This is a genomic window from Mesobacillus foraminis (assembly GCF_004340465.1).
GTDB classification, from domain to species: domain Bacteria; phylum Bacillota; class Bacilli; order Bacillales; family Cytobacillaceae; genus Mesobacillus_B; species Mesobacillus_B foraminis.
The window spans coordinates 84,770-142,440 of sequence record NZ_SLVV01000008.1 but is presented as its reverse complement, the minus strand read 5'-3'; the positions used below and the strand labels follow the sequence as shown (position 1 = coordinate 142,440).

53 protein-coding genes (2 of these 53 running past the window's edge) are annotated in these 57,671 nt (G+C 47.1%); 15 read left to right on the top strand and 38 right to left on the bottom strand.

The window, feature by feature from the left end:
• The 4 genes from EV146_RS15750 to EV146_RS15735 form a co-directional block, all read right to left on the bottom strand.
• A protein-coding gene (locus tag EV146_RS15750; RefSeq protein WP_132008007.1) for an acyl-CoA dehydrogenase crosses the window boundary here: on the bottom strand, positions 1-738 show its 5' portion. The gene continues 393 nt to the left of window position 1, outside the view; only the first 738 of its 1,131 coding nucleotides appear in the window; the start codon lies at positions 736-738; the stop codon falls past the left edge of the window.
• A 21-nt stretch (positions 739-759) separates the two neighbouring features.
• Complete coding sequence (locus tag EV146_RS15745) at positions 760-1,614, bottom strand: 3-hydroxybutyryl-CoA dehydrogenase (RefSeq protein ID WP_121610522.1); 855 nt, start codon at positions 1,612-1,614, stop codon at positions 760-762.
• 67 nt (positions 1,615-1,681) lie between these two features.
• Positions 1,682-2,869 (bottom strand): acetyl-CoA C-acetyltransferase, encoded by a 1,188-nt coding sequence (locus EV146_RS15740; RefSeq protein ID WP_132008004.1) that lies wholly within the window; start codon positions 2,867-2,869, stop codon positions 1,682-1,684.
• 243 nt (positions 2,870-3,112) lie between these two features.
• The gene (locus tag EV146_RS15735; RefSeq protein ID WP_132008001.1) at positions 3,113-5,224 is read right to left on the bottom strand and encodes a (Fe-S)-binding protein; all 2,112 of its coding nucleotides are present in this window, start codon (positions 5,222-5,224) and stop codon (positions 3,113-3,115) included.
• A 290-nt stretch (positions 5,225-5,514) separates the two neighbouring features.
• On the opposite strand from EV146_RS15735, the gene cls reads away from it, so the two are divergent.
• Entirely contained in the window at positions 5,515-6,714 is a 1,200-nt protein-coding gene (gene cls / locus EV146_RS15730) for a cardiolipin synthase (protein ID WP_309136114.1), read from the top strand.
• A 20-nt stretch (positions 6,715-6,734) separates the two neighbouring features.
• Positions 6,735-7,691, top strand: coding sequence for a UV DNA damage repair endonuclease UvsE (gene uvsE, locus EV146_RS15725; RefSeq protein ID WP_132007998.1), 957 nt, complete (start codon positions 6,735-6,737; stop codon positions 7,689-7,691).
• A gap of 284 nt (positions 7,692-7,975) precedes the next feature.
• Here uvsE and argS read toward each other — a convergent pair whose 3' ends face one another.
• The 4 genes from argS to speE form a co-directional block, all read right to left on the bottom strand.
• Positions 7,976-9,646, bottom strand: coding sequence for an arginine--tRNA ligase (argS, locus tag EV146_RS15720; protein WP_132007995.1), 1,671 nt, complete (start codon positions 9,644-9,646; stop codon positions 7,976-7,978).
• The gene (locus tag EV146_RS15715) at positions 9,643-10,083 is read right to left on the bottom strand and encodes a YwiB family protein (RefSeq protein ID WP_132007992.1); all 441 of its coding nucleotides are present in this window, start codon (positions 10,081-10,083) and stop codon (positions 9,643-9,645) included. Before EV146_RS15715 ends, argS begins: the two co-directional genes overlap by 4 nt.
• A 290-nt stretch (positions 10,084-10,373) precedes the next feature.
• Positions 10,374-11,246: an agmatinase gene (gene speB / locus EV146_RS15710; protein WP_121610516.1), complete on the bottom strand. Its 873-nt coding sequence runs from the start codon at positions 11,244-11,246 to the stop codon at positions 10,374-10,376.
• A gap of 112 nt (positions 11,247-11,358) precedes the next feature.
• Positions 11,359-12,186 carry a spermidine synthase gene (gene speE / locus EV146_RS15705; protein WP_121613835.1) on the bottom strand — a complete coding sequence of 276 codons (828 nt, stop codon included), beginning with the start codon at positions 12,184-12,186 and terminating at the stop codon, positions 11,359-11,361.
• A gap of 288 nt (positions 12,187-12,474) precedes the next feature.
• Here speE and EV146_RS15700 point away from each other — a divergent pair, with 288 nt between their 5' ends.
• Positions 12,475-14,544 carry a transglycosylase domain-containing protein gene (locus tag EV146_RS15700; RefSeq protein ID WP_132007989.1) on the top strand — a complete coding sequence of 690 codons (2,070 nt, stop codon included), beginning with the start codon at positions 12,475-12,477 and terminating at the stop codon, positions 14,542-14,544.
• A 165-nt stretch (positions 14,545-14,709) separates the two neighbouring features.
• Here the strand turns inward: EV146_RS15700 and EV146_RS15695 are convergent, their stop codons facing one another.
• Both EV146_RS15695 and EV146_RS15690 read right to left on the bottom strand, forming a co-directional pair.
• A complete protein-coding gene (locus tag EV146_RS15695) occupies positions 14,710-15,222 on the bottom strand; it encodes a YwhD family protein (protein WP_132007985.1) in 513 nt (170 codons plus the stop codon).
• Between the two features lie 12 nt (positions 15,223-15,234).
• A complete protein-coding gene (locus EV146_RS15690) occupies positions 15,235-15,888 on the bottom strand; it encodes a site-2 protease family protein (protein WP_132007982.1) in 654 nt (217 codons plus the stop codon).
• Between the two features lie 149 nt (positions 15,889-16,037).
• Here EV146_RS15690 and EV146_RS15685 point away from each other — a divergent pair, with 149 nt between their 5' ends.
• On the top strand, positions 16,038-16,223 hold the full coding sequence (locus EV146_RS15685; RefSeq protein WP_121610512.1) for a 2-hydroxymuconate tautomerase: 186 nt from the start codon (positions 16,038-16,040) through the stop codon (positions 16,221-16,223).
• A gap of 195 nt (positions 16,224-16,418) precedes the next feature.
• Here the strand turns inward: EV146_RS15685 and EV146_RS15680 are convergent, their stop codons facing one another.
• The 3 genes from EV146_RS15680 to EV146_RS15670 all read right to left on the bottom strand — a co-directional run bounded on the left by EV146_RS15680 (position 16,419) and on the right by EV146_RS15670 (position 18,710).
• On the bottom strand, positions 16,419-16,925 hold the full coding sequence (locus EV146_RS15680) for a YwgA family protein (RefSeq protein WP_132007979.1): 507 nt from the start codon (positions 16,923-16,925) through the stop codon (positions 16,419-16,421).
• Between the two features lie 72 nt (positions 16,926-16,997).
• Complete coding sequence (locus EV146_RS15675) at positions 16,998-18,287, bottom strand: HD domain-containing protein (RefSeq protein WP_132007976.1); 1,290 nt, start codon at positions 18,285-18,287, stop codon at positions 16,998-17,000.
• A gap of 201 nt (positions 18,288-18,488) precedes the next feature.
• Positions 18,489-18,710: a YuzB family protein gene (locus EV146_RS15670; RefSeq protein WP_121610509.1), complete on the bottom strand. Its 222-nt coding sequence runs from the start codon at positions 18,708-18,710 to the stop codon at positions 18,489-18,491.
• Positions 18,711-18,924: 214 nt separating this feature from the next.
• On the opposite strand from EV146_RS15670, the gene EV146_RS28175 reads away from it, so the two are divergent.
• A complete protein-coding gene (locus EV146_RS28175) occupies positions 18,925-19,893 on the top strand; it encodes an RsfA family transcriptional regulator (protein WP_132007973.1) in 969 nt (322 codons plus the stop codon).
• 112 nt (positions 19,894-20,005) lie between these two features.
• Here the strand turns inward: EV146_RS28175 and lipL are convergent, their stop codons facing one another.
• Both lipL and pta read right to left on the bottom strand, forming a co-directional pair.
• Positions 20,006-20,845 (bottom strand): octanoyl-[GcvH]:protein N-octanoyltransferase, encoded by an 840-nt coding sequence (gene lipL, locus EV146_RS15660; protein WP_121610507.1) that lies wholly within the window; start codon positions 20,843-20,845, stop codon positions 20,006-20,008.
• A 1,200-nt stretch (positions 20,846-22,045) separates the two neighbouring features.
• Positions 22,046-23,023 (bottom strand): phosphate acetyltransferase, encoded by a 978-nt coding sequence (gene pta, locus EV146_RS15655; RefSeq protein WP_121610506.1) that lies wholly within the window; start codon positions 23,021-23,023, stop codon positions 22,046-22,048.
• A 271-nt stretch (positions 23,024-23,294) separates the two neighbouring features.
• Between pta and hemQ the strand changes: the two genes are divergently transcribed.
• Together hemQ and gerQ are read left to right on the top strand one after the other, a co-directional pair.
• A complete protein-coding gene (gene hemQ / locus EV146_RS15650; RefSeq protein ID WP_132007970.1) occupies positions 23,295-24,041 on the top strand; it encodes a hydrogen peroxide-dependent heme synthase in 747 nt (248 codons plus the stop codon).
• 195 nt (positions 24,042-24,236) lie between these two features.
• The gene (gerQ, locus tag EV146_RS15645; protein ID WP_132007967.1) at positions 24,237-24,806 is read left to right on the top strand and encodes a spore coat protein GerQ; all 570 of its coding nucleotides are present in this window, start codon (positions 24,237-24,239) and stop codon (positions 24,804-24,806) included.
• 155 nt (positions 24,807-24,961) lie between these two features.
• Here gerQ and EV146_RS15640 read toward each other — a convergent pair whose 3' ends face one another.
• The 3 genes from EV146_RS15640 to EV146_RS15630 form a co-directional block, all read right to left on the bottom strand.
• Entirely contained in the window at positions 24,962-25,333 is a 372-nt protein-coding gene (locus tag EV146_RS15640; RefSeq protein ID WP_121610503.1) for a DUF423 domain-containing protein, read from the bottom strand.
• 41 nt (positions 25,334-25,374) lie between these two features.
• Positions 25,375-25,698: a YwdI family protein gene (locus EV146_RS15635; RefSeq protein WP_132007964.1), complete on the bottom strand. Its 324-nt coding sequence runs from the start codon at positions 25,696-25,698 to the stop codon at positions 25,375-25,377.
• 175 nt (positions 25,699-25,873) lie between these two features.
• The gene (locus EV146_RS15630; RefSeq protein ID WP_132007961.1) at positions 25,874-26,563 is read right to left on the bottom strand and encodes a uracil-DNA glycosylase; all 690 of its coding nucleotides are present in this window, start codon (positions 26,561-26,563) and stop codon (positions 25,874-25,876) included.
• A 189-nt stretch (positions 26,564-26,752) separates the two neighbouring features.
• Between EV146_RS15630 and EV146_RS15625 the strand changes: the two genes are divergently transcribed.
• Positions 26,753-27,082, top strand: coding sequence for a YflT domain-containing protein (locus EV146_RS15625; protein ID WP_121610501.1), 330 nt, complete (start codon positions 26,753-26,755; stop codon positions 27,080-27,082).
• A gap of 49 nt (positions 27,083-27,131) precedes the next feature.
• On the opposite strand, the gene EV146_RS15620 is transcribed toward EV146_RS15625, so the two are convergent.
• The 6 genes from EV146_RS15620 to mobA are packed head-to-tail and all read right to left on the bottom strand — an operon-like array spanning position 27,132 to position 32,738.
• The gene (locus tag EV146_RS15620; RefSeq protein WP_132007958.1) at positions 27,132-28,151 is read right to left on the bottom strand and encodes a thiazole biosynthesis adenylyltransferase ThiF; all 1,020 of its coding nucleotides are present in this window, start codon (positions 28,149-28,151) and stop codon (positions 27,132-27,134) included.
• A gap of 55 nt (positions 28,152-28,206) precedes the next feature.
• The gene (gene moaD, locus EV146_RS15615) at positions 28,207-28,440 is read right to left on the bottom strand and encodes a molybdopterin converting factor subunit 1 (RefSeq protein ID WP_121610499.1); all 234 of its coding nucleotides are present in this window, start codon (positions 28,438-28,440) and stop codon (positions 28,207-28,209) included.
• Positions 28,433-28,897: a molybdenum cofactor biosynthesis protein MoaE gene (locus EV146_RS15610; RefSeq protein WP_132007955.1), complete on the bottom strand. Its 465-nt coding sequence runs from the start codon at positions 28,895-28,897 to the stop codon at positions 28,433-28,435. The genes moaD and EV146_RS15610 overlap by 8 nt, the downstream gene beginning before the upstream one ends.
• 4 nt (positions 28,898-28,901) lie before the next feature.
• On the bottom strand, positions 28,902-30,839 hold the full coding sequence (locus EV146_RS15605) for a molybdopterin biosynthesis protein (RefSeq protein ID WP_132007952.1): 1,938 nt from the start codon (positions 30,837-30,839) through the stop codon (positions 28,902-28,904).
• Between the two features lie 12 nt (positions 30,840-30,851).
• Positions 30,852-32,084: a molybdopterin molybdotransferase MoeA gene (locus EV146_RS15600; protein WP_132007949.1), complete on the bottom strand. Its 1,233-nt coding sequence runs from the start codon at positions 32,082-32,084 to the stop codon at positions 30,852-30,854.
• 54 nt (positions 32,085-32,138) lie between these two features.
• Entirely contained in the window at positions 32,139-32,738 is a 600-nt protein-coding gene (mobA, locus tag EV146_RS15595) for a molybdenum cofactor guanylyltransferase (protein WP_132007946.1), read from the bottom strand.
• A gap of 470 nt (positions 32,739-33,208) precedes the next feature.
• Here mobA and pdxK point away from each other — a divergent pair, with 470 nt between their 5' ends.
• The 3 genes from pdxK to bshB2 all read left to right on the top strand — a co-directional run bounded on the left by pdxK (position 33,209) and on the right by bshB2 (position 35,266).
• Positions 33,209-34,027, top strand: a complete 819-nt coding sequence (gene pdxK / locus EV146_RS15590) for a pyridoxine/pyridoxal/pyridoxamine kinase (RefSeq protein ID WP_121610494.1) — start codon at positions 33,209-33,211, stop codon at positions 34,025-34,027.
• 102 nt (positions 34,028-34,129) lie between these two features.
• On the top strand, positions 34,130-34,477 hold the full coding sequence (locus tag EV146_RS15585) for a YojF family protein (RefSeq protein WP_132008493.1): 348 nt from the start codon (positions 34,130-34,132) through the stop codon (positions 34,475-34,477).
• Positions 34,478-34,600: 123 nt separating this feature from the next.
• Complete coding sequence (gene bshB2 / locus EV146_RS15580; RefSeq protein ID WP_121610492.1) at positions 34,601-35,266, top strand: bacillithiol biosynthesis deacetylase BshB2; 666 nt, start codon at positions 34,601-34,603, stop codon at positions 35,264-35,266.
• A gap of 57 nt (positions 35,267-35,323) precedes the next feature.
• On the opposite strand, the gene EV146_RS15575 is transcribed toward bshB2, so the two are convergent.
• From EV146_RS15575 to EV146_RS15565, 3 genes are all read right to left on the bottom strand, one after another.
• On the bottom strand, positions 35,324-36,418 hold the full coding sequence (locus tag EV146_RS15575) for a PQQ-dependent sugar dehydrogenase (protein ID WP_132007943.1): 1,095 nt from the start codon (positions 36,416-36,418) through the stop codon (positions 35,324-35,326).
• 73 nt (positions 36,419-36,491) lie between these two features.
• Positions 36,492-37,346: a Cof-type HAD-IIB family hydrolase gene (locus EV146_RS15570; RefSeq protein WP_132008490.1), complete on the bottom strand. Its 855-nt coding sequence runs from the start codon at positions 37,344-37,346 to the stop codon at positions 36,492-36,494.
• An 83-nt stretch (positions 37,347-37,429) separates the two neighbouring features.
• The gene (locus tag EV146_RS15565) at positions 37,430-38,098 is read right to left on the bottom strand and encodes a DNA alkylation repair protein (RefSeq protein ID WP_132007940.1); all 669 of its coding nucleotides are present in this window, start codon (positions 38,096-38,098) and stop codon (positions 37,430-37,432) included.
• 285 nt (positions 38,099-38,383) lie between these two features.
• Here EV146_RS15565 and EV146_RS15560 point away from each other — a divergent pair, with 285 nt between their 5' ends.
• Positions 38,384-39,745 (top strand): YjiH family protein, encoded by a 1,362-nt coding sequence (locus EV146_RS15560; RefSeq protein ID WP_132007937.1) that lies wholly within the window; start codon positions 38,384-38,386, stop codon positions 39,743-39,745.
• Positions 39,746-39,785: 40 nt separating this feature from the next.
• Here EV146_RS15560 and EV146_RS15555 read toward each other — a convergent pair whose 3' ends face one another.
• On the bottom strand, positions 39,786-40,877 hold the full coding sequence (locus EV146_RS15555) for a PRK06851 family protein (protein WP_132007934.1): 1,092 nt from the start codon (positions 40,875-40,877) through the stop codon (positions 39,786-39,788).
• Between the two features lie 144 nt (positions 40,878-41,021).
• Positions 41,022-41,498 (bottom strand): Cys-tRNA(Pro) deacylase, encoded by a 477-nt coding sequence (gene ybaK / locus EV146_RS15550; protein WP_132007931.1) that lies wholly within the window; start codon positions 41,496-41,498, stop codon positions 41,022-41,024.
• A gap of 172 nt (positions 41,499-41,670) precedes the next feature.
• Between ybaK and EV146_RS15545 the strand changes: the two genes are divergently transcribed.
• Complete coding sequence (locus EV146_RS15545) at positions 41,671-43,215, top strand: FAD-dependent oxidoreductase (RefSeq protein WP_241993927.1); 1,545 nt, start codon at positions 41,671-41,673, stop codon at positions 43,213-43,215.
• 246 nt (positions 43,216-43,461) lie between these two features.
• Here EV146_RS15545 and EV146_RS15540 read toward each other — a convergent pair whose 3' ends face one another.
• On the bottom strand, positions 43,462-44,355 hold the full coding sequence (locus EV146_RS15540; protein WP_132007928.1) for an NAD(P)/FAD-dependent oxidoreductase: 894 nt from the start codon (positions 44,353-44,355) through the stop codon (positions 43,462-43,464).
• A gap of 257 nt (positions 44,356-44,612) precedes the next feature.
• Between EV146_RS15540 and EV146_RS15535 the strand changes: the two genes are divergently transcribed.
• A complete protein-coding gene (locus EV146_RS15535) occupies positions 44,613-44,984 on the top strand; it encodes a cytochrome-c oxidase (protein ID WP_132007925.1) in 372 nt (123 codons plus the stop codon).
• 52 nt (positions 44,985-45,036) lie between these two features.
• On the opposite strand, the gene EV146_RS15530 is transcribed toward EV146_RS15535, so the two are convergent.
• The 4 genes from EV146_RS15530 to purU form a co-directional block, all read right to left on the bottom strand.
• On the bottom strand, positions 45,037-47,175 hold the full coding sequence (locus tag EV146_RS15530; protein WP_132007922.1) for a choice-of-anchor J domain-containing protein: 2,139 nt from the start codon (positions 47,173-47,175) through the stop codon (positions 45,037-45,039).
• Positions 47,176-47,457: 282 nt separating this feature from the next.
• A protein-coding gene (locus EV146_RS15525) for an IS3 family transposase (RefSeq protein WP_132007919.1) occupies positions 47,458-48,791 on the bottom strand; the annotation gives its coding sequence in 2 pieces (ribosomal slippage) (positions 47,458-48,378 and positions 48,381-48,791; 1,332 coding nt in all).
• 114 nt (positions 48,792-48,905) lie between these two features.
• On the bottom strand, positions 48,906-50,111 hold the full coding sequence (locus EV146_RS15520; protein WP_132007916.1) for an MFS transporter: 1,206 nt from the start codon (positions 50,109-50,111) through the stop codon (positions 48,906-48,908).
• A 214-nt stretch (positions 50,112-50,325) separates the two neighbouring features.
• Complete coding sequence (purU, locus tag EV146_RS15515) at positions 50,326-51,225, bottom strand: formyltetrahydrofolate deformylase (RefSeq protein ID WP_132007913.1); 900 nt, start codon at positions 51,223-51,225, stop codon at positions 50,326-50,328.
• Between the two features lie 156 nt (positions 51,226-51,381).
• Between purU and pepT the strand changes: the two genes are divergently transcribed.
• The gene (gene pepT / locus EV146_RS15510) at positions 51,382-52,620 is read left to right on the top strand and encodes a peptidase T (protein ID WP_132007910.1); all 1,239 of its coding nucleotides are present in this window, start codon (positions 51,382-51,384) and stop codon (positions 52,618-52,620) included.
• Between the two features lie 238 nt (positions 52,621-52,858).
• On the opposite strand, the gene EV146_RS15505 is transcribed toward pepT, so the two are convergent.
• From EV146_RS15505 to codB, 4 genes are all read right to left on the bottom strand, one after another.
• Positions 52,859-55,066, bottom strand: coding sequence for a sensor histidine kinase (locus EV146_RS15505; protein WP_132007907.1), 2,208 nt, complete (start codon positions 55,064-55,066; stop codon positions 52,859-52,861).
• Complete coding sequence (locus EV146_RS15500; protein ID WP_132007904.1) at positions 55,044-55,736, bottom strand: response regulator transcription factor; 693 nt, start codon at positions 55,734-55,736, stop codon at positions 55,044-55,046. The genes EV146_RS15505 and EV146_RS15500 overlap by 23 nt, the downstream gene beginning before the upstream one ends.
• A gap of 199 nt (positions 55,737-55,935) precedes the next feature.
• Positions 55,936-57,204: a cytosine deaminase gene (locus EV146_RS15495; RefSeq protein ID WP_132007902.1), complete on the bottom strand. Its 1,269-nt coding sequence runs from the start codon at positions 57,202-57,204 to the stop codon at positions 55,936-55,938.
• Positions 57,201-57,671: the 3' end of a cytosine permease gene (gene codB / locus EV146_RS15490; RefSeq protein ID WP_132007899.1), read on the bottom strand. Its footprint extends 804 nt past the window's final position; the window shows 471 of its 1,275 coding nt (coding positions 805-1,275); its start codon lies off the right edge, out of view; it ends in the stop codon at positions 57,201-57,203. Before codB ends, EV146_RS15495 begins: the two co-directional genes overlap by 4 nt.

Here is a 57,671-nt window from a genome sequence, read left to right as displayed (position 1 = left end):
AGCAATGCCGATTCGCCCAGCCTCCAGATTGGCCATGGCCACTGTAAAGCCCTTTCCTTCTTCCCCCAAGAGATTTTCTTCGGGAACCTTCATGTCTTCAAAAGTAAGCTGCACGGTTCTTGAACCATGAAGGCCCATTTTATGCTCATCCTTCCCGATGATGAGTCCCGGTGTATTCTTTTCAACAATAAAAGCGGAAATCCCTCTCGCCCCCGCCCCCGGATTGGTTGAAGCAAAAACGATATAGATATCTGCTTCTCCGCCATTCGTGATGAAAGCCTTGGTGCCATTCAGCAGATAATGTCCGCCTTGCTTGACACCTTTCGTTTTCAGGCTGGCTGCGTCCGACCCGGAACTTGGCTCGGTCAGGCAAAAGGCCCCAAGGCATTCACCGGAAGCCAGCCTGGGAATGTATTTTTGCTTCTGCTGCTCAGTACCGAAATAAAGGATGGGGTTCGTTCCCACCGAGGTATGGACGGAGAGAATCACGCCGACCGCTGCACTCACTTTTGAAAGCTCATGTATGGCCATTATATAGGAGGTAAAATCCATCCCGGCTCCGCCGTATTTTTCCGGAATCGGAATGCCCATCAGGCCCAGCTCGCCCATCTTACTGACGATTTCTCTGGGAAACTCGCCAGCCTCCATCCTTTCTATAAAGGGAGCGACTTCCTTTTCCGCAAAGCTCCGGACCATTTTCGCCATCATCTTCTGTTCTTCTGTAAACTCCAGATTCACGTGCTTCGCCTCCCTGCACCATCATGATTCGTAGCTGTAAAAGCCGCGGCCGGACTTCCGGCCAAGCCACCCTGCCTTCACATACTTCCGCAGAAGCGGGCATGGACGGTATTTGTCATCTCCAAATCCTTCATGAAGCGTCTCCATAATATAAAGACAGGTATCCAGCCCAATGAAATCAGCCAGGGTTAAAGGACCCATCGGGTGATTCATGCCAAGTTTCATCACTTCATCGATTGCCTCTTTGGAAGCTACCCCTTCATATAAGGTGAAAATCGCCTCATTGATCATGGGCATAAGAATCCGGTTGGACACAAAGCCAGGAAAATCTTCGACCTCCACCGGAACCTTGCCGATCCTTTCCGTTATGCTTTCAATTGTCTGATAGACTTCGTCCGCAGTGGCAAGCCCGCGAATAATTTCCACAAGCTTCATGACCGGCACGGGGTTCATAAAATGCATCCCGATGACCTTCTCCGGCCGCCTCGTGGCTGCGGCGATCTCTGTTATTGGCAAGGAGGAGGTGTTGGTCGCCAAAATCGCATGATCTGGCGCCAGCTCATCAAGCTGCGCAAACAGCTTGGTTTTAACTTCCATGTTTTCAATGGCTGCCTCGATCACCAGGTCGGCTCCTCTAGAATCCTGGATGTCTGAAGAGGCTGCAATTCGGCCGAGGATCTCTTCCTTCTGCGTGGTTGTCAGTCGCCCCTTCTCCACCTGGCGGGCCAGATTTTTGCCGATGACACCCAATCCCCGCTCAACGAACTCGGCCTTCAGGTCATTCAGGAGGACCGAATATCCTGCTTCGGCGCAAACCTGTGCAATCCCTGATCCCATCTGCCCAGCCCCGATCACCATAATCTTTTCAACCTTCATCCCTCTGCCTCCTCATTTTGTTCAAAGACTTGTGCATGTGCCCATTCTACTTATCTATGAACCTGCATCAGCTTCCCGGCACCTCAATCATGATGGCATCTCCCTGCCCTCCTCCAGAACAGATGGCTGCGATTCCGATTCCGCCGCCGCGGCGCTTCAGCTCGTGCATAAGGGTTAAAATAATTCTTGTTCCGCTGGCTCCGATCGGATGGCCAAGAGCAACCGCCCCGCCATTCACATTAATCTTCTCGTGGTCAAGGCCTGCAATTTGCCCGCTGGCAAGGGCGACAGCCGCAAACGCCTCATTGATTTCAAAAAGATCAATCTCTTCAACGGACTTCCCTGTTTTCTTCAGCAGTTCGTTAATCACAAGGCCTGGCGTTTTCGGAAAATCCTTGGCCTCCAGCGCAACGGCTGCATGAGCAAGGATCACTCCCTGCGGCTTATGGCCCTCACGCTCGGCTCTTTCCTCACTCATCAGAACAAGGGCAGCGGCCCCGTCATTCACACCTGGCGCATTTCCGGCCGTAATCGTTCCATCATGGTCAAATACCGGCTTCAGCTTGCTGAGACTTTCGATACTTGTATCCTTTCTGGGCGCTTCATCATGCTCAACCAAAACAGGCTCGCCCCTCCTCTGGGGAACTTCGACCGGCACGATTTCCTCCGCCAAAATCCCTGAGTCAACCGCTTGAATCACCCTTTGGTGGCTTCGAAGCGCCCATTGGTCCTGTTCTTCCCTGCTGATTTCCAGTTCCTTTGCCGTACCATTTCCATAGGTCCCCATGTGGACTCCAGTAAACGAACAAGTTAGCCCGTCATGAATCATTAAATCCTTCACGGCGGAATCTCCCATTCTTAATCCCCAGCGTGCTTTAGGCAGCGCATAAGGGGCGTTGCTCATCGACTCCATCCCCCCTGCAACAATCAGCTCTTCCTCGCCAGTCCTGATCAGCAAGTCCGCAAGCGTCACACTTCGCATGCCGGACGCACAGACCTTGTTCACAAGCTCCGTTTTCACTTCCCATGGAAGTCCTGCATGCCTGGCCGCCTGCCGGGATGGAAGCTGCCCCTGGCCTCCCTGAAGGACGTTCCCCAGAATAACTTCACCTACCACTGCCGGATTCACTCCCGCTCGCCTCAAGGCTTCCTTGATGGCGATGCCCCCAAGTTCGGAAGCCGTAAAGCTGCTCAAGCTTCCTCCCATTTTCCCGATTGGTGTTCTTGCCCCTGCCAAAATGACGGTTTTCCCCATTCTTCTTCTCCCCTTTTCGTAAAGTGAATAATAATTTAGTTCAGTTCCACCAATGCAAGCCTGTTTGACCGAACGCTCGCTCAGCCTGTACCCGGCGTTTTTCTGTTCTGTTACATCCTATGAAAGCGTTTAAATTAAATTATTGCACAGGTGATTTTTACCGGGAAAATTCAGCGGCGAGATTCCCGCCGCTGAACCGATGGATGGCACTTGAAGTTCCCGGATCCTGTCTTAACGCTAGATTTATGAAACTACAGGCTGTTTTTCCCCAAACACTGATTTCTCAAGAAGCTCGGCGACATCGTAGGTGCTCACACTTTCCTCCACTTCTTTCGCTTTTGTTCCATCTGTCAGCATCGTCAGGCAGTATGGACAGCCGGAGCTGATAACCGACGGATTGACAGCCAGGGCCTGTTCAGTACGGGCAACATTGATCCGGTGCCCCGTTTCCTCCTCCATCCACATCAGCCCGCCGCCGGCACCGCAGCACATGGCATTTTCACGGCTGCGCTCGATTTCCTTCAGCGTGACTCCCGGAATGGCCTTGATGATCTCACGAGGTGCATCATATACCTCGTTGTATCTTCCCAGATAACAGGAATCGTGGAACGCAATCGTTTCATCAAGGGAGTGCTTCGGCACAAGCCTTCCTTCCTTCACCAGCTGCGAAAGCAATTCCGTATGGTGGTAGACCTCGGCCTCGAGGCCGAAATCGGGGTACTCATTTTTAAAAATATTGTAGGCATGAGGATCAATCGTAACGATTTTCTTAACATCGTTCTTTTCGAACTCCTCAATATTCTTTGCCGCCAGCTCCTGAAACAGGAACTCGTTTCCAAGACGCCTTGGCGTGTCCCCTGAATTTTTTTCCTTGTTTCCGAGAATGGCAAATTTGACGCCAGCTTCATTCAGCAGCCTGGCAAAGCTTAACGCAATCTTCTGGCTGCGATTGTCAAACGCCCCCATCGCCCCAACCCAGAAAAGGTATTCGAACTCTTCCCCGGCTTTTTTTACTTCCTTTACGGTTGGAATCACTACATCATCCCGCAAACCGCGCCAGTTTTCCTTCTCTTTCCGGTTTAGCCCCCAGGGGTTTCCCTGCCTTTCAATATTGGTCATCGCCCGCTGTGCGTCTCCGTCCATTTTGCCTTCCGTTAGCACCAGGTAACGGCGCAGATCAATAATTTTATCAACATGTTCGTTCATGACCGGACACTGGTCCTCACAATTCCGGCAGGTTGTACAGGCCCAGATTTCTTCTTCCGTGATCACATCTCCGATCAGGCTTGGATTGTATGCCAGACTCGCGGCCGCTTCCTCGGCTCCCGCACCTGCACCGGCCAGGGCAAGCTGATTGCCGGTTGTATTGGCAAACGCAAACGCAGGGACCCATGGCTGTTTCGAGGTAACAGCCGCCCCATGGTTTGTCAGATGGTCACGCATCTTGAGGATCAGATCCATCGGCGAAAGCATTTTCCCTGTTCCTGTGGCCGGGCACATATTCGTACAGCGCCCGCATTCCACACAGGCGTAAAAGTCGATCATCTGCTCCTGGGTAAAATCAGTAATTTTCCCTACCCCGAAGCTTTCCTGCGTTTCGTCCTCAAAGTCAATCTTGCTTGGTTTAGCAGCAGGCCCGACACGTGTCAGATAGACATTCGCAGGTCCTGCAATCAAGTGGGCATGCTTCCCCTGCGGCACATATACCAGGAATGACAGCAGGAAGACCAAGTGAATCCACCAGGCAATGTAAAATACCGCAATTGCCCCGGTCACGGGAAGCCAGGAAAACGCGCCGGCAATCAGAGAGGCAACAGGCTCCGTCCAAGTCCCTTCATGGCCGTGCCAGATCAGGCTCATCCCATTGCCCAAAAGGACCGAGAGCATCAGGCCGCCAATAAATAACAGCACAAGCCCATTTTTAAAGCCGCGTTTCAATCGGACCAGTTTTTCCACATAGCGCCGGTGGAAAGCCCAGACAACGGCGACGAGAATCAATAAGGTAACAATTTCCTGAAAAAAGGTGAAGGCTGGATAGAGCGGCCCAAGGGGCAGGTGCGAGCCGGGATTTATCCCTTTCCAGATAAAATCGATTGCCCCAAACTGGACCAAAATAAATCCATAAAAAAACATCACATGAATGATTCCGCTCTTTTTGTCCTTCATGAGCTTCTTCTGGCCAAACACCATGACCCAGATCCTGTTAAGGCGCTCTTTTACATGGTCATCAAACTGAGATTCCTTCCCTAGCCTGATATACTGGATCCTTGTCCTGACCACATAGACGAACAGACTGACTGCGTAAGCGGTTACAAAAAGGAATGCGATCAGATTAACCCAAAGCAGACCGTTCATAATTCAACTCCCTTTCCCTGAAGTACGGACGAATGAAGGCCGGTGTCCTGGTGAAAATTCTAAACCAAAGGAATTTTCAGAATTTGTTCTTAATTTCATTATATAATGAATGAGCATTCAGTCAACTTTTTTCTTAAAAAATTGTATTTTTGTTTTCTGCAGACATATTGCCAGTAATTTGCTCATAGATATGGAAGATTCGGCAACAATAAAAAAAACTCTCTGAAACAGGAACCCCTAGTACCATATTTTCATTATAAACAGACTCTAATCAAAGGAGCCGGATTGCTGTGGAGATTTCACTATGGATATTGAGCATCATTGTCGGACTGCTCCTGCTGGCGGCACTTGATTTTACACTTGGGAGAAGGAAGCACCTTTCAAAGGTAAATAAAAGAACCTTCCCCGTCAGGAAGAGTGACATAGACATTTTCATTCACGGGCCTGATTTGTTTGAGGACTATTTTAACGAGGTAAAAAAAGCTAAGAAGCATATCCATATTTTGTTTTACATTGTCAAAAACGACCCAATTTCAAATGAATTCCTGGGAATCCTGAAGGAGAAGGCCCGGCAAGGCGTCGAGGTCCGGCTGCTTGTGGACTGGGTCGGATGCCGGATTTCACGCAAGTCCAGGAAAGAGCTTAAGGAAGCAGGCGTGGAGTTTGCCTTCAGTCAAAAGCCAAGGCTCCCTTTCTTGTTTTATTCCTCGCAGGTCAGGAACCATCGCAAAATAACCGTACTTGATGGATGCATCGGCTTTTTTGGCGGCTTCAATATCGGAAAGGAATACATCGACCTGGATAAGAAGCTCAGCCCGTGGCGGGATTATCACCTAAAATTAACAGGCGATGGAGTGCAGGACCTGCAAAAAGAGTTCCTGATTGACTGGAAGGACTCGGCTAAAATCAATCTGCTGCAAAAGGAGCTTTACTTTCCTAAGCAGAAACAGGGAAGCATTCCCCACCAGTTTGTCCCGTCCGAAGGCAGGCTGCTCGAGGACACTTTATACAACCTTATCACTAAGGCTGAGGAATCGATTTTTATCGGAACACCCTACTTCATTCCCAGCCAGAGAATCTTTACGGAACTGCTTGACGCGATCGACCGAGGTGTCTCCCTGACTCTGCTTGTCCCTTTTAAAGCGGACCACCTTCTTGTCAAAGAAGCGAGCTACCAATACCTGCGCACGCTTTTAAAAGCAGGGGCAGAGGTTCATCAATATAAAAAAGGCTTTTATCATGCCAAGGTTCTCGTCATTGATGACACACTTTGCGACCTAGGGACAGCAAATTTCGACAAACGGAGCATGTTCCTTAATTTTGAGCTGAATTGTCTAGTTTATGATTTTAACTTTATCAGGAGAGTAAAAGGGATCCTTCACCAGGACCTTTTAGATTCGAAACCTGTCAGTCTTTCTGAGTTAACGACGTTCAACCCATACAGGGCTCTCAAAGAAAGAACTGCGCGGACAGTCTCCTACTTTCTCTGATTTTATAAAGGAGGCTTGCTATGATTATTCGGTTTGGTTACGTTTCCACAGCCATTTCCTTATGGGAGGCTTCCCCTTCCAAGGCGGTGACCTTCGCAAGGTACAGCCAGCTGCCCGAAGAGGAGCGCATGGACAAGCTTTTGTCGGTTACCTCGATAAACCTGGAAAATACGAAAAGAATGATTCATTACAATATTGCGCATGACATCCCGCTTTATCGTTTTTCGAGCTCGATTGCACCGCTAGCCACCCATCCCGAGGTCAACTGGGACTTCGTCACTCCATTCCGGGATAAGTGGACCGAAATCGGCGAGCTGGTTCGTGCACATGGCATCAGAACGAGCTTTCATCCAAACCAGTATACGCTGTTTACCTCGCCTCGCCCGAACGTGACGGACAATGCCGTCATCGATATGGAGTACCATTACCGGATGCTTGAGGCCATGGGCCTTGAAAACGAGGCCATTCTCAATATTCATATCGGCGGGGCTTATGGGGACAAAGCGGAGACGATTGTAAGATTCCATGAAAATTTCAAGAAGCTCCCCGCCCATATCAAATCCATTACAACACTGGAAAATGACGATAAAACCTACAATGCCGATGAAACCCTGGCTGCATGCCAGAAAGAAGATGTCCCCTTGATGTTTGATTATCACCATCATATGGCCAATCTCGGCACCATGCCGCTGGAAGAGCTGCTGCCGCAGGGATTTGCCACCTGGGAACGGCTCGGGCTGCGGCCAAAGATTCATATCTCCTCTCCCAAGTCGGAGAAAACCTTCCGCTCCCATGCCGACTATGTCGATCCAGAATTCATCAAACCGCTGATCGATATCCTGCGCGGAATCGGCCAGGACGTCGACTTTATGATCGAGGCCAAGCGAAAAGACCAGGCCACCCTCGCATTAGTAGAAGATTTAAGTAAAATACGGGGCGTAAAACGAATCGGCGGGGCTACTTTAGAGTGGAAATAGCGTAAAAGGATCCTGATTTTAGTATTTTGCTTAAAGATTTGGGAGTTTTTATTGCTGGAGTATCTTTAATTCCGATGTGCATCGGTTTATTTCCGATGTGCGTCGGTTTATTCCCGATGCGTGCCGATACACATCCATTTGTGTCGAATTATTCCTGATTAGCACAGCTTTATTCCTGATTGTGATCGTTATATTCCTTTTTGCTGTAAAACATTTACAGCAAAGAGGAAAAGAGACCTATAAAAACAAAAGGCCATCTCCCAACCAGAGATGGCCTTCCATTATTACATTTTTTCAGGAGCAGATACTCCGATGAGCTCCAATGCATTCTTCAATGTTACTTGTACTGATTTTACCAGTCCGAGACGGGCTGATGTTCTGTCAGCATGCTCGGCGTCAAGGACCTTTTCAGCGTTATAGAAGCTATGGAAGGCAGATGCAAGGTCGAAAATATAATTCGTTACGCGGTGCGGCACTCGTTTCTGCGCTGCTTCCGCCACTGCCTGCGGGAATTCCCCAAGCTTCTTCAGCAGGTCGATTTCCTTTTCAGCACCCACCAGGCTGAAATCAGCCTCCGTTGTAACAGCAGCACCCTGCTCCTCTGCCTGGCGAAGAATCGAGCAAATCCGTGCATGCGCATATTGTGCATAATACACCGGGTTATCATTGGACTGGGACACAGCAAGGTCCAGGTCGAAGTCCATATGAGTGTCCGAGCTTCTCATCGCAAAGAAATAACGAGTGGCATCGAGGCCGACCTCATCGGTCAGGTCACGCATCGTGACTGCTTTCCCAGTCCGTTTGCTCATCTTCATTTTTTCGCCGTTCTTGTATAGATGGACAAGCTGGATAATTTCCACTTCCAGAGCTTCCCCGTCATAGCCAAGCGCCTGGATGGCCGCTCTCATCCGTGGAATATAGCCATGGTGGTCGGCGCCCCACACGTTGATCAGCTTTTCAAAGCCGCGCTCGAGCTTATCCTTGTGGTAGGCAATATCCGGAAGAAGATACGTGAAAGAGCCATCCTGCTTGATGAGGACACGGTCCTTGTCATCGCCGAATGCAGTCGAACGGAACCAGGTTGCCCCGTCCTCTTCGTAAATATGCCCATTCTCTTTAAGAGTTTCAAGGGCCTTTTCAATTTTGCCATTATGGTAAAGAGAAGTTTCCGAATACCATACATCAAAGCCGACGCGGAAGTTCTCAAGATCCTTTTTCAGCTTTTCCATTTCGTATTTCAGGCCATATTCGCGGAACTCAGCAAAGCGTTCCTCGTCAGGCATGGAAACGAATTTATCGCCATGCTCTTCAGCAAGCTTTTTGCCGATTCCGACAATGTCGGCACCGTGATAGCCGTCTTCCGGCATTTCTTTATCCATCCCAAGTGCCTGAAAATAGCGTGCTTCAACGGATAAAGCCAGATTGTTGATCTGATTTCCTGCATCATTGATGTAATACTCACGGGACACATCATAGCCAGCCTTTGCCAGCACATTGCTCAGGGAGTCCCCAATTGCTGCACCGCGGGCATGTCCAAGATGCAGGTCCCCTGTTGGATTGGCAGAAACAAATTCCACCTGGACTTTCTGACCGTTGCCGACATTCGTCTCGCCGTAGCGGCTTCCTGCTTCAAGAATTGCAGGAATCAAGTCAGTAAGATAGCTGTTATTCATATAAAAATTGATAAAACCAGGCCCGGCAATTTCAATTTTTTCAATGGACGCTTTGCTTTTATCAAAGTGTTCCACAAGCTCCTCCGCGATTTTGCGAGGTGCCTTTTTGGCTACACGAGCAAGCTGCATCGCCATGTTGGTGGAGTAATCACCATGGGCTTTTTCCTTTGGAAGCTCAAGGACGACTCCCGGAATCTGATCCTCTGCTGCAAGGCCCGCTTTTAAAACGGCATTTTTGATTTCTTCTTTGAGCTTGTTCTGAACCTGCTCGACTATGTTCATTTCCGTTCCTCCTTGTAATCAATGTTCATCTGATATGTACCTGCATGTGCGCCCTGTATCGCCAGTTCATAAAAGACCTTTATCATTCCGCTGCTGCTGCCCATGGCAATGTCCACTTTCCTGGTATCCGCTTCAGTCTGCAGCAGTCCGTATGGCGAGTGGTAATTTCCCGGCGTTTTTTTATCCTGCAAGAGATGAAGCCTCATCTTGATCGCACCTGACCTAAGGATCAGCACTTCATTTCCGGATGCTTTTACAGTCGTGTGGACGACCCCTTCCTCCATCGTCTCATCGTATTGAAGGTAGGAGCTTCTGCCCTTTTTATAATATCGGCCAAAGGTGGTCAATTCATAGGTTTCCTGCTGCTCCCCATCCTGTATGGCCGTTGTAACGGTAACTTTGACAGGATTCTGTTCTGCGGGCCTGTTGTTCGACACCGACAACACATCCTTTTCATTTTATCAAACTTCTGCTGAAAAATACGACAGCGTTTTTTATCCCATTATAAACCATTAGTATAAATATTCCGGGAAGAAATCTCAAGGGCTCGATCAAGTTCTTTTAAAATAAACCCAGTTTGAGTTTAGATCCAGGTATTCATTTCTCAAAAGCGGGCAATCCCTGCTGTTCCTGCGGATTGCCTACTTCCCCAAAAGTTAGGCTCCATTCAGCCCCACAGCTAAAATAAAAAAGCTGGCCCGAAATTAAATTCTGGCCAGCCTTTTTCCTATTTTACAAATCCCAAAAGCATTTCGCGAATGAGCTTGCTTGCTGTGTTTGCCGTCTGTTCAGACTGATCATAGATTGGAGCAACCTCGACAAGATCGGCACCCACTACATTGATTTCAGAACGGGCAATCTCATGGATGGACGCCAGCAGCTCCTTCGAGGTGATGCCGCCAGCATCCACCGTGCCAGTCCCAGGCGCATGAGCCGGATCGAGTACATCAATGTCGATTGTTACATAGACCGGACGCCCTGCAAGCTTTGGAAGGATTTCTTTCAGCGGCTCGAGAACTTCAAACTTGGAAATATGCATGCCTGCATTTTTCGCCCATTCAAACTCTTCCTTCATGCCTGAACGAATGCCAAAGGAAAATACATTTTCCGGCCCGATCAATTCCGCAATTTTACGGATTGGGGTGGAGTGTGAGAGCGGCTCGCCCTCATAATGCTCGCGCAAATCGGTATGGGCATCCATATGGATGATAGCCAGATCCTTGTATTTAGCAGCCATGGCCTTCATGACCGGCCAAGACACAAGATGCTCCCCGCCCATTCCAAGAGGGAATTTGTCCTCTGCTAAAAGCTTGGTAACGAAGTCTTCAATGATATCAAGGCTGCGCTGCGGGTTTCCAAAAGGCAGCGGAATATCTCCAGCATCAAAATATTTCACCTCATGGAGCTCGCGGTCAAGATAGGCACTGTATTCCTCAAGTCCGATTGATACTTCACGAATGCGCGCCGGGCCAAACCGGGATCCGGGGCGGTAGCTTACCGTCCAGTCCATCGGCATCCCGTAGAGCACAACCCTGCTTTCTGGAAAATCTGAATTAGTCCCAATAAATACATTGCCTGAATAGGCTTCATCAAAACGCATGGCTAATAACCCTCTCTCTTTGGTCTTAATTTAAGGATTTCAGGCCGACCTGTATTGGCCGGCCTGTAATATGCTTCCTTCAGCGGAAGTTTGTTTGTCTTTGTCTTCTGACTTATTTTACAAGGTCACCAACAAATTTAGGCAGCACAAACGCTGCTTTATGAAGCTCTTTTGTATAGTACTTTGTCTCGATGTCATGGAAGCGGTCCTCGCTTACCTCAAGCGGATCATGCTTCTTGGAACCGATCGTGAATGCCCACATGCCGCTTGGGTAGGTTGGGATGTTGGCAATGTAAAGGCGCGTAATCGGGAAAATTTCCTTTACATCTTTTTGAACATTGCGGATCAGGTCGGCCTTGAACCAGGGGTTGTCCGACTGGGCAACAAAAATGCCGTCCTCTTTTAATGCCTTGGAGATTCCGGCATAAAACCCTCTCGTAAACAGGTTCACCGCCGGACCGACTGGCTCCGTGGAGTCCACCATGATGACATCATACTCATTTTCGCTCTCAGCGATGTGCATGAAGCCGTCAGCGACCTTCACTTCTACGCGAGGATCATCAAGCTTGCCGGCAATTTCCGGAAGAAACTTCTTTGAGTATTCAATGACCTTGCCGTCGATATCCACCAGCGTTGCTTTTTTCACGCTTGGGTGCTTAAGGACTTCGCGAATCACTCCTCCGTCCCCGCCGCCGACAACCAGGATATTTTCCGGGTTTGGATGTGTGAACAATGGGACATGCGCGACCATTTCATGATAGACGAACTCATCTTTGACGGACGTCATGACCATGCCATCCAGAAGAAGCATATTCCCCCACTCTTCTGTTTCAACCATATCAAGCTTTTGGAATTCTGTTTGTTCTGTATGTAACGTTTGATTGACCTTCATGGTAATCCCGAAATTATCTGTTTGTTTTTCTGTAAACCAAAGACCCATTTTATTTTCATCCTTTCTGTTTTGGACTTTTCCAAGGATTTGCGTCATTGGACAATATTTTTACTTTTCCCCAAGATGTCAATTACAAACGCTCAATCTATTTGCAAACAACAGGAAAAGTATAGTGGAATCCAGAGAAAATGCAAGAATTTTTTTGACCCTCCTGAAAATGTCAATGTTAAGTTATGGAAGGTACACGAAATCGAGAAAAGATTCCCCTGCAGGTTTAAAAGCCGCACGCTTTTTCCATAATGGCTAATAACTAGATTTCAATAGGGGGAAATATGCATGGAGCTAATGACAGACCAGAGGTTCCGCAAGACCGTTAAAATTTTTCGAGCCCTGTTTTTTATCGGAACGATGTGCCTCACCGTCCTGATGCTTGCCTATTTTTCAGTGCTGGGCTATGCCAAAATCCTTGGCCCTCCCCCGCTTGCCGTGCCCCAGTCCACCTTGTTCCTGACGGATGACGGCAAGGTGTTCGGTGAAAGTGACAGCGGACAGAAACGTTATTGGGTTCCGCTCAAAGATATCTCCCCTGACCTGGTGAAGGCCACCCTTTCCATTGAGGACAGGAACTTTTATGGGCACAGCGGCTTTGACTATAAACGGATTGCCGGGGCGGCGCTTGCTGATATCAAAGCAATGGCAAAGGTTCAGGGAGCCAGCACCATCACCCAGCAGTACGCCCGCAACCTCTATCTGGAACACGATAAAACCTGGAAGCGGAAAGCAGCAGAGGCCTTTTATACGATCAGGCTGGAAATGAACTATTCTAAAAATGAAATTCTTGAAGGTTATTTAAATACAATTTATTACGGAAATGGCGCATATGGGGTCCAGGCAGCGAGCCAGTACTATTATGGAAAGGATGCACGTGACCTGTCCCTGGCTGAATCAGCCATGCTTGCCGGAATTCCAAAGGGGCCAGGCATTTACTCCCCGTTTGCCTCAATGGAAAAGGCATCCGGCCGGCAGCAAATCATCCTGAATGCAATGGAATCAAAAGGCTATATCAGCAAAAAGGAAGCAAAGAGCGCGGCATCCCAGGAGCTAGAACTTGTCGGCGAACATCCAACAGGTGATCTTGGGCAGGCGCCCTATTTTCTGGACGCCGTTAAAAATGCTTTGAAAAACACCCTGCAGCTGGATGACAGAACGATCGAGCTCGGCGGGTTAAAGGTTTATACTACTCTTGATTTAAAGCAGCAAAAGCTTGCGGAAGAAGCGGTTGCCAATCATATATCCAACGAGACAGACATTCAGGCCGGGCTGGTTGCAATGGATCCGAAAAACGGCCATGTGAAAGCCTTGGTCGGAGGAAGAAATTATGAAGATAGCCCGTTTAACAGGGCCGTCCAGGCGGTTCGCCAGCCAGGTTCCACCTTGAAGCCGCTGCTTTACTATGCTGCTCTCGAGCAGGGATTCACTCCCTCCACCACGATGAAAAGTGAACTGACCACTTTCCGTTTTGACGATGGAAATGAAGAATACACTCCGCATAATTTTAACAATAAATATGCGGACGGAGAGATTACCATGGCCCAGGCCCTTGCCTTGTCCGACAATGTCTACGCGGTAAAGACCCACTTATTCCTTGGGGAAGAAACGCTGATTGAGACAGCGGAAAGGTTCGGGATCACGTCGAAAATGGATGAGGTTCCTTCCCTGGCCCTTGGGACCTCGGGAGTAAGGGTGATTGAAATGGCAGGCGCCTACAGCATCCTTGCCAATGGCGGGGAGAAGGTGGCCCCTGTCCTGATTCACAGGGTTGAAGATCACAGCGGTGAAGTCATTTATGAACATGATGAAAAAGGTGAACCGGTGCTGCAGCCTGAGCTGGCCTCCGTCATGACCCATATGATGACTGGAATGTTCGATAAAAAACTGAATGGCTACTCGTCCGTCACAGGAAGCTCCATGGCCGATGAAATGACGCGGCCCTATGCAGGAAAATCCGGTTCCACCGAAACAGACAGCTGGATGGTCGGGTTTGCCCCACAGCTCGTTACCGCCGTCTGGACAGGATATGACAAAGGAAAGCCAATCGAGCTGACAGCAGAAAAGTCCATAAGCAAAAACGTCTGGCTCGATTTTATGGAAAAGGCACTCGAAGATGAGCCTCGCAAAAAATTTAAAAAAGGAAAAGGGACGGTTGCGGTTTATGTAAATCCTGAAAATGGGAAGCTGGCAACAGATGACTGCCCAATCAAGCGGCTGACCTATTTCAAGGCAGGGACCGAGCCTCAGGATTACTGCACCGACCATCTGGACGAAGAGGAGCCGCTTCACAAAGAGAAAAAGCATGAGGAAAAACACGAAAAGCAGCCTTGGTACAAACGAATTTGGGGAAGTTAAATTCTTCTCCCCAATATGAAAAACCCCGAATGTCCAGTTCGGGGTTTTTCGTGTCCTAGTATAACGCGTGTCCAACGCTGTTATTAGTTTACAGTTTCTCGTGGTTTTGGGCAAGATAGACCACTAAATTCAGAAAACTTTCACATTTTAGACACATTTCTTAACTTAGCCGGCATCCAATCCTGCCTTCAGTTCCTGAGCCGACCGTTCCCACATTCCTTCGTCATGATTTTTAAGGAAATCAGCAAGAATTTGTTTGGACTTTTCATCCATATGCTCAACAATGATGTGGCGTTTAATGGACTTGTCAAGCCTGTTTACATGCTCCGGCAATACCTTATAGCCGCGGCGGATTTCCCTGTTGACCGTCATTTCGCATGCCGTTACACCAGCGTAATACGGTCCTGCTTCAGCCCGGTCAATTGTGACCCAGACCAGCCAATAGGGTTTTGCATCAGGTACTTCATCGCGGTTCGGAAGGAATTTAATCCCTTTTTCCACCGTGCTGCGGGCATGCATCGCCCCTACATCCACTTGAGCCTCTCCCGCCTCGACGTCAATGATGACCGGAGACACATTATCCAGTGACAAGCTTCCTTTCCCGAAGCCCTTATGCCCGTCCATCGGGTCTGGTTTGATAATATTAAAGCCAATATTCTTTTTCTTCTTTTCTTCCATTACAGCGACCTCCTAGCTTAAAAACAATTGAGAGAAGAACTCATTCAGTGATCCGTACAGAAACGGAAGCACCGTATTAAAAATCGGCTGGATCGTGTATTGGTCCAGCGGCGTAATGACAACGATCAAAAAGATCAGCGCCCCGTAATTTTCATACTGGGTCATTTTTGCCCGCACATCTGCCGGTGCCAGGTCCTCGATAATCCTGTACCCGTCAAGCGGCGGAAATGGCAGCAAGTTGAACACAAATAGCACTAAATTCAACCAGATAAAATGGTCCAAAAAAGTGATTAAAAACTCTGGAATGCCAGAAGCGAGACCGGCTGCGCCCAAGCCGTAAAAAAGGAGATACGCCAGGATAACCATCAAAAGGTTGCTGACAGGACCGGCTACCGACACCAGCACTCCGGCAAGGCGCGGATTTTTAAAAAAGAAGCGGTTGACAGGAACAGGCCTTGCCCAGCCAAAACCGGCTATAAAGATTAAAATCGTTCCCAGCGGATCAAGATGCTTCATGGGATTCAAAGTTAAACGGCCCTGCCTCGCAGCAGTGTCATCGCCAAACTTGTAGGCCACGAATGCATGCGCAAATTCATGGACCGAAAAAGCAATAATCAGCGCAGCGGCAACATACGGAATAGTTTCTAAAGAGTAAGCAAGACCCACATTCTAGTCTCCTTTTATTAGATGCTTCAAGTATACCTTATTCTTATTTGAAAGGGAAAAAAGGAAAGCTTGCACATTTATTGAAAGTATGGAAAACTCAACTTGATGACAGACGATGTTGTCGAGAAACATAGCAGGAGGATGAAACCATGCCATATGTTACGGTAAAAATGCTTGAAGGACGCAATGAAGAGCAGAAAAAAGCCCTTGTTGAAAAAGTAACGGATGCCGTTGTGGAAACAACCGGCGCATCCAAAGACAAAGTTGTTGTTTTTATCGAAGAAATGAGCAAAAACCACTACGCTGTTGCCGGAAAGCGGCTGAGTGACGAATAATCGGGAAAGAAGCTGACCCTCGGCCAGCTTCTTTTTAGGTATGTAATTGGTGCCCAACACTTATTCCTGATTACGTTCAGTTTATTCCTGATTGACTTCTATTTATTCCTGATTACGCCCCGTTTATTCCTAATAGCTGGTTTATTTTTACAAAGGACGAACAAATCGAGATCCACTAAAAAAAGAAGAGCGCGCCTACTGCACGGCTCTCCCCTTCAAAGATTCTATATATTCATATGCAGCATCGATTTCTTCATCGGTGTATTTCTGGCTTTTCTTCACCGTCTGAATCTTTTCCCTGACCTCGTCGTCTGGGAGATTATCAAAATATAAAACAGTAGAGACGAGTTCAAGGAATCTGGCATTCTGCGTATTGATGTCGGTCAGGCAATCGCCAAGCCTGGGCATTTCGATGGCATTCATGCCGAGAAACTCCTGGCCCGCTTCCGTCAGTGTGTAGCGGTATTGATAATAGCCGCCTTTTTTCTCTTTCACTTCGTTGAGGAAGCCCATATTGCACAGCTCCTCCACCCTTAGTGTCAGTTCCTCGGAATAAGGTCCGTAAAAATGGAACTGAAACCGTTCCTGAAAAGGAAAATCCATCTTCTTGGCGATATAAATCATTTTTTGCAGCTTCTTCCGTCCAATGACTTCACCCGAAAGCGCAATAGCATGAATGATTTTAGCATGGTCTTTTAACAAAACTCGTCAACTCCTGTTTCAAGTGTTCCTGTATCCTCTATTGTCAGCCGGCTTTCCTGTCCGGGCAGAAGCCTAAAGCTCAAGCAGCTTGATGATTTCTTCATGTTCTTTCCGATCCTTCAAAATCAAGTCCGCAGGATAATATAATTTATGGTCTGTCCGCCTTTTCCCCGAAATGGCGTCCACAATCTCTGATTCTCTGGATAGTTCTCGCAGCTCGCCGTTCTTCCTGAGAAGATGGATCGGCAGGCGTTCCTCTTCTTCACCCGGACGGTAAAAGTCATACGGCAGGTCCGAAGATGAATCGACAACAAGGTAATATTCCGGGTCAATGCCTGCTTTTTCGAACAGGACCGACAGCCTCGCCAGCTTTTTATACTCCTTGGCAGGGTCGAATTCGACATACTTGAACAGATTCCGGTTGATGAATCGGCTGCAGAGGTCCTTTAGAATGGGATCCTCTTCTTCCTCCCACATCTGAAAATAATAGAGGAAGATGCCTTCGTCCAATTTTAGATAGTCTTCCAGCGTAACACTGCCTTTAAACAATGAGTAAAAATGGAGCGGCATATGCTTGAAGGAATAGCCTTGCTCATGGAGATGCTTTGCTCGGTGAAGAATTTTGGTCAAGATCACTTCCGCGCTTCGCGTGACCGGGTGGAAATAAATTTGCCAGTACATCTGGTACCGGCTCATAATATAGTCCTCCACTGCGTGCATGCCGCTATGTTTGAACACCACCTGATCCTCTTTGGGGCGCATCACCCGAAGAATCCGTTCCATATCAAAATGGCCATAGCTGACACCGGTAAAATAGGCATCTCTCTGGAGATAGTCCATCCGGTCCGCATCAATCTGGCTGGAGATCAGGCTGACCACCAGCTTGTTTCCATAGGTCTTCGCAATGACCTCCGCCACTTTTTTGGGAAAATCAGCCGAAATGCGGGATAGTACCTGATTGACCTCAGTGTCCCCAAGAATGATGGCCCTTGTAAAATTCTCATGGTCCAGATCAAATACTTTCTCGAACGAATGGGAAAACGGTCCATGGCCCAAATCATGCAGCAAAGCCGCACAAAGGCTGAGGAGCCTCTCTTCCTGGTTCCACTCTGGACGTCCGTCGAATACATTATCGACAATCCGGCGGACAATCTCGTAGACGCCAAGTGAATGGTTAAACCGGCTGTGTTCGGCGCCATGAAAGGTCAAATAGGTGGTTCCCAGCTGTTTGACCCGGCGCAGCCGCTGGAATTCCTTCGTCCCCACCAGATCCCAGATCACCCTGTCCTGGACATGGATATAGCGGTGAACAGGATCTTTAAAAACCTTCTCTTCATTTAATTTTTCCGCCGAATATTCCATAGTTTTCCTTCTCCTTGTTTAACATGTTACTATTATAGCCCCTTTTATTCGCCAAATCATCCCGAAATCCTGCAAATTTCTACAATCTTCTTCGACAGTTCCGCAAACCCGCGCCACCATTGGGCTGGAAATTTTAGCAAACTTATAGAGTAATGACACTCAATAAAAAAGCCACCTTTAAGTGGTGCCTTAAAGATGACTTTATTTCAGCTTTTTATCGATTTTTTCCATCAGTTCATCCTCGGTCAAAGCTGCAACTGGCCGATTATTAACGAAAGCGAATGTTTTTTTCCTGCCCGGCCCGCAGTAAGACTGGCAGCCAATTTCAATTTTGGCATCAGGGTCTTTTTTCTGGAGGCGGGGGACGAGTGTTTTAATGTTTACGGCCTGGCAATCGTCGCAAACACGAAATTCGTTTGCCATTAAGGACAACCCTTTCTATATAAAAGATACATGTCTATTTTCACTAACAGGTATTTTACCTCTTATGCCCCGTGAATGCAACATGGGACCTTTCTATGAAAAATGGAAAAAATCTACTATCCTTTCAATCCAGAATGTATAAACCTTTTAAAATCAGGGCAAGCTTGGACTAGATCTTCATACATGAAAGAAATTTTTAAGGGAGCTGAAGAAAATGAAAGTACGCCAGGATGCCTGGACAGATGAAAACGATCTGCTGCTTGCCGAAACGGTGCTGAGGCACGTCAGGGAAGGCAGCACACAATTAAATGCCTTTGAGGAGGTTGGCGACAAGCTCGACCGCACCTCTGCCGCCTGCGGCTTCAGATGGAATGCGGTTGTCCGCCACCGATATGAAAAAGCCCTGCAGCTTGCAAAAAAGCAGCGTAAGCAGAGACAGAGAATCCTAGGGAAGGATCAGAGCGGCAAGAAAAAATTGCTGTATTCCCCTCCTGTACCTACCATTGACGATATTGGAATGCCACCTTCTGAATTGATGGAAACATCGGTGGAACTGACTGAAATGGCTCAGCCTGATTCTATGGAAGCATTTCAAACAATGAACTCGCTGGAGCTGCAGGATGCCTTTGGATTACAGGGGCTGCAGGAGCTGCAGGAATCCATGCTATTCAACGATTCACCGGATATAGATGACAGTCCTTCAGAGCCTTCCTCCGAATCTGAAACCGAAGTAGTCTCCGAATCTCAAGCGGAAACAGCAGAAGTCTCTGAATCAACTATACAAGAAGAAACAGAAGTGGAGACCACGGTTCAAAAAGAAATGGCAAGAACTTACAACCCAGCGCCAATGACGCAGCAAAGCCGCGTATCAACAGGACTGACACTTGGCCATGTAATCGCCTATCTCCAGAATTTAAATAACACGAACTTCCATGCAGATATCTACAAAAGTGAGAATGAAAGATTGAAGCGTGAAATCCACGGCTTAAGGAAAGAAAATGAAGAATTAAAAGAAAAAGTGAAAAAGCTGGAGCAGAATACCTTTACCATGCAGGAAGATTACGAGACACTGATGAAAATCATGAATCGTGCCCGCAAGCTAGTCCTGTTTGAAGAAGAAGAAAGACCGGCCACCAAGTTTAAAATGGACCGAAATGGCAATCTTGAAAAAGTTGCTGAATAACCTTTCTCTAGTTAATTAGCAAATTAGCGCAAGACCTAAAGCGCCCTATCCCCTTAACAAGGCAAGCCGTATTACCCCCGAGGTTTTACGGCTTGTTTTTTTATGAGAGGAGTTATTGGTCCAGAAACCGGCTGTTTCGTTCGATGACCCGCTCATAATATTGACTGAACAGCTCGAATTCCTTCGGGGTTAACTGCCCTGAGGCAATATGAGAGCTGTTCTTGCTTAAAAAGGTAAGGAAACGGAGCATCACATCCTGAACGGTAATAGGCATTCCAAGGAGCTCCGAGAGAGACGACATCACCTCGGGCCTGATATCAGGATACTGAAACTTGGTCTCTTCCCCGTCTTTGGCCCGGCGATAAAATTCCCTGATCATTTCAGCACGTTCGCTGCCGCTTCCCGTTACACAAAGATAGATCTGGACCGCTACCCCTTTTTTCAGGCGGCGCTGCGAGATACCGGCAAACTTCTTTCCCCCGATGCTTAAGTCATAGCTTCCGGGGCAATAAGATCCGACAATTTCTCTTGCATCAATTTCCAGATCCAAATCTCCAAACATATCTTGAATCATCAGCCACATGGCATCATATCCACGATTGATGTCAATGCCCTTTTCCGACTCTGGCAGAACCAGCGTAAGATTGAGCACTCCTTCATCCAGGACAACAGCCAGTCCGCCGGAATTCCTGACAATGTATTGAAATCCTTTTTGTTCTAAGTAATCCAGGCCCCGCTGCAAGTATGGCAGCTTTGTATCCTGGATGCCCAGCACCACCGTATTGTGATGAACCCAGGCCCTCGCAGCGGCGGGGGAATCCCCTGAGCCAACCGAAGCGCAAAGCGTATCATCCGTCGCAAACGACTGCAGAGCATGAAAATGCGGCCCAATGGCAGACTGATCCAGCAGCCTCCACGTATCCTGACTTAATAATTTCAGCGCCTCATCCATATGTCAAATACTCCTTTAAAATAACATTTACCACGGTATTATAGCATATTGGGGGACCTTTATATAAAGGGGCAGGCTGGGTGCGGAATGGGGAATCGAGAGTTAGGATTATTTGCGCATGGATGCAGGGCAGCCCGGGCTTTTGCTGGCAGCCCCGGGGGACGGGCTTCGTAAAACCTTTCTTGGTTACCTTCTCCCCCTTATTTGATTGCCCATGGGCTTGTAGAACCCTTCTACGTGACCTTCTCCCCCTTATTTGATTGCCCATGGGCTTGTAGAACCCTTCTACGTGACCTTCTCTCTCTTATTTGATTGCCCATGGGCTTGTAGAATCCTTCTACGTGACCTTCTCTCTCTTGTTTGATTGCCCAAGGGCTCGTAGAACTCTTCTACGTGACCTTCTCCCTCTTATTTGAACACCCGCGGGCTCGTAGGAACCTTCTATCTTACCTTTTCCTCCTTATTTGATTGCCCATGGGCTCGTAGAACCCTTCTACGTGACCTTCTCCCCCTTATTTGATTGCCCGTGGGCTTGTAGAACCCTTCTACGTGACCTTCTCCCTCTTATTTGATTGCCCAAGGGCTCGTAGAACTCTTCTACGTGACCTTCTCCCTCTTATTTGAACACCCGCGGGCTCGTAGGAACCTTCTATCTTACCTTCTCCCCCTTATTTGATTGCCCATGGGCTTGTAGAACCCTTCTACGTGACCTTCTCCCTCTTATTTGATTGCACGATGGCTTGTAGAACTCTCCTACCTTACCTTCTCACTCTTGTTTCACCGCCCGTGGGCTCGTAGAACTCCCCTAAGTTACTTCTTCCCGCTTATTTGAACGCACGAGGGCTTGTAGTACCCTCCTAACCTACCATCTCCCTAATAGCTAATCGCTGTTGGTTTGCGGACTTCTCCTGCATACATCCCTTTTGTAATGGAGAAGGCACATTTTCATTACCATTCCTGTTATTAAAAATTCCATCTGGGCATGCATCCAATCCGGCTCTTAACCAGACACTTAATTAATATTCGCGGAAGTTCATTTATGCGTGAGAAAACTCGCTTTATCCGGAAGAAAAATGAGCTTATGCTGGAGCATACCTATATCGCTGGAGAAAAAGCTGGCCTTCAGCCCCCCACCTAATACAGACATTTTCCCCCATAAAAAAACAGCGCCCCATTATTTAGGACGCTGTTCTGCGTATCTTATTTTGTCAGTGCCTGCGCCGCTGTTATCAATGCAAGCTTATAAACGTCTTCTTCGTCGCAGCCGCGGGACAGATCATTCACCGGGGCGTTAAGGCCTTGCAGGATTGGTCCGACAGCCTCAAAGTTTCCAAGACGCTGAGCAATTTTATAGCCAATGTTTCCGGCTTCAAGACTTGGGAATACAAATACGTTTGCATCGCCCTGAAGCGGGGAATCTGGAGCTTTCTTCTGTGCTACGGATGGAACGAATGCTGCATCAAACTGGAATTCTCCGTCAATGACAAGAAGCGGGTCACGCAGCTTTGCTTCTTCAACAGCCTTGGATACTCTTTCTGTTTCCGGGGAAACAGCAGATCCCTTGGTTGAGAAGCTAAGCATGGCAACGCGAGGCTCGATATCGAACATTCTTGCCGTCTTCGCACCCTCGATTGCAATTTCCGCCAAATCCTGGCTGTCTGGGGCAATATTGATGGCACAGTCGGCAAACACGTACTTCTCATCTTCCCTTACCATAATGAAAACTCCGGAAGTTTTGCGAACGCCTTCCTTTGTTTTGATGATTTGCAGTGCTGGTCTTACCGTATCAGCTGTTGAATGTGCTGCACCGCTTACCAGACCATCGGCACGGTTTGCATAAACAAGCATGGTGCCAAAGTAGTTTTCATCTAGAAGGGCCTGGCGTGCCTGCTCCTCGGTTGCTTTGCCTTTTCGTCTTTCAACGAAAGAAGCGACCAGCTCGTCCATCATCGCAAAATTTTTCGGATCATAGATTTCAACTGCATCAAGCGCTACGTCCATGCTGCTTGCTTTTGCCTGAATTTCCTCGATATTCCCGATTAAAATCGGAGTCAGCACTCCATCTGCTGCAAGACGGCTAGCTGCTGAGAGAATCCGCTCATCCAGTCCTTCCGGGAAAACGATTCGCAAGTTCTGTCCGCTCACTTTTTCTTTAAGGCTTGTAAATAAATCACTCATAATTGATCCTCCTTAAGACTCTATATCTTTAGCATACTTTACCAGGCACAAAACACAAGATTGTTGGCGTTTACAGATGAAAAGTCTTTGTTTTTTAAATATTTATAAAAATAAAGCTCCGTCGAACATAATATCTGCATTCCTTTAACAAAATATCCTTTTTCCTCTCAGCCTAAACAAGAATGTCCCCTCCGAAGTTTTAGACTCATGATGGATGGAGAAACTATGGTATAGTTGTGGTGATGTTTATGAATGTATAGGAGTGAGATAAATGAGCGAAGCAGCAAAAACACTTGATGGCTGGTATTGTTTGCATGATTTCCGCACAGTGGACTGGACTACATGGAAAATGCTCCCTAGCGACGAACGCCAGGCGGCCATCCATGAATTCCTTGGACTTCTGGAGAAGTGGGACAGCACACAGAATGAGGACAAAGGCAGCCATGCCCTTTATACAATCGTCGGACAAAAGGCCGATTTTATGATGATGATCCTCCGCCCTACCATGCAGGAACTGAATGAGATTGAAACGGAGTTCAACAAGACAAAGCTGGCTGAATTTACAGTTCCGGCTCATTCCTATGTTTCCGTTGTGGAGCTGAGCAATTATCTGTCGGATGGAGAAGATCCATACCAGAATCCTCATGTCCGTGCACGGCTTTATCCGAAGCTTCCAAAATCAAACCACGTTTGTTTCTATCCTATGGACAAGCGCCGCCAGGGCAATGACAATTGGTACATGCTTCCGATGGAAGACCGCAAGAAGCTGATGTACAGCCATGGTATGATTGGCCGCCAATACGCAGGAAAAGTGAAGCAGATCATTACTGGTTCTGTCGGCTTTGATGATTATGAATGGGGAGTTACCTTGTTTGCCGACGATGTTCTTCAATTCAAAAAGCTAGTCTATGAAATGCGTTTTGACGAAGTCAGCGCACGTTATGGCGAGTTTGGCTCGTTCTTTGTAGGTAATCTCCTTTCTGAGGACAGCGTATCTGCGTTCCTACATGTGAATTAATCTCTTCCCTTTCACACCCGGTAAAGATGCCGGGTGTTTTTTATTGTACGGGATAACAGTGGACAGGAGACCAGCTTTTCTTTTTGTCATAAATCTTTTCATCCCTCATAAGAATGAACTAGTTAGACTTCCTCTTCTCGGGACAGATTTTAGCTTGCCCGAAAGTCTTTACTATTTCTTTTAGGAGGGAAAAAAATGAGTCAATCAAACTATCCTTACTACAATTATCGGACCTATCCGCAAGCCTATATGCCATATGCTGCCGGTCAGCAGCAGCAGCCGCCGGGAGGATATAGCGGCTCTCAAATGGGCTATCCATACAGCCAGGGAGGCGGCCAGGATACATCTCAGCAGATGGGCGGCATGAACGGCGGCATTGGTGGCATGAGCGGCGGCATGGGTGGCATGATGGGTGGTATGCCCGGCGGCATGGGTGGAACTGGCGGCTATCAGGGTGTTGAAGTGCCGGGAATGCTTCCATCCGAAGAATCCTATGTAGAAAATATACTCAGACTTAATAAAGGGAAGCTGGTCACCGTTTATATGAGCTTTGAAGGCAGCAGAGAATGGAATTCAAAAGTCTTTAAAGGAATTATTGAGGCGGCCGGAAGGGACCATTTGATTCTTAGCGATCCACAGACAGGCATGCGTTATTTGCTGCTGATGGTGTACCTGGATTATGTGACATTTGAAGAAGAAATTGAGTATGACTATCCATTTGCAGGCGGAGCGGGAGCAGGCCTGGCAAGCTACCCGCCAAGATAGGACATTATCATAGAAAAAGCGGCCATGCCGCTTTTTTTGTGGACTTGGGAACATCATTTCAGAGATTACAACCCCGTAGTAAAAGTTCCCAAAAAGGGATGCTGATTCGCGGCAATTAAAAAATGGAGCCCTGTACCAATAGCAGGGCTCCATTTTTATAGATATTTTACTGCTGCAATGATCAGCAATATCCAGGCTGCGAGAAATGAAACGCCGCCAAGTGGCGTAATGGCACCAAGAACACTGATTTTTGTCAGAGTCAGGACGTACAGGCTGCCTGAAAACAGAATAATGCCAATCAGCATAAGCCAGCCCGACCAATTTAACAAAGCTGTAGCCGGAAGCCTTCCCAGCAGAATGCCGATCAGGAGAAGCCCGGTAGCGTGAAACATCTGGTAAGTCACTCCCGTTTTCCATGTTTCCAGATATTTTGGCTCCACTCTTCCTTCCAGACCATGAGCCCCGAATGCCCCCAATGCGACAGAAAGAAAGGCATTGATGGCACCGATAATAATAAATAGTTTCATTTTGTTCCTCTCCCTTTTAAAAATGCCCATCAGTAATGGTTCTAAAAATCAAACAGTGACTCCCCATTTGCGTCATCTTCCATTTCCAGCCGTTTTGTCTGTACCGGCATGGAAGCCGCCGGAGGCTGCTGAGGCTGAAATGGCACCTGGAGAGGCTGAACTTGAGGAGCCGGTGCCTGCAGCCCAGGGTTCACACTTCCGGAAAACCTTCTTTCTTCTGCTTTTTGCGGCTCATCCAGCACTAATTCACAAAGAGTCTTGAGAGAGTGAATCCTCTCTCTGAGAACAGACTCTGTGCCGGCACTCTTTGCCTCCTTCAGTTCGGCATCCATCTTTGCCAGCAGCTTTTGAAGAGATATACTCATATGCTCACCACACTTTAATACTGAAATTCCTCTGTCTGTCATTTCGCTTTTATTTTACATGAATTCATCTGTTTTTTCGAATTTAGCCCGTTTATTTTAAAAAGCGACATCCCTGCTTCATTATTGTCTGTTCCACGTGAAACATGTCGAGGAAGTTCCATGCCTTTCCAACTGGTCACTGGCCCTCCCGATTCTCAATCTGCCAATCTATTTCATCTTCCCCGTGATTCTTAAGATACTCATTGATCCGCGAAAACGGCTTGCTGCCAAAGAAACCCCGGCTTGCTGACAATGGGCTTGGGTGCGGAGACGTGATGACGGGATGCCTGTTTTTGTCAATCAATTTTAATTTAGATTGTGCCGGCTTTCCCCAAAGCAGAAAAATAACCGGCTTTTCACGTTCATTCAAAATGGAAATGACTTTGTCTGTGAAGGTTTCCCATCCCTTGCCTTTATGGGAGTTTGCTTCCCCCTCCCGGACGGTGAGCACCGTATTTAACAACAGGACTCCTTGCTCGGCCCATTTTACGAGATAGCCATGATCCGGGATTGAACAGCCAAGGTCCGCCTTCAGCTCCTTAAAAACATTTCTCAGGGAAGGCGGGATCTTCACCCCTGGTTTCACTGAAAAGCTGAGCCCGTGTGCCTGCCCCGGCCCATGGTAAGGATCTTGTCCAAGCAGAACTACTTTTACATCCTCATAATCTGTATATCTTAAAGCATTGAAAATATCCTCCTGCTTAGGATAAATCGTCTTTTCTGCGTACTCCTTTTGTAAAAACTCCTCCAGCTCCCTAAAATAAGGTTTCATCATTTCTTCTTTAAGGAGCCCCGCCCAGTGGTTATTCAGGTTCTCTCTATCCACATTATCATCCTTCCCATTCTTTTTTTCTATTACACTACCCCTTATCCTTATAGGGAACGCTCACCTGACGGACAAAGATAGATGTTTATTCCCGCTGCTTCAAGGCTATATAAAAGTATAACAGGAAACCTCAGATGAGGGATTTCCTTTGGATATAGATGCAGATGTAAGCTGAAGGAGGAATTCTAAATGTTGACAGTACATGTAGTAGAAAATGGTGTCCAGGCGACAGAACAAATTAATTTGCTGGAGACACAAGGATTCACCAAAGAAAATATTTATATTTTTGCCCACAGCCAGGATCGGAGCGAGCATTTGACCGAGGCAACCGAGACAGGTGATATGGGGATTAAGGAACAGGGACTCTTTGACTCAATCGGCAATATTTTCAAATCCCGGGGAGACGAGCTGCGTTCCAAATTCGAATCACTCGGATTATCCAAGCAGGAAGCAGACCAGTATGAGGTTGAGCTCGACAAAGGCCGTCTCGTCCTTGTCGCCACGAACGAACTGAACTAGTAAGGAACCCAGAAAATCCCCTCTGCCGCCACAGGCAGAGGGGATTTTTTTACCCTAACAGGCGATTATAAAGGCTTTTCGCTTGAGCTGTATCTTTCGTTCCGTGAATGAGGGCGCGTCCATCCTGGAATAAGACAAATCGGTTTGGCCCCATCTCGGCGGAAATCAGATAGGGATTTCCTTTTACATCATATCCAAGAGCCTTGATTCGGCCTGCCATTTCCTGCAGATTTACGCCTCTCTGATGCGGAGGTCTGATCTGGACAGTATCCCTGCCGCAAAGAATCGTGGTTTTGGCCCTATAATCGGCGTTCAAATAAGGATATTCAGGGTGGTCCCCGCATGAAAGGCAGTGCGGATCTTTGGCACGGGACATTTTCATGCTGCTGTACTGGTTGCGCCAGAGGTCGAAGCTGACGAAGGACGTCCGGACCGCTTCCCAATCTTCAACAAGTACCTTCAATGCCTCCGCTGTCTGATGGGCAATGACCATTTGCACGGCGGGCCCAATGATTCCTCCTGTATCGCAGGTCAGCCCTTGAATCGGGATGGTCTTGAGAAGGCAATTCAGGCAGGGAGTTTCTCCCGGAATGATCGTAAAACTCATACCAAAGCTGGCCACACACGCTCCATAGATCCAGGGAATTTTATATTTCTGGGCAATATCATTGATGGCCATCCTGGTTTCAAAATTATCGGTGGAGTCAATGATCAAATCGGTTCCTTCCGCGAGCTCTGCAAGCACTTCCGGCGTCGCATCCCCGATGATCCCCCTGATTTCAACCTCAGAATTGATGGCTTTCAGCCTTTTTTCCGCAGCGGCCGCTTTTGGAAGTTTTTCCGCCACATCTTCCTCTGTGTACAGCTGCTGGCGCTGCAGATTGCTGCCTTCCACATAATCACGGTCAATAATGGTCAGCCTGCCCACTCCTGCTCGTACCAGGACCTCGGCATTTCCGGATCCAAGGGCACCGGCACCAATCATCACTACATGCTTGGAGCTGATTTTCTCCTGCCCTGGCTTTCCGATCGGAGGAAAAAGCGTCTGGCGGGAATATCGATCGTTCATTGCTGTTTCTCCTCTTCTAACATAATTGACACCCCTGCATGTAAAAAAGGAGGCATCAGCCTCCGCTTACAGGTGGTATAAAGGCGATGACATCTCCTGCTTTGATGACTTCATCCCCGGGAGCAAACTCCTCATTAATGGCCGTCATGACACTGTCAAGCCTTTTCATCTGGTACTGTTCAGCTACCATCTGTTTTAACTCTTCTACCGTTTTCCCCTCAGCATCCAGGGAGATGGATTCCTCCCCTGCCTCATCGCGCAGATGGGCAAAGAAAAGAATTTTATTCATTTAAATCAGCCTCCTCCGGTTTTCCTGTTGGATATGCAACGGTTTCGAGCTGATTGCCGATCCATTCCTGGCCGTCTTCCCAATGCTCTTTTTTCCAGATGGGGACGATTTCCTTTATCCGTTCAATCGCATACCGGTTCGCTTCATAAGCGTCAGCCCGGTGAGGCGTCGAAACGGCAATCACGACCGCAACATCGGTAATATCAAGCTTTCCTACCCGATGGGTGATGGCCACCTCCGCCCCTTCCCAGCGCTCCTTGATTTCTGCCCCAATCTGTTCGAGCTTTTTCACAGCCATAGGTTCATAGGCCTCATAAACCAGATACAGCGTTTTTTTCCCTTTTGTCAGTTCCCTGACGGTTCCAATAAAAGTGGTAATCGCTCCGGCATCACGCTGGACGACTTTATCGATTACAGACTGGATATCAATTGCGTCTTTTGCTATTTCAAAATTCATCTGTTCACCTCAATTTAGCTGCTTCAAAAAAAATCGGTTCCGATTGGCTGACGACTGCATACCCGCCGATTTTTTCCACTGCGTTTTTAAAATCATGAGATTGAATGACCGAAACCAGCCAGCGACCTTGTTCACTTTCAAAAAAGTCTTTTGTCATCAGCAGGTCATACGACTCATCCGCTACCGGGACAAAGTCAAGTCCCATCGCTTTTGCTGCCGGATAAATGCCAAGCCCTGCAGCCTTCTCATTCCCCTTCACTTCGGCGGCTACACTTAGATGCGAAAACATTTCACGATCATATCCTTTGATCTGTTCAGGCGAAATTCCCTGTTCTTTTAAAAGAAGATCGAACAAAATCCTGGTTCCCGCACCCTTTTGCCTGTTCACAAAATCTGCCTGTGTTTCGGCCAGATCGGAAATCTGTTCAATTTTAAGCGGATTCCCCTTCGGCACCATCCATCCCTGGGTCCGTTTTAAAAATGGATAAAGGACCGCGTCTTGTGCGGACAGCAGTTTTTTTACATATGAAATATTATATTCTCTTGTCTCCGGATCTAGCAAATGAATCCCTGCAACGTGTGCCTCCCCTTTTCGGATAGCCATTACACCAGCCATGCTTCCCACATGGGAGGAAACGATCTTCATGTCGTGCCGCTGCTGCTTCAGCTGCGAGGAAAGCAGGTCAATCGTCAAGTCATGGCTTCCGGAAAAGACAATGGCATTTTTTATTTCTTCAATCGGCCTGAGCAATTCAACCTCTGCATCATCGCCCTGCTCATATCCAAGCTGCTCCGGCGGTACAACCAGAAGGCCATCCGCCCGGACCAGGGACATGGTGACTCCTGCGGCCCTTGTGAGCGGGTTGGCAACATACTGGCCATTCACATAGCCGATGTTCACTCTGACAAAGTCCTCCGCCCCCATGGTCGAAACAATTCGGCGGCCAAGCTTTACGCTCATTTTTTGCCTTTCGGGCTCCGGAATCTGCAGATACTTGCAGATGAGCGGCCGGACAAACCACTCGAGGGCAAGGTAGGCCGATACAGGATATCCTGGCACACCGACGACGATTTTCTGGTTGATTTTCCCGAGTATCACGGGCTTGCCCGGCCTTGTTGCAACTCCATGGGTAAAAACAGTGCCCAGTTCCGCCAGAACGTGGACCGTAAAATCCCTTGAACCAGCAGAAGAACCTGCATTGATGACAATGATGTCCGAAGACTCGACTGCCTGGAGGAGAGCGGCCTTGATGCTTTCAGGCTCGTCTTTTACAATATCATGCAGGTTGGGTTCCCCTCCCCACTCTTTAACGTAATTGGCGAACACCGTTCCATTGAATTCGATAATCTTGCCTGCTGCCAGGGCATCATCTGCTGCAACCAGCTCATTACCCGTCGGAATGATCGTCACCAGAGGTTTCTTCATGACCTGAACCCGGGTAATCTGTGCTGCCAGCAGCGCCCCGAGGTCGGCTGGCCTCAGCCTGTGTCCCTGTGGAAACAGCATTTCCTCCTGGACAATATCCTCGCCGATCGGCCTGATATGCTGCCAGGGTGTGGCTGGTTCAATAATTTCGATCGTCTCATCGTCAATCACATGAACATGCTCAATCATAATGACTGCATTAAATCCCGGGGGAATGGCATTTCCAGTATCCACAAAAGCAAACTGATCCCGCAATCGCAAGCGCAGTGGCCTCTGCTCGTGGGCTTCGTAGGTTTCCTCCGCATTAACGGCGATTCCATCCATTGCCGAGGCGTGGTAATGAGGCATCGAAACATTGGCAAAGACTGCCTGTGCTGTTATTCTGCCGAGTGCGTCACCCGTTGGAATCCACTCTGATTCTGAAGCCAATTGGAAGGCATCCAGGATTTCCTGCTTTGCATCCCTTCGAGGCTTGTCCTCGAGGTAAATTTTTCGCTGATATCTCTTTTCCGCCATTTTCCTGCCCCCTTATTTCGATAAGATGACAGGCACGTAATCTCCCTGCAGGACCCCTTCTTTTTCCGAAAGAATCTCCACAATCCCGTCACTTTTCACAAGCGTTGTAATCAACCCTGATTTGCCAATAATCGGATCTGCCCACCATTCGCCACCCTTTTCGGACAGGCTTACTCTGATATAATCAGCCCTGCCCGGAGCGGATGCGATGTTTTTAGCCATTCTTGCATAAATCCTTTCCGGCTTGCTCTTAAGAATTTCTCCCTTTAACTTCCTGGCCACTCTTTCACCGAACAGCCTGAAAATAATCATGGCAGACGCCGGATGCCCAGGCAGCCCGATCACCGGCTTCCCTCCCGCCACTGCAAGAATCGTCGGCTTTCCTGGCTTGATAGAAATTCCATGGACAAATACCCCGGGGTCTCCAAGGGATTGAATCACTTCTGTCGTATAGTCCTTGGCCCCCACCGAGCTTCCTCCTGATAAAATTAACAGGTCCGACTGCTCAAATAATTCACGGGCCCTCGAGGAGAAACCCTCATAGTCATCAGCAGTAATTCCTCCATAGATAACCTTTATTCCCCACTCCTGTGCCAGGCCGGAAACGGTTAAATAATTGATATCCCGGACCTGTCCAGCCTCCAGCCTTTCTGTTTCATATGGAACAATTTCATCGCCTGTAGACAGATAAGCCGCCACGATTTCCCTGTACACCCGCACATGAGTAATCCCCAGGGCAGCAAGGGCACCTAATTCCTGAGGCCGAAGCCTGATGCCTGCTTCCAGAAGGAGTTCGCCAGCCCTGATGTCTTCCCCGGCCCGAATGACGTTTTCGCCCGGGGCAATTTGTTTATATGTATTCAGCAGCCCGCCAATTTCTTCACAGTGCTCAATCATGAGGACGCTGTCGCTTCCAGGAGGAAGCATGCCGCCTGTCGGTACATAGATGGCTTCTCCGCGTGCAACAGCCCTGCTTGCCTCTTCTCCCATGTTCACCTCGCCAGCTGCCGTCAGAAATCCGGGCATGGATTCGGTGGATCCATAGGTATCCTTGGCATATACCGCATATCCATCAACCGTCGAACGGTCAAATGCGGGAACATTTTCATGCGCCACAACTGGTTCCGCCAAAATGCAATGCAGGGCATCCTCGAGAGGCCTGGTTTCCATCTCGCGTATTCCGGGAATCATCTCCTCAATTAACGTAAAGGTCTCCTCCACTGTTTTTACCTTAAAGAATTTCATTCCCTCATCCCCTTTCCTGTAAAATCCCTGCTTTTTTTAAAATATGTATAAAGGCTAATCTCCTGCTTCGATCCATTTCCTGGCCTTGTCATATTCCTCAGGCTGGTTCATATTGAAAAATACTTGCTCCAGATTGGCATCACTGTAGGCTTTTAGGTCCCTTTCCCCAAGGTAGCGGACATTAAGCGCTTCCAGAAAATCCTTCAGGCGAAGTTCCTCTTGCTTAAGTCTGGATTCGGCCTGGTTTATGATTCTTTTCTGATAGGCAGCGAAAAGTGGATGCTGCCTTCCCCCGATAACAGGTACAATGGCATCGTAGGATTTTAAATTCCTGGCTAGAGTCCCGGCAATTTCGGCTGATATAAATGGCATATCACAGGCCACGATAATATTTTCTTCGTAATCGGAAGCTTTCAGCCCGGCGTGGATTCCTGCCAGCGGACCCTTCCCGGGATGCTCGTCCTTTACCATTTTAAGCTTAAGAAATTCATACTTTTCGGGTTCATTCGTAACGAGAATAATATGGTCAAACAGGGAATACAGCTCATCCCTGATTCTCTCAATGTTGGCCTTTTCCGCAAGTGGAAGAAAAGCTTTGTTGGTCCCCATCCTGCTTGACCGGCCGCCTGATAAGATAATCGCTCCCGCCTTCATCGCTGCACCTTCTCTTCTAAAAAATAAAACTAGTTGGCAAAACAATTTTAAATGACGAAATCATGCTGATCTCATGAAATCATGAAATGCCCCTATTATATATTGCAATAGCTAATGAAGCCTTCATCTGATTTATTCTGGATGTACCAAGAGTTTTTAAACCATCCTATAACACATTCGGCAAAAAGCCGCAAATCCCTTCTTTTCTAACAGGCAGCCTTCAGGTTCGTCCCTCTGTTCCCGGCGGTCAAAATTCCGGACCTAAATCAATAGCCTGCGGGAGATTTGTTGTCTGCAATAACATAATTACAGAACTTGTAACAAAAAATGTAAAAGTGTAAAAGCGATCATGGCAGGGCACAGAAGGAAAGCCAACATTCTTTTTCTTGTCTTTGTACAGTGATATAATCATTAAATAGACCATCGGCCTTTAATGAAAGATTCAATATACTTCAAGGAGGAGCTTTTATATGACTATGAAGAAAGTGCTCACAATTGCAGGATCCGACTCCAGCGGCGGTGCCGGAATCCAGGCGGATCTTAAAACATTCCAGGAGCTTGGTGTATATGGAATGACGGCATTGACCTCCATTGTCACAATGGATCCCGAAGACTGGCACCACGGCGTCTTCCCTCAGCCGGTTGAGCATGTAGAGCAGCAGCTCGGCACGATTTTATCTGTTGGCATTGATGCCATGAAAACCGGAATGCTCGGTTCCGTTGATATCATTGAGCTTGCGGCACGCAAAATCGATGAGCACCGCCTCGACCGCGTTGTCATCGATCCGGTTATGGTTTGCAAAGGGGAAGATGAGGTATTGATGCCGGAAAACACGGACGCCATGAGAGAGCTTTTGCTTCCAAGAGCAACCGTTGTTACTCCAAACCTGTTTGAGGCTTGGCAGCTTGCCCAGACCGGACCGATTAAAAACGTGGACGATATGAAACAAGCCGCTGCGAAAATACATGACCTTGGCGCAAAATATGTGATGATCAAGGGCGGAAGCAAGCTTGCCCATGAAAAGGCCGTCGACTTGCTGTATGATGGAAAAGACTTCCGCTTATTCGAATCAGAAAAATTTGACACAACCTATACACACGGCGCAGGCTGCACATTTGCAGCAGCCATTACAGCCGAGCTTGCAAAAGGCAAACCAGCAGAGGAAGCGTTTGAGGTTGCCAAGGACTTTGTCAGCGAGGCCATCAAACATGGCTTCAAGCTGAATCAGTTTGTCGGCCCGGTTATGCACGGAGCTTATACCCGCTTCGGAGCAGGCCGCAAATCATAAAAATAAACGTATTCTCCAGGGCCCTGTCCATGATATCCGGCTCTGGAGTTCACTTTTTTGGCTAACGATTTACAGCATCCAGGCAGGAAGGAGGAATTAACCATGGATCCAGTCATCGTGAAAGACGTTCAGGAGGCCCTTGACCAATTTGTCGGCAGAGAGGTCTATATCCATCTTGAGACCACTAATGGAGCATACGCTTCCCATCACAATGATCAGTTTTTCTCAGCCGGCGCTTATATCCGAAATGCAAAGGTTACATACGAGCGCGCAAAAATTACCGGCCCGGGGCCATTTCGCACAGGATTAAAAATCTCTTTCGGATGGATTTACGCAGAAGGAATCACCCATTATGAAATTGACGACAAGGGAAGGCTGCTGCTGGCAGGACACGACTTCAGCGGCAAGCTGGCCGTCGCTTTGCAGATCAGCGAAACCCCGTTTGAATAAGCAGGCTGGGCAGATGCCCCCTCGATTTGATTTTGTCCTATGATTGCCGAAATTTTATCTCGGGATGTTTTTCGGCATAAAAGATCCTTCAAAAAAACACTCTGGAAAGGAGTTGGAAAAACAATGGAGAAAGAACAACAAGTATTGGTCGTATTCCCTCACCCGGATGATGAGGCCTTCGGTGTTTCGGGCACAATTGCCTCACACGTGAATATGGGAACGCCTGTCACCTACGCTTGCCTGACCCTTGGGGAAATGGGACGGAATATGGGCAACCCGCCCTTTGCCAACCGCGAGACTCTTCGCAGCATCCGCAGGTACGAATTAAAGGAAGCGGCCCGTGTCCTTGGCATTTCCGACCTAAGGATGCTCGGCTACCGGGACAAGACCGTCGAGTTCGAGGATCCTGACAAACTCACTGCCGAAATATCGGATATGATTAATGAATTGAACCCATCCTTGATCATCACCTTTTACCCTGGCTACTCTGTCCACCCGGACCATGAAGCTACTGGTGAAGCCGTGATTCGCGCGGTTGGCCAGCTGCCTGCTGAAAAGCGGCCAAAGCTGCATTGTGTAGCCTTTTCTAAAAATTGTGTAGAAGAACTCGGTGAAGCGGATATTGTCCACGATATCTCCGCTGTGGCTGATCAGAAGCTGGATGCCATCCGCGCCCACCGTTCACAAACCGAGCTGATGCTGGCTGACATGGCAGACGGTCTGAAAAAGAAAGACCCGGCAACCATGGCCTGGCTCAACTTCGAACGATTCTGGACCTATAAATTTTAACAAACTAAAGGGTGCCTGACCCCCACCGCGCTAAAGCGCTAAAGGGGGTCAGGCACCCTATTTCAATTTAATGCGATAAAGCTTGTCGTCATCTCCTGCAGGATTGCCCCTTCCGTCGGTGTTGTTGCTGACAAAGTACAGATCATGGCCCTCAATCCAGACATCTCTGATGCGTCCGAAGCCTGTAACCGCTGCTCTTGTCTCCTTGGTCGCCGGGTCAAATTCACGGACGGCATTTCCTCTTAGCGTTGCCACGTACAATTTCCCTTCATGAACGGCTATTCCTGAAGGCGCCCATGTATCCTCTCCCGACTGAAACAGCGGAGTGACCATTCCTTCCTTCTTTTCATCTCCAGTGATTTCCGGCCAACCATAATTTTTACCAGGTTCAATGACATTGATTTCATCATGTGCGGAAGGTCCATGTTCACTCGCATACATCGTCCCGTCCTCATCCCAGGCAAGTCCTTGTGGGTTACGGTGTCCATAACTGTATACATAGGAATCCCGAAAAGGGTTATCTGCCGGAACCGAACCATCAAGGTTCAGTCGAAGGATCTTTCCGCCAAGCGAATTCAGGTTCTGGGCATTTTCCGGGACCGCCGCATCTCCTGCCGTAGCATACAGCTTCCCGTCAGGACCAATTCGCAATCTTCCTCCATGGTGGACATTACCGCTGGGGATTTTATCAAGAATAAGCCTTGTTTCCTTCCATACATCCCCAGTCAGCTTCAGTTCCACAATCCGGTTGAACTGTCCGTTATCCTGATAGGTATAATAGGCAAAGGCCCTGTCAGTCTCCCCCGGCACAAGTACGAAGCCCAGCAGGCCGGCTTCAGCAGCGTCGGCGAGCGGCTTCTCCAGGGAAACCTCCTGCCTTGTCTGCTGCCCGTCCTCCATCCTGATGATGGAACCGAGCCTCTCGCTTATGTAAAAGAGATCATTGATCTTATTGATGGACCATGGAATCTTGAGGTTTTCAGCCAGGGACTCCGCCTCCACAGGCTGTGCGGCCGTTTCCTGTTCTTCACTGCCGCCCTCATCAAGCTGAACCTGCCCAGGCTGGCTTTCCTCTGTTCCTTCGGGCCCGCTATTCGAACATCCAATTAACAGCATGCTGGCCAATAGTATAACTGGCAGTCGTGTTTTCATAAGAATCTTCCTTTCAGTCTCAAAATTAAAGCCTCAAACTGGAGGAAAGTTCATATGATGTAAGTTCTCGCTGCTATAATACCTCCAGGATTGCTTCTGCTACTCCGCTTTCATCATTTGCGGAGGTTACCACATCGCACTCCATCTGGATTTCAAAGTCTGCATTGCCCATTGCCACCGCTCTTCCGACACGGGCAAACATGGACAGGTCGTTTTGGTTATCGCCTATTGCCATTGTATCTGCCAGAGAAATGCCCTTCGATTCTGTGAATGCCTCAAGTGCAATCCCTTTTTGTGCTTTCTCACTGGTGATTTCAATATTCAAATGACCTGATGAGCTCAGGGCCAGGCCTTCAATTTCAGATAATGATTTCTTGCCTTCCTCCTGCTTCTGCTCATCGATTGAGAAAGCGAGCAGTTTATAAATGGTATGCTCATCATCATTAAACAAAGGAGTGTAATCATCCACCACTTGAACCAGACCCTTATGGAACCGTTCGTGCGCTCCCCGGACGAGCGTCTCCATCGGCACTTCGGGATTGGCACTTGCAAAAATATCCGTCATAATGGTTATTGCTTTATCGGGATCATTTGTAAACGTCCCCTGGCTGGTGTAAACCTCAAAATAGTTGCCGGTTCTGGCCAACGCTTCCGCTGCCCTTCTGGCCTGATCCTTGCTTAATGGGTTCGTCGCGATGACACTGCCGTCTTTCGAGCGCACTTCCGCCCCGTTTACACAGATAATCGGAAGTTTGAGGCCCGCTTCATCCAAGACAAAAGTTGCCTCCTGATAAGACCTTCCAGTAGCGACAACAACCTCTATCCCCTGTTCCTGTGCTTTTAGAATCGCTGCCTTGTTCTCTTCCGTAATATCCTGCGTACTATTCAATAAAGTCCCATCCATATCAGTTGCAATACACTTAATCATCATTCTCACCCTTTATGTAGTTTCCCCTTATGAAGTAACGGGGGTCTATGTATCATTCTACCATGCAGAAACAAGCTTTCACTTCATGTAAGATATTTGCTTCCCTCCCGCACACTTAACGGTGCAAGTGAGTGCGTCTGAATAAAAGCCTTAACACATTCCGGGCAGGTTTTTGAGTACTCCCTCAATGCCCAGCCAATTCCTTTTTGGATAAAAAACTCCTTGCTGCCGGCATTCAGGGTTATATAGCGGTACAACAGCGCTTCATCTGTTTCGCTTTTATATTTTAGCTGAAAAATAATCGCCGTTCTTCGCAGCCACATATTTTCAGATACAGCCCATCTCTCCACCAGTTCGGGAATCAATTCCCGATGCTTGAACACAATCGTTCCAACCGGCTTTTGTGCAAGCGTATCAACACTGTCCCACCACGATTTGGTGGTAATCAGCTTCTCCATCAAGTAAATATCTTCTTTTCCCAGTTTCTTTAGATATTTTTCAATATAATCAATTGCCGCCATTTGAAATTCCCGCTGAGGCTTTTCCCACAATGCCAGAACGAACTCCTCATTAAACGGTTCCTTTAAAATCCCGGTCTTCTGGAAAAACTCCTTCTCGATCTCCCTTCTTTCTGGAGTCTTAATTCCAAAGAACTGAAAATGGCCCTTCATATAGCGGCTCATTTGCTCTGCATAGTCCTTATTGCCCCTCGCCCTGAGCATATCCTCCAGCGTTTCAGCAAGATCCCTCATATCGATACCTCTATTTCCTCGTGATCCTTTTACTCTTATTTTAGCATTATTGACGGTGCAATACTGTTTCAACCATGTAAAGATACCTTATTGGTTCCTTAATAAATGTCCAACAGCCATATTTAGTATTTTATTGCAATAATATTATCTCCGCCAAGTTTAAGGAGAAATCACCCGGGAAATAATATACGGAATTATCAGATTGAGAAAAAAGGTTGGCAAAAATATTATTGTGCATTAAAATGAATTTTGTTTTATAAATATGTAAGTAAGGGTGAATTAACTTTGGAGCAGGCATTACGTAAAAAACGCTCACTCAAGAACGTTTTAACCTTCATTATTCCATCATTGCTCGGAATCTTTCTGTTCATGATTCCGATTTCCTATAAAGGGGATATTACGATTCCCATTGCAGTTCTGTCCGGACTTATTCAGGAACTTCTAGCCGGATACCTGCCTCATATCATGACAGCCATCATCATCCTGACCTTGCTGGGGACCCTTTTGGCTAAAACGGTCCGGCCGGAGATCATGGCTCGCAATCCGTTTTTAAGAACCCTTTTAGATGTTCCAATGATCTGGTTTGTAGCCAGGATTCTTGGAGCAATCTTTGCTGTATGTGCCCTTTTCAAACTGGGGCCCGAAATGATCTGGTCCGATAATACAGGAGGCTTATTGTTGAATGACCTCCTCCCTGTGTTGTTTGCGGTCTTCCTGTTTGCAGGCCTGTTTCTCCCATTGCTTCTTGATTTCGGACTGCTTGAACTGTTTGGCACCCTGCTGACGAAAGTCATGCGACCAATATTCAAGCTTCCCGGAAGGTCTTCCGTTGACTGCATGGCCTCCTGGCTCGGAGATGGCACCATTGGTGTCCTTTTGACAAGCAAACAGTATGAAGAAGGCTTTTATACTAAAAGGGAAGCAGCCATCATTGGAACTTCCTTTTCGGTTGTTTCCATTACCTTCAGTCTTGTCGTCATTTCCCAGGTTGGTCTGGCGTATATGTTTGTCCCATTCTACCTGACTGTGACGGCCGCAGGTTTGATCTGTGCCATCCTGGCACCCCGGATACCGCCTTTGTCACGGAAGCCTGACACGTACTATGTTAAACAGTCCGGCAATTATACTGAGGATAAAATTCCTCCCGGCCATAACTCACTTTCCTGGGGAATGACTCAGGCACTGGATAAGGCCGGCACCCACAGGGGAATTCGTGATTTCTTCATCTCCGGCATTAAAAATATTCTTGATATGTGGATGGGTGTGGCCCCTATCGTCATGGCCCTTGGAACTGTTGCCCTGATCATTGCAGAGTATACTCCCTTCTTCCAGTGGCTCGGGCTACCTTTCATTCCGCTGCTTGAATGGATGCAGGTGCCGGAAGCGAAGGCTGCTTCGGAAACCCTTATGGTCGGGTTCGCCGACATGTTCCTGCCATCCGTCATCGGTGCGAGCATTGAAAGTGAGATGACCAGGTTTATCATTGCCTCCGTTTCTGTTACCCAGCTGATTTATATGTCAGAGGTCGGCGGCCTGCTGCTGGGTTCAAAGATTCCTGTTTCCTTTTGGGAACTTTTCGTTATTTTTATCCAGCGCACGCTGATTACGCTTCCTGTCATTGTACTGGTTGCCCACTTTCTGTTTTAAAATCATCAAAAGAGCACTCACCGCAATGAGTGCTCTTTTTTTACTGTTCCGACAGCAAATGGATTTGTGCATTGATTTCCTCTGTTATCTGGTTAATCACGGAAAAGTCCATGGCACGGATATAAATCTCTTCAAGCTGGTCGTGAAGATCCTTCGCTGTTGCCAGGGAGGCTATCGCCTTGTTCATATTCTCCCGGTACCTTCGCGAAACGTCCTTAATTTCATCTGCATATTTTTCGTCTGTGCCCGCGGCAATAATACTTCCGTACATATCAATGATTTCGTCATTTTCCCGTTCTGGAAAATACTCATGTGGTGCGGTACTGTCAAAAATGGCAAAGCCAAGCTCTCTCACGATCACCATATCCAGGCTGTGCGGATCAAAGCCGCAATGGTAAATTTCCGTATCAAACCCCCTGGCTTCCGCTTCGGCAGCGAGTTTTTTCAGCATCGTCGATTTTCCTGAGCCCGGCCTTCCTTTGATCAAATATCGTTTGCTGACACCCTCCGTTAAATTCGGCACAAAATCCACTGCTCCCTTAGGCGTGGCTGCCCCTAGATACCGGTGTCTTACGTCAGCTTTCTTGTCTTTCCTTTTCTCGCCAAAGAATCTACCAATCAGCTCTTCCGTGAGCTGGTTTGCCTTCTCAAAGTCCATATTGTCGATGTAGAACTTTTCCCATTCATCATGGACAGCCAGAGCCTGTGCAAACAAGCCGTAAGCAGCTGAAAATGCCTCGCTGATTTTTCCGCTAAGTAGTTCAATAGCTTCTCTCTGCGTTTTCAGTATCTCAGAATCCCAGGCCTTGCCAAGATTCACATATTCCTCAACAGCTCCCGGTGCCTTGGGTTCAATCACATGTGGGGCAGTGCCATCCACAATACCCACCTGAAGGGCCGGGATGATCAGCCCGTCAATCGAGTCATTATCAGAGGAGCAATGAAGGTACTCAATGTCGTAGCCCTTCTCATTCCACTCTTTTCCGAGTTTCTTCATCAGCGATGACTTTCCGGTCCCCGGACCCCCCTTTAAAATAAACAGGCGAGACAGCCCCTGCAGATTGGATTCATACAAGCTGTAAAACCCCCGGGCTGTGTTCCCGCCCGCGTAATAATTCAGCACTGTTGCCATTCAAATCGCTCCCTCCCGCCGTCTGGAACAACGGCAAATTCGGCTTCCATTCATCCTATGCGTCTGCAGGAATCTGGGTGAGTGCCCACGTCAGATAATCACACAAAAAAAGCCCATGCAGCGAACATGGACTGGGTTGAAACCTTATTTTCTGACATCAGCGAAAACGGCATGTGTAAGACTTTGTAAGTCCTTTGGCGCAAGCTCCACCTGGAATCCAATCTTTCCGGCACTGACGATCATCTGTTCCAGAGTCTCGGCTTTTAAATCGATTATCGTAGGATACTGTTTTTTCATGCCCAACGGCGAACAGCCGCCTCGAATATAGCCAGTATGCTTTTGCAGGTCCTTGACAGGCAGCATTTCTATCTTCTTTTCCCCTGAGGCCTTTGCAGCTTTTTTTAAATCCAGCTCATCTTCAACTTGAATGATAAAAACAAACAAATTTCTGGTGCTTCCCTGGGCAACAAGCGTCTTAAACACCACGCCGGGATCTTTCTTGATTTTTTCCGCTACCGACACACCGTCATTCTTTCCATCTTTGCTGTCATAGGTAAACACATGATAGAGAACCTTTTGGCTGTCCAGCAGCCGCATTGCATTCGTTTTAATGCCAGCCATGCTAAAACCCCTTCACTTCTTTCTCTTACCTTTATTTTACTGATTGTAAAGGCCCTTGGGCAATAGGAGAATAAAACAGGTTCCTCCGGGTAAAGTGGGAAGAAAGAAAGCATTATTTTCAAGAGATAGGAAAAAATAGAAAACAGACCATGACGGATAGGAGGATGATGGAATGACGAGAGAACTTGATCAAATGAATGGAATGCCGCAATTTCCGGAAGCATACTGGCTAGGAACTGCAGAATTGCCAGCCTTTCCTTCCTTAAACGAGGATATCGACACAGAGGTTGCCATTGTTGGCGGGGGAATGACAGGATTGACTGCTGCCTATCTCCTGGCGAAGGAAGGCTTCAAGGTTGCTGTAATTGAGGCAGGCAAAATCCTAACTGGGACAACCGGCCATACTACCGCAAAGGTGACAACGCAGCATGGCATCATTTACGATGAGCTGATCAGCCATTTTGGGGAGGAAAAGACGCGCCTGTACTACCAGGCCAACCATGATGCCCTGACTTTTATCAAAAACCTCGTGAATGAGAAGCAGATTCAATGCGATTTCTCTGAGGAGGATTCCTACATTTACACCAATTCCAGCCAGGAAATACAGAAGCTGATCAACGAGGTCACTGCCTATAAAAAGCTTGGAATCAATGGCGAGTACCTCAATGAGGTCCCAATTGAAGTGGAAGCCAAAGCGGCCATTGTCATAAGAAACCAGGCCCAGTTCCACCCGCTCAAATACTTGAAGCACCTGGTTGAGGAATTTACGAAAATGGGCGGACAGATCTACGAGAATACAACCGCTGTTGATATGGAAGAAGGAGACCAGCCTCGAATCACGACGCGTGATAACCACAAGGTCAGCTGCAGGCGAATGATCATCGCTTCGCATTATCCTTTTTACGATACAAAAGGGTTCTATTTCTCGAGGATGTCCATTTCACGTTCTTACTGCCTAGCGGTGAAGCCTGAAAAAGAGTTTCCGGGGGGTATGTTCATCAATGCCGAAACACCAACCCGCTCGCTTCGATCGGCAGAAATGAATGGGGAGCAAGTCATCATTTTTGGCGGGCATGAGCATCAAACCGGAAAAGAGATCAATACCCACCGTTACTATGAGGCCCTTGAGGCATTTGCAAGGCAAACCTACGGCATCAAGGAAATTCCTTACCGCTGGTCTGCCCAGGATCCGACTACACTGGACAAGATTCCTTTTGTCGGCCATTATTCACCCACAACTAAAAATATCTATGTGGCAACAGGATACCGCAAATGGGGGATGACAAACAGCACCAATGCAGCCCTGCTCCTCACTGACATGATTGTAGGCCGGAAGAATCCTTATCAGGAAGTCTTTGACCCTAACCGCTTCCATGCCGATCCGGATGTGAAAAAGTTCCTTACTGTAAACGCCAGGGTTGCTGCAGAATTGGTTAAAGGAAAGCTAGAATCGCCTTCAGCGCAGCCAGAGAACCTTAAAAATGATGAAGGTGCCACAGTGATGGTCAATGGCAAGCGGGCGGGTGCCTACCGGGATGAGGACGGCCAGCTGCATATTGTCGATACCACCTGCACCCACATGGGCTGCGAGCTTGAGTGGAATAACGGAGAACGTTCCTGGGACTGCCCGTGCCACGGTTCCCGTTTTTCCTATGAAGGGGAAGTCCTCGATGGCCCGGCCGAAACTCCGTTGAAGAAGCTGTCAGGGGAAGCTTGAGCCAGTAATTTTGATGAAACTATAAAACATTCTATAATCTGCAAGTTTGCAATTGGTAAAAATAGCTAAATGTAGTGTAATGACGTAAAAACGTAGTGTAAATTGGTTTACTTGTAGAGAAAAGCAGCAAATCGTGGAGTAAAATTCCATTATCGTGGAGTTTACCTTAAAAATCGTAGTGTAAAATTTTCAAAGCCGTAAATACTTCATAAAACAGCCCGCTATACTAATACAGCGGGCTGTTTTTTATTCCCCAAGCAATGTTTTATGAATCCAGATTCCCGATTGGGAACCGTCCCCCATGGCAATGGTTACCTGTTCCGAATGAGCGACCACATCACCTGCTGCCCAGACACGATCAACATTAGTCATTTTAGTCCTCGGGTCGACAAGGATATGCTTGTTGGCATGAAGTTCAACACCAAGCTGTGCGGCCAGCTGCGACTTAATTTCATTTCCCCCAAATGCAACAAACCCTCTGGATGCTTCCACCTGTTCGCCATTCCTGAGCTGGACACCCCGAAAGTCAGCTTCCTCTGCCAGCACTTTTTCAATTGGTTCATTGACATATACAATTCCTTTTTCCTTTAGGCTGGAAAGAAGTTCATCATCAACATCCACTTGCTCATGATTGACATACGTAATCTCTTTTGTCCAATAGGAAAGGGTTAAAGCCATATTGGCTCCCGGATTTCCTGACCCCATCACAATGGTTTGCTTGTCTGACACCTCATAGCCGTCGCAATCCGGACACACATAGACAGAGATTCCTAAACAAGGCTTCAATTCCGGAAAAGGAGGAATCCTGTCGACAACCCCTGTGGAGATAAGCAGCGTCTTTGCGCTAAACGTCTCTCCGCCTGCTGTTTCCACTGCAAACTTCTCATTTATTTTTTCAGCCTTGATGACACGGTCTGTGATAAATTCTACTCCCAGTCTTGAGGCATGCTCCTGCCCAATGCTGCGGAGCTCTGGCCCGCTCACACCATCAGGATAGCCCAGAACATTATGGTAGCTGTGGCAGATGACTGACCTGCCGTCATTCGCGTCCAGAACCAGCACTTTATGCTTATAGCGCCCTAGCTGGATGGCCGCCTGAAGCCCGGCGATTCCTCCCCCAATAATGATGCAATCATACATTCCTGCGCTCACTTCCTTTCAAAGATCAAACCTGCCATGGTAAAAGAATTCCCTTTTTGGAAAAGTGTAATCCTTCCAGTAAAAAAGAACCGCTGCTCACGAGGGGAGTATTCCGGCTTTTAAGATTGAGGCAAAAGCATGATTTTGGGCCTATTATTTCTATGCCTTCAACATAAAAATCAGTCTAAAAGTACTAATATACGATTAAATTCCATACATTTTAAGGAAATTATTTTTCTATGCAAGGGGGAAGTATAATGGGAGCGAGATTTTTTAAGATTGCCGTAGTTTATTTTGTGATTGCCATTCTCCTTGGGCTGTTGATGGGAATTCTTCATGATTTTTCTTTAACCTCTGTCCATGCCCACTTGAATTTGCTTGGCTGGGTCTCAATGGTCCTATTCGGAACCATTTATCATTTTTATCCGGAAGCCAGCAGCAATGGCCTGGCTGTATCCCATTTCTGGCTTCATAATCTCGGTTTGCCGGCGATGCAGGGCAGCCTCCTGGCCATGGTGCTCACCGGAAACGAATCTTTAACAATCCTGACCATTATTGGTTCGCTTGCTGTTGTCCTTGGCGGTATCCTGTTTGCCATTAATGTCTTTAAGCATGTAAAAGCCACATAGAAATCGGCAACAAAGGCTGCAGTCATAATGACCGCAGCCCAAGGGTTATTTTTTATTTCTTTTTGCCGTTGTTTTTCTCTTTCTTTTTATCCTTTTTCAGCTTGACCTCATAGGAGAAATCTACTGGACTTCTCTGGTCCGCCGGAGCTGCATAGGAGGTAATCATATAGTTCTTGCCATCCTTGAAAAGCTGCCTTAAATTCAGGGCATCCTTTTCAGTGACATTGAACGGATCTACCGTTATCACTTTATAATTGGTTTTTGCCCCTTTTTTATTGCCCACTTCCCTTTCATTGATAAAGGTCACCGTATACTCCACATACTTCCCAAGGATCTCATCAAGCGATTTGAACGCATCGGTGGAGCTTCCGTCCTGGCTGAAGCCAATTTCCGGGATTTCGACATTGTCGATGAACCAGCCTGAATCATTATGACCCCAGTCGGTCAGATATCTGAAGGAAATCAGAACTTTCTTCCCGGTATATTCGCTTAAGTCAAAGGTTTCCTCCTGCCACTCTTTAATATTGCCAGTAAAACCAGGCACATTTTCTTTAATTTTTGGATACCCATCTTCAACTACATCTGAACGGGTATTTTCGTTGGCCAGGCTCTTCCAGGTCTGCCCATTATCTGTTGAGACCTGGACTACCCCAAAGTCCCATTGTTCTTCAATATCTAGATAGTTATCAAACTTTAGGGTTGCGGCATCTACTCCACTTAGATCGGCTTCAAAGATGAGCATATTGTCCGCTTCATCGCCTTTATTTCCCCAAAGGACTTTGTTTGCGGCATCCTTTGGATCAGCCACCGACTCCCACGGCGATGCCAGGAAATCGACTCCGTCAAAGGAAATCCCGCTGATTTTATCCTTGAAGGCAAGCTCCTTGAAGTCTCCGCCCCAGGCTGGGACTCCTTCTTTTTCATAGGTTTTGGCACTTTCATAATCTACCGTCTTGCCGCGTTTAAACGTCTTTCCATCCACGGTAACATCCAGATTCCTCAAGTCGATGCTGTCAAAGTTGTATATCCCGTCTCCCGGTTTGTCACTGTCGATTGCCAGGGCGGTAATAAAGTTTTGGTAAAGCTGGGTAAAATCAAGATCGAGTCCCTCATCTGCAAGAGCCTTATTGACACCGTTAATCCCATTCTCTTCCGAAAGGGCCAAATCCCTGATAAACTCCCGGCCAAACTTGTCATTCATATAGAGGGTGAACAAATAAACCTGTCCGTAATCGGCAATGGTTTCAGGACCGGTTGCTGCACCAGAATGCTCGTCCCAGCTGGTCAGCGAGTTTTCCGGATGATCCAGGTAAAAATTAATCGACCTGTCATCATGGCCATATCCGCCCAGGTATTCAGAGAACGTCGACATTCCTTCATTGATCCAGGTTTCCTCATCCCCGTCATTATCCGCATGAATCAGATGCTGAAGCTCGTGGATGGTTGTCCCGAAGAAGGTGCTCTCCAGCCTTGTTTCCCAGCTGTTTGTATCAATCGTAATGATGTTTCTGTCAATATAGTTTTCTAGTGTCTGCCAGAAGAATCCGGCAACAAAGAATGGATAACTTGGGTTCGTATAGCCTTCATCAATGATGTTATCCACCAGCATGATCACCTTGTCACTTCCTTCATAGTAGCCTTCCGGCAGGCCTACCATTCCTGGCAGCGGTGACTTGGATCCGTCATGCTTGTCGGGAGTACCGAAGAACTCCGTCGCCTTTGGATAGATATTGCTGTCAAATTCGTCCCGGAGCTTGTCCACCTGCTCCTGAGTCACTACATGTGCAGGCCTGTCATCCGGAAAGCTTAGATCATTCGCCACCCAGATCTCCACGTTTTCTCCTTCACTTCGAAGTGTAAATTCTTTAAAATCCAATTCTCTGTTCAGAAAGAGTTTAGTGCCGCCATCATATGTAAAAGAACGATCTTCAGCTGAGGATTTACTGGTACTCTCCTCATCAAAGTTAATTCCCTTCGCCTGATTCACAATCGATTTCTCCGCTTTCTTTAAAAAGGCCTCATCCTCCGAAAGCCGATCAAGATAGCCATCAATGTCGACGCGGTCGCCGTATCGCTCAACGTCCCAGTTTGCTGTCGTCGCAGCTTCTGCCTTTTGAACAGGTACTGCCGCGGGTGCCAGCAAGGACAGTGCAAGTACTCCAGTAGTCAGGATCGATAATAGCTTTTTCATGCATGTTCCCCTTTCGCCAAAACGAAGTATTTAGTGCGAATATCGTAACATACATAATATTCTGATAACAGTGAGGATATTCCTAGATAAACTGTTAATAATAACCAAAGTTTCTACAATAAGTAACTCATAATTTAAAAGAATATACCCGATAACTCCCTAAATGACCCGATTTTTAAAAGATACTGGCAGACATACCTAGTACTTTTATCCTGGTTCCCAGACACAAAAAGACCGTCTCCACATTAATCTGTACCCATTGTAAAGGACATTTTAAAAAAGCTAGGCTAGTTTAAGAAGATGATCTCTGTATTCAACAGGGGTCATCTTTTTTATATTCCATTGATATCTGTTGTGATTGTAGTAGTGGATGGCAACTTTCACTTCTTGTTTAAGTTCTTCTAAGGTTTCACATGATTTTATATCAACCAAGTCCTTAAAATGACCAAAGAATGATTCCTGGGGGGCGTTGTCCCAACAGTCCCCCCTCCTGGACATGGATTGTCCCAACCTGAATTTTTTCACCAGCTTTTGATAAACAGGGCTGGTATAGTGACCTCCCTGATCAGAGTGTATATAGGCTCCTTTAGCTAATTTTATTCTCCTGTTTCTCTTTAACTTCTTAAGTGTGTCTATAGCGATATCAAGGGTAATCCGATCAGAAACCTGATGAGCTAACACTTCATTGGTGGAAGCGTCAAGAATGGTTGATAGATACGCCCTTTTGCCTTTACCGAAATATAGGTAGGTTATATCCGTAAGCAGGACTTTATAGGGGATTCCTTGTTTGAATTCCCTGTTAAGCAGGTTCGGGACGACCTTGTGTTCCTGGGTAGCCTTCATGATGCGCTTGTAGGAATTGGCTCTCCTAAAGGGACTCTCAATTCCGTATTTCCTCATGATTCTTCTGATTCTCTTGAGGTTAAAGACAACACAAAACTGACCTGCCAATACCATCTTAATTTGGCGAGCCCCTTTCTTGCGGCTTTTGAAATTGTATGCTTTTAAAACCAAGTCTCGGAGCACTTCATCTTTTTTCTCCCGCTCCTTCCTTCGCTCAACTTGTTTCGCTGAAAAGTAGTTATAGTAACCCTGACGTGACACACCAGCTGCTTTACAGAGGTGGGATATCATACGTTTGAGATTGTATTTCTCGAAGACGGATCGGATAAGATTGAATTTCTGATCAGCAGACAACTTTATTTCTTCTTCATCCCCCTTTCGGCAAATCGTATCTTTTTTAATAGTTCGTTCTCAGCTTTCAACAGGTTATTTTCGGCCTCTAACCTTGCATACTTTTCTTCAATGGAAAGCTCTCTTTCTCTTGGCCTGCCTATGTTTTCTGATCTTGTGTCTTGCAGTCCAAGCACTCCGTTCTTTCGATAGGCTTCACGCCACCTTTTCCCCGAAGACTGAATACGACTTATTCCGATGATTTCCTCATCAAACCCACATTCATCAAAGATTTCCCTGGGCGTCCTTCCCTTTTTGTTTTTTGCAATAAAGAGCTTCTTGAATTCATCAGTATAGGTAATCCCCTTTGAAGTCACAGATTTAACATAAGGATTTTTGGATAGTGTTTTAATCTCTTTTTCCGTAAATAACTTTTTACTCATAAATTGTTCTCCCGCCCCATTTTTATCTATTGTACATAGAAAGACCCTGTGCAGTAGACTTTTTTCATGTGTCTACTACACAGGGTACAGTTTACATGGAAACGGCCTTTTCTTTTAAGCCAATTCTTTTTTCTTCGTTTCTTCACCCAGGAAGAATACGGCGGCTGCCCCGATCAATACTGCCCCGCAAAAGATGGCAAAGATCGTCGAGATGGATATACCGCTTGAAACGAGGTACGGAACCAGGAGCGGGCCAAGAATCCCGCCAACCCGGCCAACGGCAGCTGCCGTTCCCGCACCAGTCCCGCGGATCTTCGTTGGATATTGCTCCGGGGTATAGGCATAGAGAGCTCCCCATGCTCCAAGATTAAAGAAGGAAAGGAAAATTCCCGCCGTGATCAATAATCCCAGTGATTCCGCGTTGCCAAAGAAATAAGCACTGAGTGCCGTTCCAATCAGATAAACAACAAGGACAAATTTCCGGCCTAATCGTTCAATAAACCATGCTGCCGTAAAATATCCCGGAAGCTGAGCAAGTGTCATAATAAGCACATACTGAAAGCTCTTAATCAAGCTAAAGCCTTTTATGACCATCACGCTCGGAAGCCAGAGAAACATTCCATAATAGGAGAAAACGACGCAAAACCAGAGGATCCATAGCATGGCCGTCCTCTTCACGTTTTCCTTTGCCCACAACGCCGAAAGACTCTGCCCGATGGTTGGCCTGTCCTTCTCTTTTACCGAAAGAAACCTGGGAGAATCAGGCAGGTTAAGGCGCAGGTATATCGCATAGAAAGCAGGGATAGCACTTAGAATCAGCGCTGTCTGCCAGCCATAGTCAGGAATGATAAAATAGGCGATTAGTGCAGCAATCAGCCAGCCTGCGGCCCAATAGCTTTCCAGCAGGACAACAACGCGGCCCCGCTTTTCAGCTGGCACACTTTCCGATACAAGTGTAGAGGCAACAGGCAGTTCTCCTCCCAGCCCCGCTCCAATGATAAAGCGAAGGATTAAAAAGACTGTCAATGAAGTGGTAAAAGCCGACAATCCACTCCCAATGGAAAACAATAGCAATGTTATGATAAAGACATTTTTACGGCCAATCCGGTCGGCCATCAATCCGAAAAACATGGCACCGACAGCCATGCCGATTGAGTTCACACTCCCGATCCATCCCATCTGCTGAACAGATAAACCCCAATCCACCTGCAGCGCCGCGATGATAAAGGAAAGCAAGCCCACATCCAGGGCATCAAACATCCAGCCCAGTCCTGCAATTCCCAGCAGCTTTCGGCCCGAGATCTCTTTCTGTTTTTTCATTGCCGAACCCCCTTTTATGCTATCCCTATTTTGCCAGGATCCGCTATTTTCTATTACGATTAATGGTTGCAGGTATTATTTTAACCACTGTCTTGACAGTTGTCATCATTTTTTGACAAATGCCTCCTTTTTTTACCGTGTTCCCGTATCTGCTTGCTTTTAATCCCTAAAAAAAACCATCACTCCAGCGGGAGGATGGTCTTTTCTAAGTGGATTAAAATAAGATCGTTTTATTTCCGTGGACAATGACACGGTCTTCAAGATGCCATTTGACCGCACGCGCCAGGACACTTCGCTCAATGGACCGGCCAATCTTCTTTAGATCCTCTACCTGATCTCGATGGTCCACACGCATGATATCCTGCTCAATGATCGGCCCTTCATCAAGATCATCCGTCACATAGTGGGAGGTTGCCCCGATCAGTTTTACTCCGCGCTGGTACGCCCGGTCATAAGGCCTCGCACCCACGAAGGCTGGCAGGAAGGAATGGTGGATGTTGATGATTTTATACGGATGGGCCGCAACAAAGTCCGGTGTCAGAATCTGCATGTAGCGGGCCAGAATGATCACGTCAATTTCATGTTCCTTCAGGAGGCTTAGCTGCTTCGCTTCTGCCTCGGCACGGTTTTCCTTGGTTGCAGGTATGTAATGGAACGGGATGCCGAGTCTTTCAACAATTTCTCTTGCATCTTCATGGTTGGAGATGACCAGGGATATATCCGTCATTAAGTCGCCGCCCTGCCATTCCAGCAGCAATTCCCTCATGCAGTGAAGTTCCTTTGAAACGAAGATCGCGGTCTTTTTTAATTCGGATACAAGTGAAAGCTTCCAGTCCATGCTGAACTTTTCGGCAATTTCCTGAAATTCGCTCGTCAATTCTTCTTTCTTTTCCTGCAGTTCAGAACACTCAAATTCAATTCGGATAAAAAAGCTTCCGCCCTCAGGATTTGTCGAGTACTGGCTCGATTCCATGATGTTCGCTCCATGGTCAAATAAAAACTTCGATACAGCCGCTATGATACCTGGCTGATCGGGACAATTGATTAACAGCCGTCCGCGGTTTTTTTGATTTTCTTTAAAAGCATTCAATATTTCTGAAATTTCCTGTTTCATTTTTACCCTCTTTTTTCAATTTTTACTACCCATTATACGATAGTGTCTGCATAGCGCACCAGTTATATTTCAAAATTTGTCGAAAAAGCTTGGATGATAATGAAAACATGACCTTGTGATACACTATTTTTATCATAAACTTTGGGAGTTGGTTAAATGAAATCCGAAATCATTGAAAGATTCACTTCCTATGTAAAAGTAGACACACAATCCGATGAGAGCAGTGAAACCTGCCCGTCCACCCCGGGCCAGCTGACACTCGCCGGCCAGCTCGTAGATGAATTGAAGGCCATCGGGATGGAAGACGTCACAATGGACCAATATGGCTATGTAATGGCAACCCTTCCTTCAAACACAACAAAAACTGTGCCGACAATCGGATTTTTAGCCCATGTCGATACGGCGACTGATTTTACCGGCAAAGGCGTCAAGCCACAGATTGTTGAAAATTACGATGGCCATGACATTGTCCTAAATGAACAGCAGCAAATTATTTTGTCCCCTAAAGAATTCCCTGAGCTCCCGCAGTATAAAGGCCATACCTTGATTACAACCGACGGCATAACCCTGCTGGGAGCTGACAATAAGGCAGGCATCGCTGAGATCATGACGGCAATGGACTTCCTTATCAGGCATCCGGAAATCAAGCACGGAAGAATCAGAGTCGCTTTTACACCAGATGAAGAGATCGGCAGAGGGCCGCACCGGTTTGATGTGAAGGCCTTTGATGCTGCCTACGCCTATACAATGGATGGCGGTCCGCTTGGGGAGCTTGAGTATGAAAGCTTCAATGCGGCCGCAGCAAAGATTACATTCAAAGGGAAGAACGTCCACCCTGGAACAGCCAAAGGGAAAATGGTGAACTCTGCAAAACTGGCAATGGAGTTCAACAGCCTGCTGCCTGCTGAGGAAGCCCCGGAATATACAGAGGGATATGAAGGATTCTACCACTTAATCTCGTTTAATGGTGATGTGGAGGAAACCAGGCTGCATTATATTATCCGCGACTTTGACCGTGAAAAATTCGAGGATCGAAAGGCAAATATCACGGCAATCGTCGATGATCTTCAAAAAACCTACGGCAGTGATAAAATCATCCTGGAAATGAATGACCAATATTACAATATGCGCGACAAAATTGAACCAGTGAAGCATATCGTCGACCTCGCCCACCAGGCGATGGAGAACCTTGGCATCAAGCCCGTCATTAAGCCCATACGAGGCGGCACAGACGGTTCGCAGCTAAGCTATATGGGACTCCCGACGCCGAATGTGTTTACCGGCGGCGAGAACTACCATGGCCGATATGAATATATCTCGGTCGATAATATGGAAAAGGCCGTACAGGTCATCATTGAAATTGCGAGGCTTTATGAGGAAAAGGCGGAACAATAAGTGAAAAATAGCGAAAGGCTGGTTCAAGAGAGGATATACTCCCTTTTGAACCAGCCTTTTTGACTTCCCTGACCAGCCATTTTGGTGTTTATGCATCGATTCCCTGAGGTTATACATACATTCCTTTGATTTATCGATCAATAATCGTAATTTATGCATCGATTATTTTTATTTATTGAAAAACCAGTGTCCAGGTTGTGACAAACAGGGATCATTAGAGGAAAATAGACCTTCATCACTACACTGTCTCTAACGTTACTATCACCTTGAACAAGTCTCCATCTACCTCAATGTCGAGCTCGCCGTCATGCAGATCAACAATGGATTTGGCAATCGCGAGCCCCAGCCCTGAGCCTTCTGTATTCCTTGACTGATCTCCCCGCTTAAACCGTTCAAACAGCTCATCTACACTTTCACTCAGCTCGTATTTCGTCACATTCTTGAAGGTAATCACGGCGTTATTACCGTTGGGTTTCAGGGAGATATAGACACGAGTATTTTCCAGGGAATATTTTAGAATATTTCCGATTAAATTATCAAACACCCGCCACAGCTTCTGCCCATCCACCATGGAATAAACCGGTTCCTCGGGTGCAGATACTCTGAATTGCAGGGAATTCTGATCCATTTTTTCGCTGTGTTCAGCAAGTGCCTGCTGCAGGAGCTGCACAAGATCGATTCTCTCCCTCACCAGTTCCACACTGCCGCTCGCCATTTTAGAGGCTTCAAACAAGTCATCAATCAGGACCTTCAGCCGCTTGGATTTTCGGTCAATGATTTCAACATAGGCCTCGCGGTCAGCCTCATTCACCCCAGGTGCCTTTAAAAGCTCGGTATACGTAATGATGGAAGTAAGCGGTGTTCTCAAATCATGGCTTACATTCGTAATCAGTTCTGTTTTTAGCCGTTCGCTTTTTGCCTGCTCATTCTGCGACTTCTTTACGCCATGCTTTAGGACATTAATATTGCCGGCAAGCGTCCCCAGGGCGGACCTCTTTTTCACCGGTAAATCGCTCCCCATCCTACCAGCGGCCAGCTCATTGGTATTTTGCAGGATTGTATTAAAATAACCCGTCCGCCTAATCAGGACAGCTGCCGGGAAAATCGCTGCCAGGAAAAGGAATCCAAAGACTAGAAGGAAAAATGGGTCAACAAAAACCAGACCTGCGGACAGACCAAATAAAAAGATTCCCGAGAGCAATATCAGCAGCTGAATACCGGTGCTGCGGACTAAAAATGCATTCCTGATGCCGGTAACCATCCGGAAAATGTAACTTCCTTTCCAGTCCTCCTTAAGTTTTTTTCTATCTCCCCATTGAACGGCAATCATCTTCACCTGTAAAATAAACGCCACCATAAACAGGGTTGCAATCAGCAGGCCAATCAGCAGATCCGCAAGCTGGGAATAAGAAAAATAATAGAATTGGTCATTGATCAATAGGAAACTGATGATTCCGCCGAACATCGTCACTCCGAACAGGAGAACCCGAAGATCAATCGGCAGCCCGAGATAGAGCCCCGCCCATTTATCATTGAGCGACAGGGCCTGAATCTCTTTTCTCCCTAACAGGACACTTGCGGTCAAGGCTGCCAGACCTGCACCGATGTAAATCATCAGCAGCACTTTCCGCTTTTGGAAGTCTTCATACATGTTCATGATATAGCTGGGAGAGGACTCTATTTTAGAAACAGCTACCTGTCCCTCAAAAAGCCTTGGTGTGGTCACAATCTGACTGACGGTTTCCTGTTCCCCCGAATAGCCATATTGATATTGAGCTGACAGATATCCTTGGTCACCTGCCGGATAGGTACGAATAAATATCATATTCTTTTTATTCAAATGATCCTTGGGAGACTCATTTCCCGCAAGATTCAGATTGGTATAAACCTTGCTGCTGTCACGGTCCTTCAAATAATACGTGAAAGCTTCGCTGTACCTCAGGTAATCTGAACGGTTGGTTTGAAGGTCGCGGTAATATTGATCGATTTCCTTCTCCTTTTCTGCTCTGACTTTTTTCTCAACATGCTCGTCACTTTTAAAGTTTTGTGATATATCCTCTATTTTTTCGTCCCGCTCTTTTTTATAGGCTTCCGCCACTTCCTTGTCCCCAGCTGCTTCCGCCTCTTCGATTAAACCAGCATATTGATTTCGAATGGTCGCTTTTTGACTGAGTAAATCGCCATACTGGTAGCGGTGCTCATCAATCTCCTCTGCTGTAACCGTGATTGCCTCCTTGGCCTCTTCGCTGCTCATTTCATTTAATTCATAAAGGAATAGGTAGTCAATAAACTGGTTGTATTCAGACCGAAACTCTTCTGTTTCAAAATAATCATCTAAAAGATTGCTGCTGTTGGTTGCAAGGACAAAAATCCCGCTGATTCCGAAGGTAAACAGGAGCACAAGGAAGGCCAGCTTGATGTTCCTATTTCTCAATTTTGTATCCAATTCCCCACACCACCTTTAAATATCTCGGATTTTTTGGATCAATCTCAATTTTTTCGCGGATTTTACGAATATGAACGGCGACTGTATTTTCTGCATTTATGTATGGTTCCTTCCAGACCCGTTCATAAATTTCATGAATGGAAAATACATGGCCCGCGTTCTTCATCAGCATTTCAACAATCCGGTACTCGATTGGTGTCAGTTTCACAATGTCGCCATTCACCCTGATTTCCTTTGCTGCCGTGTCCAATGTCAACCCGTTCAAATCAATCACTTGCTTTCGGCCCTCAAAAGTTCCAAGCGTCACATATCGCCTAAGCTGCGATTTTACCCGGGCTATCAATTCCAGCGGGTTAAAGGGCTTCGTCACATAATCATCCGCTCCGACCTGAAGGCCAAGGATTTTATCCATATCTTCACTTTTAGCACTCAGCATGATAATCGGAATGTTTTTTTCTTCACGGATTTTAAAAGCCGTCGAAATCCCGTCCTGCCGAGGCATCATAATATCCAGGATAATAAGGTGAATCGTATGCTCATTCAGCTTTTCGATTGCCTCAATGCCATCCTTTGCCTTTATCACTGTTATGCCTTCATTTTTCAGATATATTTCAATGGCATCCCTAATCTCCTTTTCATCATCCACGACAAGGACCTGATATGTTTCCATTCTCATTCCCCCTCTCTCTCTTTCACTGACTCTATTTTAACCAGCAAATCTTAATGCTTACTGATGAACTTTCTTAAGACTTTCTTAAGATTCCTGTTTCATGTTGGGCCCATCTACTATCATAAGGCCAAACAAGCACTGAGCCTACAAAACAATAAAAAACTGCACCAGATAACTGGAGCAGTTTTTAACAATAGAATTACTTCTCAAAATCTACAAATTCAGAATCCCCGCCAAGCGTAACATGAGTTTCAGATGGTTTTGTTTCTGCAATCACTTTTCCATTGCGGATCGAATAACGGACGGATGCCTGCTTGCGTATAGCTTCATATTCATTTTTAGCAGATAAGATGATCATGTTCGCCGGTTTTCCTTCTTCAATCCCGTAATGATCCTGAATATTTAACGTCTTTGCACTGTTTGATGTTATCAAATCGACTGAATTTACAATCTGGTCGTACCCAAGCAGCTGGCTCACATGAATGCCCATATGGAGAACCTGAAGCATGTTCCCTGTGCCAAGCGGATACCAAGGGTCAAAAATGTCGTCATGCCCGAAGCAGACATTCATTCCAGCTTCCTGCAGCTCCTTTACTCTTGTAAGCCCCCTGCGCTTTGGATAAGTGTCAAACCGGCCTTGTAAGTGGATGTTGACCAGCGGATTGGAAACAAAATTCATCTCAGACATTTTTAAAAGCCGGAACAGCTTAAAGGTATAGGCATCATTGTATGAGCCCATTGCTGTCGTATGGCTGGCCGTCACTTTGCTCCCCAGGCCGGTGCGCAGCGCCTCAGCTGCCACTACCTCCACGAACCGGGATTGCTCATCATCAATTTCATCACAATGGATATCCACGAGGCGATCGTATTTCTCGGCAAGAGCAAAGGCCATTTTTAATGAATCTACACCGTATTCCCTGGTAAATTCATAATGGGGAATCCCGCCGACAACATCCGCTCCCATGACTAAAGCTTCTTCAAGGAGTTCAGCTCCATTCGGAAAAGAAAGAATTCCATCCTGCGGGAATGCAACCAGCTGCAAATCCACAAACGAAGACATTTCTTCTTTGACCTCAAGCATTGCTTTTAAAGCCGTAAGCTCTGGGTCTGTTACATCAACGTGGGTTCTTACATGCTGTATTCCCTGGGCAATTTGCCATTTAAGCGCCTTTTTTGCCCTGGTTTTGACATCCTCTGCTGTAAGAGTTTTTTTTCGCTCCGCCCAGGTTTGGATCCCTTCAACAAGCGTGCCGCTCTCGTTCCATTTCGGTTCACCTGCCGTAAGCGTCGTATCAAGGTGGATATGCGGCTCGATAAAAGGAGGAAGCACCAGGCTCCCGCTCACATCCAGGATTTCCTCGTATCCGTTCTGTTCAACCTGCTGGCCAATCTGTTTAATTTTTCCTTCTTCAATCAGGATGTCCCAGAGACCCTCTTTATTTCTCAGTTTTGCATTTTTGATAATCATGCGCTCACCTTTTCCATTTCTACTGTTGATGTCTTAGATTCTGTGAAAGTTTTAACTGCTAGTGATAAAACAACATAGAGCAGGGCTGACCCAATCAATCCGTTCAATGGCGGAATTCCGGGCAGAAATTTAGCGAGAGCAACCCCTGCTCCCCAGGCAATCAATGCAGTCCAGTTAATCGTTTTAAACTGAACCTTTTCGAAAGCTTTATATTTTCCGCGGTTGAGGATGAAATAATCGGCAATGATAATGGCTCCAATTGGCGGAAGAGCTGCGCCAAGGACTGTCAAGAATCCTACGAAGTTGTTATAAAGCCACATGGCCATGATTGTACCAACAATTCCGTTAAAAATAACCACTTTGCTCTTTTTAATCTTTGTAATATTGGAGATTCCTAGCCCAGATGCATATATCGCGTTATCATTGGTTGTCCAGATATTGAGTCCCAGGACGATGATGGCCGGAAT

Excerpts from the sequence above, each read along its gene's own strand:
- EV146_RS15745 (WP_121610522.1), bottom strand. The coding sequence starts at position 1,614 with ATGAAGGTTGAAAAGATTATGGTGATCGGGGCTGGGCAGATGGGATCA.
- EV146_RS15740 (WP_132008004.1), bottom strand. The coding sequence starts at position 2,869 with ATGGGGAAAACCGTCATTTTGGCAGGGGCAAGAACACCAATCGGGAAA.
- EV146_RS15735 (WP_132008001.1), bottom strand. The coding sequence starts at position 5,224 with ATGAACGGTCTGCTTTGGGTTAATCTGATCGCATTCCTTTTTGTAACC.
- uvsE (WP_132007998.1), top strand. The coding sequence starts at position 6,735 with ATGATTATTCGGTTTGGTTACGTTTCCACAGCCATTTCCTTATGGGAG.
- argS (WP_132007995.1), bottom strand. The coding sequence starts at position 9,646 with ATGAACATAGTCGAGCAGGTTCAGAACAAGCTCAAAGAAGAAATCAAA.
- speB (WP_121610516.1), bottom strand. The coding sequence starts at position 11,246 with ATGCGTTTTGATGAAGCCTATTCAGGCAATGTATTTATTGGGACTAAT.
- speE (WP_121613835.1), bottom strand. The coding sequence starts at position 12,186 with ATGGGTCTTTGGTTTACAGAAAAACAAACAGATAATTTCGGGATTACC.
- EV146_RS15700 (WP_132007989.1), top strand. The coding sequence starts at position 12,475 with ATGGAGCTAATGACAGACCAGAGGTTCCGCAAGACCGTTAAAATTTTT.
- EV146_RS15695 (WP_132007985.1), bottom strand. The coding sequence starts at position 15,222 with ATGGAAGAAAAGAAGAAAAAGAATATTGGCTTTAATATTATCAAACCA.
- EV146_RS15685 (WP_121610512.1), top strand. The coding sequence starts at position 16,038 with ATGCCATATGTTACGGTAAAAATGCTTGAAGGACGCAATGAAGAGCAG.
- EV146_RS15675 (WP_132007976.1), bottom strand. The coding sequence starts at position 18,287 with ATGGAATATTCGGCGGAAAAATTAAATGAAGAGAAGGTTTTTAAAGAT.
- EV146_RS15670 (WP_121610509.1), bottom strand. The coding sequence starts at position 18,710 with ATGGCAAACGAATTTCGTGTTTGCGACGATTGCCAGGCCGTAAACATT.
- EV146_RS28175 (WP_132007973.1), top strand. The coding sequence starts at position 18,925 with ATGAAAGTACGCCAGGATGCCTGGACAGATGAAAACGATCTGCTGCTT.
- lipL (WP_121610507.1), bottom strand. The coding sequence starts at position 20,845 with ATGGATGAGGCGCTGAAATTATTAAGTCAGGATACGTGGAGGCTGCTG.
- pta (WP_121610506.1), bottom strand. The coding sequence starts at position 23,023 with ATGAGTGATTTATTTACAAGCCTTAAAGAAAAAGTGAGCGGACAGAAC.
- hemQ (WP_132007970.1), top strand. The coding sequence starts at position 23,295 with ATGAGCGAAGCAGCAAAAACACTTGATGGCTGGTATTGTTTGCATGAT.
- gerQ (WP_132007967.1), top strand. The coding sequence starts at position 24,237 with ATGAGTCAATCAAACTATCCTTACTACAATTATCGGACCTATCCGCAA.
- EV146_RS15640 (WP_121610503.1), bottom strand. The coding sequence starts at position 25,333 with ATGAAACTATTTATTATTATCGGTGCCATCAATGCCTTTCTTTCTGTC.
- EV146_RS15635 (WP_132007964.1), bottom strand. The coding sequence starts at position 25,698 with ATGAGTATATCTCTTCAAAAGCTGCTGGCAAAGATGGATGCCGAACTG.
- EV146_RS15625 (WP_121610501.1), top strand. The coding sequence starts at position 26,753 with ATGTTGACAGTACATGTAGTAGAAAATGGTGTCCAGGCGACAGAACAA.
- EV146_RS15620 (WP_132007958.1), bottom strand. The coding sequence starts at position 28,151 with ATGAACGATCGATATTCCCGCCAGACGCTTTTTCCTCCGATCGGAAAG.
- moaD (WP_121610499.1), bottom strand. The coding sequence starts at position 28,440 with ATGAATAAAATTCTTTTCTTTGCCCATCTGCGCGATGAGGCAGGGGAG.
- EV146_RS15610 (WP_132007955.1), bottom strand. The coding sequence starts at position 28,897 with ATGAATTTTGAAATAGCAAAAGACGCAATTGATATCCAGTCTGTAATC.
- EV146_RS15605 (WP_132007952.1), bottom strand. The coding sequence starts at position 30,839 with ATGGCGGAAAAGAGATATCAGCGAAAAATTTACCTCGAGGACAAGCCT.
- EV146_RS15600 (WP_132007949.1), bottom strand. The coding sequence starts at position 32,084 with ATGAAATTCTTTAAGGTAAAAACAGTGGAGGAGACCTTTACGTTAATT.
- mobA (WP_132007946.1), bottom strand. The coding sequence starts at position 32,738 with ATGAAGGCGGGAGCGATTATCTTATCAGGCGGCCGGTCAAGCAGGATG.
- pdxK (WP_121610494.1), top strand. The coding sequence starts at position 33,209 with ATGACTATGAAGAAAGTGCTCACAATTGCAGGATCCGACTCCAGCGGC.
- EV146_RS15585 (WP_132008493.1), top strand. The coding sequence starts at position 34,130 with ATGGATCCAGTCATCGTGAAAGACGTTCAGGAGGCCCTTGACCAATTT.
- bshB2 (WP_121610492.1), top strand. The coding sequence starts at position 34,601 with ATGGAGAAAGAACAACAAGTATTGGTCGTATTCCCTCACCCGGATGAT.
- EV146_RS15575 (WP_132007943.1), bottom strand. The coding sequence starts at position 36,418 with ATGAAAACACGACTGCCAGTTATACTATTGGCCAGCATGCTGTTAATT.
- EV146_RS15570 (WP_132008490.1), bottom strand. The coding sequence starts at position 37,346 with ATGATTAAGTGTATTGCAACTGATATGGATGGGACTTTATTGAATAGT.
- EV146_RS15565 (WP_132007940.1), bottom strand. The coding sequence starts at position 38,098 with ATGAGGGATCTTGCTGAAACGCTGGAGGATATGCTCAGGGCGAGGGGC.
- EV146_RS15555 (WP_132007934.1), bottom strand. The coding sequence starts at position 40,877 with ATGGCAACAGTGCTGAATTATTACGCGGGCGGGAACACAGCCCGGGGG.
- ybaK (WP_132007931.1), bottom strand. The coding sequence starts at position 41,498 with ATGGCTGGCATTAAAACGAATGCAATGCGGCTGCTGGACAGCCAAAAG.
- EV146_RS15545 (WP_241993927.1), top strand. The coding sequence starts at position 41,671 with ATGACGAGAGAACTTGATCAAATGAATGGAATGCCGCAATTTCCGGAA.
- EV146_RS15540 (WP_132007928.1), bottom strand. The coding sequence starts at position 44,355 with ATGTATGATTGCATCATTATTGGGGGAGGAATCGCCGGGCTTCAGGCG.
- EV146_RS15535 (WP_132007925.1), top strand. The coding sequence starts at position 44,613 with ATGGGAGCGAGATTTTTTAAGATTGCCGTAGTTTATTTTGTGATTGCC.
- EV146_RS15530 (WP_132007922.1), bottom strand. The coding sequence starts at position 47,175 with ATGAAAAAGCTATTATCGATCCTGACTACTGGAGTACTTGCACTGTCC.
- EV146_RS15520 (WP_132007916.1), bottom strand. The coding sequence starts at position 50,111 with ATGAAAAAACAGAAAGAGATCTCGGGCCGAAAGCTGCTGGGAATTGCA.
- purU (WP_132007913.1), bottom strand. The coding sequence starts at position 51,225 with ATGAAACAGGAAATTTCAGAAATATTGAATGCTTTTAAAGAAAATCAA.
- pepT (WP_132007910.1), top strand. The coding sequence starts at position 51,382 with ATGAAATCCGAAATCATTGAAAGATTCACTTCCTATGTAAAAGTAGAC.
- EV146_RS15500 (WP_132007904.1), bottom strand. The coding sequence starts at position 55,736 with ATGGAAACATATCAGGTCCTTGTCGTGGATGATGAAAAGGAGATTAGG.
- EV146_RS15495 (WP_132007902.1), bottom strand. The coding sequence starts at position 57,204 with ATGATTATCAAAAATGCAAAACTGAGAAATAAAGAGGGTCTCTGGGAC.